We start from the raw sequence: 57,173 nt of genomic DNA, 5'->3' as shown, positions 1-57,173 counted from the left end.
GTGGGGAATCTTGAGTCGCTGCCCGGTTGCGGCATCCAGCGACTCGCTGCGGAAGCGCACCACGCTGCCGGGAATGAGGCCGAGACATGCAGTCCCATCGTTTTCCTCGCTGACGTCGAGCAGGGCCTGCAGGCCGAGGCACACGCCGAGCAAGGGCCGGCTGTCGGCAGCCTGTCTGATCACTGCGTCCAGACCGGTGCGCTGCAGTTCACTGATACAGTCACGGATCGCACCGACACCGGGAAACACGATGCGGTCGGCAGCCAGGATGGCGGCCGGCTCGCTGCTGACGATCACCCGCTCACGCCCGGCGACATGCTCGATCGCCTTGGCGATTGAGTGCAGGTTGCCCATGCCGTAATCGATTATTGCGATGGAGGACATAGCGTGGATGCCGGATACAGATCACCACCGTGCAGCAGGTCACGTGTGTGATCAAAGACTCCCTTTCGTTGACGGCAGGCGATCACCCATTGCCGGGTCGGCCTCCAGCGCCATGCGCAGCGCCCGGCCGAAGGCCTTGAAGACGGTCTCGGCGATGTGATGGGCATTGTCACCGCGCAGGCAATCGATGTGCAGGGTTACCAGGGCATGATTGGTGAAACCCTGGAAAAACTCATGCAACAGGTCGACATCGAAGTCACCGATACGCGCGCGCGGGAATTCCGCGTGATATTCGAGACCGGGACGTCCGGAGAAATCGATCACGACGCGCGAGAGTGCCTCGTCCAACGGAACGTAGGCATGGCCATAGCGGCGGATGCCGCGCTTGTCGGCCACGGCCTTGCATACGGCCTGGCCCAGCGTGATGCCGATATCCTCGACCGTATGGTGCGCATCGATGTGCAGATCACCGGTGGCCTTGATATCGAGATCGAGCAGCCCGTGACGTGCGACCTGGTCGAGCATGTGCTCGAGAAAAGGCACGCCGGTGGCGAATACACCGTTGCCGCTGCCGTCCAGGTTGACCGACACGCTGATCTGCGTTTCCAGTGTGTCGCGCTTGATGGCGGCCTGTCGCTGAGACATGGATGGCTTCCGTCTTGGGTCAGGGGTTGAGGAATATAGTAACAGCTTGCGCTTCGGCCATACCCGCATTTTTCCCTAAAAAAGCCAGGCTTTTCAAGACCCACCCACCCCGCCCGGCGCCGGCCTCACTTCCAGCCAGAAGGTAACCGGCCCGTCGTTGACCAGCGCAACCTGCATATCGGCCCCGAACCGGCCGCTGCCAACCGGCGCATGCTGCTCGCGGGCCTGCGCGACCATGTAGTCGTACAGGCACCGGCCCGCCTGCGGTTCGGCAGCCGGGGTAAAGCTCGGGCGCTGCCCGCTACGGGTATCGGCGGCCAGCGTGAACTGGGGTACCAGCAGCAGGCCGCCGCCGGCCTGCGTCAGGTCGAGATTCATCCTGCCGGCGGCATCGGGGAATACCCGGTAGCCGAGCAGCCGCTGCAGCAGGCGCTGCGCCTCGGCCTCGGTATCGCCGCGCTGCACGCCTACCAGCACGAGCAGACCGGGTCCGATCGCGGCGATTACGGCGCCGTCGACCGTGACGTCCGCCCGGCTCACGCGCTGCAACAGGCCGATCACCGGAAGCGGTGACCGAACTGGCCGGTCGCATTGACCAGTGCGTCCACGATCCCCGGCTCGGTGGCCGAATGGCCGGCATCCGGGATGACCTGCAGGCGCGCCTGCGGCCATGCCTCATGCAGTGCCCAGGCCTGCTCCAGCGGACAGACCACGTCGTAGCGCCCATGCACGATCACGCCGGGGATATCCCGCAGACGGTCGGCATGGCGCAGGATCTGGTCTGCCGCCAGAAAGCTGTTGTTCATGAAATAGTGGCACTCGATGCGCGCCAGACTGAGCGCCGTCGATGGATTGCCGAAGTGATCCACCACCGCCTGCCTCGGCAACAGCGTCGATGCACGCCCTTCCCAGAGCGACCAGGCCTTCGCGGCTGCCATCATCGCAATCTCGTCCGAACCGGTCAGCCGGCGATAATATGCCCCGACCATGTCGTGGCGCTCCTCCGCTGCGATCTGGTCGCGGTAGTCCTGCCAGTAGTCGGGCAGCACAAAGGAAGCGCCATCCTGGTAGAACCAGCTGATATCGCGCGGGCGGCACAGGAAAATTCCGCGCAGGATCAGGCCCAGCACGCGTTGTGGATGCGTTTGCGCATAGACCAGCCCGAGCGTCGAACCCCACGAGCCGCCGAATACCACCCAGCGCTCGATACCGAGCTGCTCACGCAGCGCCTCCATGTCCGCGACCAGTGCCTGGGTGGTGTTGCCCTCGAGGCTGGCATGCGGACGGGACCGGCCGCAGCCACGCTGGTCGAACAGCACGATGCGGTACACACGCGGATCAAAGAACTGCCGGTGATAGCGTTCGCAACCGGCACCCGGCCCGCCATGCACGAATACCACCGGCAGGCCCTGCGGGTTACCGCATTCCTCCGCATACAGGCGATGCCCGTCCGTGACGGGAATTTCGTGGGTACGGTAAGGCTCGATGGGCGGATAGAGTTCCAGCATGCTGACGTCCGTGAGGGCCACTCCTGCATGTTACCGCAACAGTCCCGTGCCGCAGCAGATAAAACAAGGGCGTGCATCGCACGCCCCTGGTTTGCTATGGCAGTCTGGCTGGTCCAGCCTGCCGTGCCGTCAATCGACTGCTGTCAGATGAACAGGCAGACGTCGGATTTCTGCGCGACGGGCAGGAAGGAGGTGGCGCCGACGTAGTCGGTGACCTCGGGGATGAAGTCACTGGAGTTGAAGCCGAAGACGTCGACGGTCATCTGGCAGGCGACCATTTTGACATCGGCTTCCAGACAGAGACTGCGCAGTTCCTCGACGCTGGCCACGCCCTTGTTCTTGAATGTCTTCTTCATGAGCCCGGTGGCCATTTTCTCGAAGCCGGGGACACCGGCCATGAGCAGGTTGGGCATCGGCCAGGAGAAGTTCTGGAACCACTTGGGACCGAAGGGCATCTTCATCGGCATGGCCGGATTGCCCAGCGGGCTGACCTCGGCGGTGATGTCCTTCTTCAGCAGCAGCAGGCCGTAGAAGGTGAAGAAGATGGTGACGTCCCAGCCCAGTGCGGCGGCGGTGGATGCCAGGATGAAGGGCGGATAGGCCCAGTCCAGCGTGCCCTTGGTGGCGATGATGGACATGGACGGGGTACGCGAGGCATCGATCTCTTCCAGTTTCTTCGGCAGCAGCTCGTCCAGCTTCTTGTCGAGCCACGCATCCAGCTGTGCGTTCCCTTGTACGTTCTCGGCGGTTGTTGACATGGATTGTTCTCCTCAAAGAGACACCCTCCGCAACATCTGGATGGATGTCGAGGAATGGATCGTGTCTTGCTGAACAGGTTCAGCGTTGTTCATTATCCAGACTCCCGCCACAACATCGCTGATGCAGTGCACAATTGCGGCAGGCGCATGGAACCTACTTATTATTTGGCGCGTAAAGTATAAGAATTTGCTCATAAACTGTCAATTTAGCACACCCGGCGACTAGCATTGTTCCCACGGCAGTCCATGGTAGCGCCAGCCGCCCGTGGTACTGCGGTGGTGGTGCTCGTCAAGTTCACCCTCGAAGCCCTCGCCCACGTTGTAGACCTCTGTGAACCCATTATCAATCAATAGCTTGCCAGCCTCCAGCGAGCGCTTGCCACTACGGCAGATCAGCAACACCGGCGCATCCCCGCCCGACTCGTGAATACCGATACCGCCGAGCATCACCTTGCGCACCTCGGTGACGAAATGCGGGTTGATCACCCAGTCCGGTTCGTCGATCCAGGGCACGTGTACGCTGCCCATCGGATGGCCGACAAACAGGTATTCCATGCTGGATCTGACGTCGATCAGCACGGCACGCGGCATTGTCTGTACCACATCCCATGCCTCCCGCGGCATGAGCGTCTTCACTTTGTGTTTCATGGCTCACTCCCCTATCGGTCGCGTGCAGGGCTGCATCATTCTCTGGCGTTTGGATATCCCAGGCAATGACTTATCGGCCGCAGTGATGCATGCAGGACTGGTGTTTGCGCGGAATTGCATGAAATCATCTTGAGCACGCCGACAGGAGTTATCGTACTCCGCCTCGTCATGGGATTCAGAAAAAACCGGCACAATGAGATTGTATTTCCCACATTTAAAAATATTAACATTGAATTTATTATATCATTTTACACTTTAATAATTTTATATTGATGGTAATTTGGATTATTTTAACCATTAATCTGTTATTAGTGGGTTAATAGTTATGGATAATCGATGCGAACCGGCCTTATAAAACTATTTCTTTATAGTTGCGCCTTCCTGCCCCTGCCCCTGCTGCATACCCTGGGCGCGGGTACAGGTTGGCTGCTGACGCTGGTCCCGAACCGGTTGCGCGCCATCACCCGAATCAACCTGGAGCGCTGCTTTCCGGAACTGGCCGCACCTGGCGGCGACGCCTGCTTTGCGGCGCAGCCTGTTGCGAATCCGGGGAAGACCCTGCTGGAAACCGGCGCCCTGTGGTTACGCCCGGCCCAGCAGATACTGGACCTGGTGCACGAGGGTCGAGGGACTGGACGTCGTCGCGCAGGCTAGGCAAGGAGCGCGGACTCATCCACCGGCCACGCCGCACCTCGGCGCATGGGAGGCGGCCGGCCTCTATTGCGCTGCACGGGTTCGACCATCACCTGCCTGTACCGGCCATTGCGGATCGCCGGCCTGGAGCACCTGAGGCAGACAGGGCGCGCAGTCGCGCCGGCGGCCATTACGTGCAAGCGAACGCGCGGCCTGCACGCGCTGTTTCCGGACCCTGGAGGAGGGCGGCACGGTGGCCATGCTGCCAGCCAGGAACCCAAGGCCGGCACCGGCGTGTTTGCGCCCTTCTTCGGCACTCCCGGCATTCAGCATGGTGTTCCTCTCGCGGCTGACCGCGAAGCAGGGAACGCCGATCGTGTTCGTCTGGTGCGAACGCGAGCCCGCGGACGCGGCTACCGGCTGCGCTGGCTTAGCCGCCGGAACAGACGTATGCAAGAACTGGAAGATTCGGTTGCCATCAATCTGGCCGTGAACGCACATATCCGCGAATGTCCCAGCCAGTACCGGTGGGACCTGGCAGTTTCGCACCGCCCTGCGGGCGAGCCGCCCTTCTACCAGCCGGCAGCCTGAATCAGCCGCCCCCGTGCGCGCACCGCACCCGCAGGCGGTCGACGTCACCGCCCGGTTCCATTCGGCGCTGCACCCGCTTGAGAAAGACCATCTCCTTCGCCGCCTGCATATCGCCCCCGCTGTCGCGCGACTTCGATCCCACGCCGGTATGCATTCGCCGCGCGCGCCAGGTCGTCCCTGGAACGTGAGCGCCTTGCCATAGGCCTTCCAGGCCGCCGAATAATCCGGGTCCATGCGCACCGCCTCGCACAGGTGCGCAACCGCTGCGCGCCACCTCCGCCGCGATCGAAATACTGGGTGCCGAGGGTATAACGCAACAAGGCGGTGTCCCGGCCAGCGGCCAGCATGGTTTGCGATCATGTCCGGCATCTGCGTGGCCTCGCTCAGCGGCGCCAAGTCGGGACTGAATAGAATGATCGGGTAAAGATCTCAGGTCGTCGAGCATCATGGCGGACAGGGCCCACTTCCGCCGTATCGTTCACCGCGATATAGTTTGCGCCGACACTGCCCAGACCGGGACCGAGGTTGTTCATACAGGCGGCGACGGCGGAGAACGCCGTAATCTGGTCGAGGCCGGTGGCCATGACAAACAGCATGATAATGACGAAGCTACCGACATAGGCGGCAAAAGCCCCACGGCACTGATCACCCGATCCAGCACATCGGCTTCCCGCCGACCTTCACCGGAATCTGTGCATTGGGATGAATCAGTCGCATCATTTCTCGGTGACCCTGCTTGAGCAGCAGCAGGAAGCGGATCACCTTCATCCCGCCACCCGTAGAGCCGGTACAGCCGCCGATGAAACTCACGAACAGCAGCAGCACCGGCAGGAATCCCGGCCAGACGAAATAATCCACGGTCGTGAAACCGGTGGTGGTACCTATGGAGACCGCCTGGAACAGCCCCGCATGCAGTGCGTCGTCGAAAAATATGAAGGTATCCGTGTAGTAGAGATAGCCGACGGTAACGGCGGTCACCAGCCCCAGCACGCTCAGGTAAGCGCGCAGCTCGCTGTCCTGCAGATATGGCCACAGGCTGAGCCGGCGCCAGGCAACAAAATGCAGCGCGAAGTTCATGCCCGCAAGCAGCATGAAAACAACAGCCACCAGCTCGACGGCGGAACTCTGGAAGTAGCCGATGCTCTGGTCATGGGTCGAGAACCCGCCGATGGCAATGGTCGAGAAGCTGTGCGCCAGGGCATCGAAACCGCTCATTCCAGCCAGCCAGTAGCAGGCGGCGCAGACAATGGTCAGCGTAAGATAGATATACCAGAGCGCCTTGGCGGTCTCGGTAATCCGCGGTGTCAGCTTGGTATCCTTGAGCGGGCCCGGCGTCTCGGCCCGGTACAGCTGCATGCCACCGACACCCAGCATGGGCATGATGGCAACGGCAAGCACGATGATACCCATGCCACCCAGCCACTGCAGCTGCTGACGGTAATACAGGATCGACTTCGGCAATTCATCCAGGCCGGTAATGACAGTGGCACCCGTCGTGGTCAGGCCGGAGAAGGATTCGAAGACCGCGTCGGCGAGCGACATCTCCGGCCGCGATGAATACAACAGCGGCAGGGCGCCGGCCAGCCCCAGCACGATCCAGAACAGCACCACGATCAGGAAGCCGTCCCTGACCCGCAGGTCCTGCCTGAAGTTGCGCACCGGCAGCCACATCACCCCACCGAGCAGCAGTACGGCGCCGGTGGAAGCCAGAAATATCTGCATCTGTCCGTCGCTGTACAGCCATGAGACCAGCGCGGGCGGAAGCAGGGTAAAGCTGAACAGCATCAGCAGCAGGCCAAGCAACCGTTGAATGGCGAGCAGATGCATGGCTCAGGCGTATCGGCCCGGAACAGCAGCCTGTAGGGATGTGGCTGTCCGCATCTCAGAAAAACGTGACGCCCACCTGGAACAGCCGCTCGACCTGCTGAATGCATTTCTTGTCGGACAGGAACAGTATGACGTGATCATCCGTCTCGATCACCGTATCGTGATGGGCGATGATCACTTCCTCGCCGCGCACGATGGCGCCGATACTGGTTCCCGGCGGCAGCTTGATCTCGTCTATCGTCCTGCCCACGACCTTGGAATTGTCGCGGTTGCCGTGGGCCACGGCCTCGATCGCCTCCGCGGCACCGCGCCGCAGCGAATGCACCATGACCACGTCCCCGCGCCTGACATGCGTCAGCAGGCTGCCGATGGTCGCCTGCTGGGGTGAAATCGCGACATCGATCGCATCGCTCTGCACCAGGTTCACGTATGACGCACGATTTATCAATGACATCACCTTGCGCGCACCCAGCCGCTTGGCAAGCATGGCAGAGAGGATATTGGCCTCTTCGTCGTTGGTGAGCGCGCAGAAGACGTCTGTGTTCTCGATGTTTTCATCGAGCAGCAGCTCCTGGTCGGCGGCATCACCGAGCAGCACGATGGACTTGTCGAGCGTCTCCGACAACAGCTTCGCGCGCGTGGTATTGTGTTCGATGATCCTGACGTGATAGGTGTTCTCGATTGCGGCCGCGAGGCGCATGCCGATATTGCCGCCGCCCGCCACGATCACGCGCTTGATCGGCTTATCCATCTTGCGCAACTCGCTCATGACGGCGCGGATGTGCTTGCGCGCGGCCACGAAGAAGACTTCGTCATCCATCTCTATGATGGTGTTGCCTTCCGGCGTTATTGCCTTGCCCTTGCGGAAAATGGCGGCGACGCGCGCATCGATACCCGGCATGTGCTCCTTGAGTGCACGCAGCTCGTGACCCACCAGCGGACCGCCATAGTATGCGCGTACCGCAACCAGCTGCACTCTGCCACCCGCGAAATCCAGCACCTGCAGTGCACCGGGATATTCAATCAGGCGTTCGATGTAATCGGTAACAAGCTGCTCCGGACTGATGATGACATCGACCGGCAGCGCCTCCTGCGCGAACAGACGCGGATGCCGGAGATACTCCACCGAGCGCACACGCGCAATCTTGGTCGGGGTGCGGAACAATGTATAGGCAACCTGGCAGGCGACCATATTGGTTTCGTCATTGCGCGTCACCGCGATGATCATATCCGCGTCATCCGCGCCTGCCTGCATGAGCACGTCCGGGTGCGAGGCATGGCCGACGACGGTGCGCAGATCGAGCCTGTCCTGCAGATCCTGCAGGACGCTAGCGTTATCGTCGATGACGGTAATGTCATTCGCCTCACTGGCGAGATTCCCGGCCACCGAGGATCCCACCTGTCCGGCACCCAGAATGATGATCTTCATCCTGGCATACCAGCAAGACCTGCCGGGGTGTACACGGACATGCCTAGTCGCCGCCCTTCTTGTGGTCGATACCGAGCGAACGCAGCTTCCTGTAGAGATGGGTGCGCTCCATGCCCACCCGCTTGGCCAGCTTCCCGATACTGCCGCCGACGGCCTGCAACTGGTGCATGAGGTAGTTGTACTCGAACTGCTCGCGCGCCTCGCGCAACGGCAGGTCATATGGCAGCTCCGGACCCGCGGCTGTCGTCGGCTGCTGGGCACTGATCGCGCGCTCCACCTCGGCAAGCTCGATCTCGTCACCGCTGCCGAGTATCAGCAGGCGCTGGACCAGATTTTTCAGCTCCCTGATGTTGCCCGGCCAGTCGTAGCTGCGCAGGCGATTCTGTGCCGCCACGCTGAAATGGCGGTATGACAGCCGTTCATGGGTGACCATATAGTCGATGTAGAAATTCAGCAGGTCGTGGACATCATCCTCATGTTCGCGCAGCGGGGGAATATGCAATGGCAATACATTGAGGTGATAGAACAGGTCCTCGCGGAAGCGCGCCGCGGCAACCTCATCCTCGAGCTTGCGATGCGTCGTCGCAATAATGCGCAGGTCGACTTCGACGTCCTCGCTGCCCCCGATACGCTTGAAGGTGTGCGTCTGCAGGACGCTGAGCAGGCGCGCCTGCGTCTGCAGATCCATGTCGGCAATATCGCCGATACACAGGGTGCCACCATTAGCCTGTTCCAGGCGTCCGTAGTGCACCGTTTCGTCATCCTCGTGTCCGAACAGTTCCGCCGCGGAGTTCTCCTCCGAGATGGACCCAACCGCGATCTCGACGAAGGGGCCGTCACGGCGCGGGCTCTGATCGTGTATGTAGCGCGCGAATGTCGCCTTGCCGGCACCGGCCTCGCCGCTGATCAGGACCCAGCTGTTATGCTGGGCAATCTTGCGCGCCTGCTCGCGCAGCTGATTCATGACCGCCGACTTGCCCGCCGGCTCCACCACCGGCTGCACGTGGCCACGCAGGTCGATATTCTCCCGCTGCAGCCGCTCGCTCTCAAATGCGCGCTCGATGGTAAGCAGCAGCTTGGCCAGCGAAATGGGCTTCTCGATGAAGTCGTAGGCACCGAGGCGGGTCGCCTCCACAGCGGTCTCGACGGTGCCATGCCCGGACATCATCACCACCGGGCACGGCAGGTCTCCGCTTTCCGACCATTCACGCAACAGCGTGATGCCGTCAACATCCTCCATCCAGATATCGAGCAGTATCAGGTCCGGGCGCCGCGCCCGCCGCGCCCTGCGAGCCGCCTCGCCGTTCTCCGCGGTGGTCACCGAATAACCCTCGTCCTCGAGGATGTCCTGAACCAGGTTGCGGATGTCCGGCTCATCGTCGACGACGAGGATGTGACGACTGGTCATAGGCGTGCTTCCAAATTATCGGTTTGGCGACCACAGCTGCGGCCCCCCCGGAAAACGGGGCGATTATAACTTACTCTCACCGGCAGGCACCTCTTCCCCATGCCTGTCTGCCGCCTCCGCCGAGAGCATGAGGCGAATGACAACCTGCGCCCCGCCACCAGCCGCGTTCTCGGCGCTGATCGTACCGGCGTGCTCCTCGACGATCTTCTTCACAATCGCCAGGCCCAGGCCGCTGCCTTTGGGCTTGGTCGAGATATAGGGCTCGAACAGATTGTCCAGGATACCGGGGGCGAAACCCGGCCCGTTGTCGGCAATGGCAAGCACGAGCTGACGCATCCCGCCCCGGATCTCGTTGCGCGTAACCACATGTATTTGACCGTCCGCGGTGTCGCGAACGGCCTCCAGCGCATTCTTCAGCAGGTTGTGCAGCAGCTGGCGCATGCGTCCGGCATCGCCGTCGATACGCGAGTCCTGCGCATCCAGCTGCACGTCCAGGCGCACATTCAGGTCACTACCGCGATAAAGGTCCAGCACCTCCTGCATGAGCTGATGCACGTCAAGCGGTTCGAGGCTGAGCTGCGGAGCACGTGCATAATCACTGAACGCGTTGACCATCTTTTTCATCGCTTCCACCTGATTGACGATGGTGCGTGTCGCACGGTCCAGTATCTCAGCATCGTCTGGCGGCATCTTGTCGAGATAGCGGTGGCGCAGGCGTTCGGCCGACAGCTGGATGGGTGTTAGCGGGTTCTTGATCTCGTGCGCCAGCCGCCGCGCCACCTCGCCCCAGGCGGCATCGCGCTGTGCCTGTATGATGGCCGTGACATCATCGAAGACGATCACCATTCCGCCGCCACGCCGACCCGAGGTGCGCAAGGCAGCACCGCGGCACATCAGCATCTGACGTCCCTGCTTGCCGACCAGGGTGATCTCCTCCTGCCAGGCCTGACTGCCGCTGTTGCGATGCTGGTTGATCGCGTCGACGAACGGTGCGATAGCGCCGTGCTCGCTGGCGATCTCAGACAGATCGCGCCCCAGATAGTCTTTCAGCTCGACACCCAGACACTGGGTGGCCGCGCGGTTCACCGCCCGCACGACCGAATCACGGCCCAGGCTGATCACGCCCGAGGACAAATTGGCGAGCACCGCCTCCAGATAGGCCCGCTGCCCCTCGATCTGGCGCTGGCTGCGACTCGCCTCGTCGCGGGATTTCGCCAGACGGCGGGTCATGTCATTGAACGATCTGACCAGGAAGCCGAGTTCGTCCTCGCTCGCGACGGACAGGCGCCTGCTGTAGTCACCCTCGGCGACGGCATGGGTGGCCTCGGCCAGATCCCGCACCGGCGCCACCAGCCGGCGCGCTGAATGGAACGCCGCCCAGATCGCCGCCAGCAGGCTGAGCAGCAGCACGATGGAGAGCGTGAGCGAATAGCTGAACTTGAGCGGCGTACGCAGGTAGGCCAACTCCCGGTAGTGCGTGAAGGACGCCTGGACGCTGTCTGCGAGGCTGCTGAATCGATCCGATACTTCGTAGAGCGCCTGCAATGTATACACCTCGCCGTCCGCCCGTGCGGACAGAACCGGCACCAACGCGCGCGCAAACAGCCCGCCCGCACCAACCGGATCGAGTCCGACATAGTGGCGCCTGTTCCTGAGCAGCAGCAGCACCTCTTCCGGCGGCTGATCGGGGATGATCTTGGACAGCTCCGCACTGCTGGAGGCAACGATACGCCCGTCATTGCCAAGCAGCGTGAGTTCGGCTGCTCCGCTTCTGACCCTGAGATCGTACAGTGTCAGCGACAGCGTTGCGGGCTGCGCATCCGCCAACTCGTCTGCCATGCGCACGGTCAGCTGCAATACGTCACGCAGCCGCACATCCAGGGCTGCACGGCTGAGTTCGAGCGCGTCGTTCAACCCCTGCTCGATGCGGACATCGAACCAGCTATCGATGCCGCGCTGCAGGAACTGCAGGGAAAAGTAATAAACTACCGATACCGGGACCACCGACAGCACGGCGAACATGATAACCAGCCTGCTCGTCATCTTCGCGCCCGCAACATTCATGCGCAGCTGGCGGATGAGCTGGAAGATGTTGACGATGACGAGGACGCCCAGTATCAGCAGACCGACCGCGTTGACCACCAGCAGAACGGAATACAGCTCACCGAAGCGCTGCGAGTTGTGGGTAGCGTCGCTCATCAGCGAGAGCGACACGAGCAGGAGCGTAAACAGCCCCAGCATGGGCAACATGCCGAAGCCGATGCGTCTTACCGGGCCAACGGCCATGTGTACCAGTCACCCTGCATGTCCCAGTCGGAAGAGACATAGGCGAGCAGGCGAACGGGGGTGGGAAGGGATTCGATATCGAGACTGCCGCGCAGGCGCACTTCGTAACCGCCGTTAGTGTCCAGCGGTTTGCTGTAGAGCTGCAGTCTGTCAATCGTACCGGCCGCCTGCAATGCATCTTCCAAACGACTGAAATTGCCCTGCCTGCCGGTATTCATGTCCCGGACCAGGAAGCTGCGACTGAGTGCGTGATACTCGAGCCGCCTGACCCGGACATGCTCGACCACAACCGAGTCCCAGAGCCAGACATGCTTTCTTACTAGCTGCACCTGCAGCTCGAACGTGAGCGGAACACCGTTTTCCAGCGCCTCCCGGGGCCCGCGGTTGAGGCCGATCAGCACCTGGGCATCAAGCAACAGCTCTGCGCCGCTGAGCCAGGCATGTGCATCGGTGATGCGGAACTCGCCCGCATCCTCGGCCGCGAGGGGTGCAGTCAAGTTCAGCGCAGCCAGCAGGAAGACGCCGAGCAGCGACCAGAGCGCCGGCCGGCGCGGCGGCGTACCGGAGACGATCCGATTCAGGTGCGCTTGTGCAGACATGCGAAATAAAATCCGTCCATCCCGTCTTCGCCAGGCAGCACCTGCCTGCCGGATTCACAGCCGTGCCCCCAGTCCGCGAGGATCGGGAGTTCCGTGGCATCTCCGTGATGCATGAGGAAGTTGCCAACCTGCGCGACGTTCTCCGTCGCCAGCACCGAGCACGTGCAATACAACAGCATACCCCCTGGTGCCAGCAAGGGCCACACGGCATCGAGAATGGCCGCCTGCTGCCCGGCCAGTCGCTCGATATCATCCGGTCGGCGCAGCAACTTGATATCCGGATGACGCCGGATAACGCCCGTTGCAGAACATGGCGCATCCAGCAGGATGCGCTCGAATGCCTGTCCATCCCACCATGACGCCGGCGCCCCGGCATCGCCGCAACGCAATTCCGCACGCTGACCCAGCCGATCGAGATTCTCCGCGACCCGGGCTAGACGGTCGGCGTCGACGTCCACGGCCGTCACCCGTGCCGCGGGTTCCAGCTCGAGGATGTGGGCCGTCTTGCCGCCTGGTGCCGCACAGGCATCCAGCACCCGTTGGCCCGGCGCCAGGTGCAACAGGCCGGCAGCCAGTTGTGCGGCACCGTCCTGCACCGAGACCGCGCCTTGCCCGAATCCGGGCAACGACTCTACCGGCACCGCGGCGTTGAGACGGATACCGTGGGTCGTCCACGCGAGCGGGGCAGCCGGCATGGCACGTTCCTCGAGCAGCTCGAGATACTCCGCGCGCGTCATGCGGCGACTGTTGACGCGCAGGCACAGCGGTGGCCGCTCATTGTTGGCCTGCAGGATATCCTGCCAGTGGTCCGGCCAGTCGGCCTGGAGACGACCGATCAGCCAGTCTGGATGTGCATAACGCGCCGCGGGATCGCCGGCAATAACCGCATTGAGCCGCACATGCTCACGCTGGTAACCGCGCAGCACGGCATTGACCAGCGCCCGGGCCCATTCCTTGTCGAGACTGCGCACCGCCTGCACGGACTCATGCACCGCCACGCGTTGCGGCACGGCAAGCTGTTCCAGCTGGTACAGCCCTACCAGCAGCAGACAATGTACATCGAGGTCGCGCGACCTGAGTGGCTTCTTGAGCAGCCGTCCGAGCAGCGCATCGAGCCTGAAATACCAGCGCGCCGTTCCATACACCAGCTCAGCGAGCAGCGCGGCATCCCGGCCATCGGTACAGGCGGACTGCAACGGGGACAGGATATCGGCCAGCGAGCGGCCGCGACCGACGACCTGCGCCAGCGCGCGGGCGGCCGCTGCACGCACATCCTGTTTCATGGATCAGTCCGTCCCAAGGCGGGTACCGGCAACGGCGTGCGCATTGACGAAATCGGCCGCACGAACGGGGCGCGCCCCGGGCAGTTGCACCGTCAGCAGACGCAACAGACCACTGCCGCAGGCCACATCGATACCTTCCCGGGTCGCCGACACGACGGAACCCGGCGCGGCGTCCGACGTACCGGCCTGTGCCTGCGCCTCCCAGATCCTCAGTTGCCGGCCGCCCCAGCGCGTCTCGGCGACCGGCCAGGCATTAAAGGCTCGCACCTTGCGCGCCAGCATTTCGGCGCTCTCGCTCCAGTCGATGCGCGCCTCCGCCTTCTCCAACTTGCGCGCATAGGTTGCACGTGCTGCGTCCTGCGGCTGGGGTAGGAGACCGCCCTGTGCCAGCGCGTCCAGGTTGTCCGCGAGCAGCCGGCCGCCCATCTGCGCCAATCGGTCATGCAGCCGGCTGGCCGTGTCGTCCGACTGGATCCCGCAGCGCGCACAGGCAAGGACCGGCCCGGTATCCAGACCGCTTTCCATCTGCATCAGGCAGACACCCGTCTCGGTATCGCCCGCCAGGATCGCACGCTGGATCGGCGCCGCACCGCGCCAGCGCGGTAGCAGCGAGGCGTGGATATTGATACAGCCCAGGGTCGGAATGGAGAGTATTGCCGGCGGCAGCAACAACCCGTAGGCAACCACGACCAGTAGTGCCGGTTGCCACGCTGCCAGCGCCGCACCCGCATCGGGCGCGCGCAGGGTCGCAGGCTGGCACACGGGCAGGCTATGGGTTAGCGCCAGCTGCTTGACCGGGCTGGCGGTGGTGTGACGGCCCCGGCCGGCAGGGCGATCGGGCTGGGTATACACCGCCACCACTTGATGGGCGCTGTCCAGCAGCGCCTGCAGCGCGGGAACGGCAAACTCAGGAGTGCCGGCAAATACAACCCTCATCGCACGTACCTGCGCACCGGCGCCTGGGAATCCCGTCGGGACAGATACACCGGATCGCTGCCGGGAGGTTCGGGTTAGAGTTCCTGGGTGACACGCTTGGCGTTGCCCGCACCCGGCTGCTCGGGCTGGCCGGCCTGACGCTGCTCCTTTTCCAGCTTCCTGCGAATTCGCGTGCGCTTCAACTGGGACAGGTAATCGACGAACAGCTTGCCATCCAGATGATCGATCTCATGCTGGATGCAAACGGCGAGCAGTCCCTCCGCAGACAGTTCGAAGGGTTCGCCGTCTCGCCCCAGCGCCCTGATTCTGACGCGATCGGCGCGCTGCACGAGTTCGTAGACACCGGGCACGGACAGGCAGCCCTCCTCCATTTCCTCGATCCCGTCCCGATCCACTATCTCCGGGTTGACCAGATATAAAGGCTGGTTCTTATCTTCCGATATATCGATGACGACGATCCGCCTGGCGACGTTTACCTGTGTGGCGGCAAGCCCGATACCGGGTGCCGCGTACATGGTCTCGAGCATGTCATCGAGCAGTTGCCGAACAGCGTCATCGACCTGTGCAACCGGCTGCGCTACCGTGCGCAGGCGAGGATCCGGAAAGTGCAGAATAGTGAGAATGGCCATGTGATTGTCGTCACGAATCAGGAAATTTGTATCTAATATACTCTACCACAAAAGGCAACGTCGCTGTGTCCATCGAACGACAAAACGTTTTGTTTTACGTGGAATTTCCGCTAAACTCGCGGCATTCCTGCCGCCGCCCGTCATCAGTGTAGCCAGGCACTGGGATACTGGAACCGAATCGCCAAGTAACTCGACGCAAAGGGATGCCTATGTCAACCAAGAAACTGCTCGCAATGGTACTCGCCGCCTTGTTGACCACGGGCACTTTGATCGCTGCGGACGTGGTGCTTAATCCCGATCACCCGGATCAGTACGTGGTCGTCAGGGGTGACACGCTGTGGGACATCTCGGCCCGATTCCTGCGCGACCCCTGGTTGTGGCCGGAGGTCTGGTATGTCAATCCGCAGGTCGCCAATCCCCACCTGATCTATCCCGGCGACATCCTCAACCTGGTATATGTGGACGGCCGGCCGCAGATCCAAGCGACCCGCGGTCGGGACGTGAAGCTATCACCGCAGATCCGCACCGAGAGCCTGGAAAATGCCATTCCGACAATCCCGCTGGATGCCATCAAGCAGTTTCTCACCCGCGTGATCGTCGTCGACAAGGACGAGATGGAAAACAGCCCGTACGTGGTCCAGTCCGCGGACGAACACGTCATCTCCGGCGCCGGAGACCGGATCTACGTGCGCGGCATCGAAAGCCGCGACTACACCCTGTTCGACGTCTACAAGCCCGGCGGCCCCTATATCGACCCCGACACCGGCGAGATTCTCGGCTACGAGGCACTCTATGCCGGTAGCGGTCCGGTGCAGAGCTTCGGTGACCCGACGACCGTCAAGCTGACGGAAACCACCCGCGAGGTGCGCGTGGGAGACCGCCTGCGGCCGGCCGATCGTTCCGATCCGGTGGTCCACTTCCAGCCACACGCCGTACCGGCCGGCACCGAGGGCCACATCATCTCGGTGATCGACGGCGTCACGGAAATAGGCCAGTTCAACGTCGTCGCGTTGGACCTGGGCACCCGGGAAGGTATGGAAATCGGCCATGTACTGCGGGTGTTCCAGCAGGGCGACGTGATCGAAGATCCTGTCAGCAGCAAGTACGGCAAGACGGTCAGACTGCCGGATGAGGAAGCCGGCGTGGTCATGATCTTCCGCACCTTCGACAAGGTCAGTCTCGGACTGATCATGTCCGCGACCCGCGCCATTCACGTCAACGACTTTGTCCGCACCCCCTGATCCGGGGTAGGCAGGCTCATCCCTGTGCGATCGCACAGGGATGACAGGGTGGCCGCGGATTCCCAGTTATACTGGGATACCATGCCCGCGCACCCTCAGGCACCCGACACCAGCCAACTCACCGACTGGCTCACCCTCTATCATGCGCCGCACCTGGGTGCGGTCAGCTTCCGGCAACTACTCGCGCGATTCGGCACAGCGGCTGCCGTCCGCGCCGCAGAGCCGGACGCACTCCGTCATCTGGGATTGTCGCAACACACCCTCGACGCGCTCAACCAGCCCGACCGGAGTGCGATTGAACGCGACCTCGACTGGGCGCAACAGGCAGGCAACCGGATCATCACCTGCCACGACCCGCTCTGGCCGCCGCTGCTGGAACAGCTGCCGGATGCGCCGCCGCTGCTGTACGTGCACGGTGATGCCGGGCTGCTGCGGGAACCGCAGCTGGCTATGGTGGGCAGCCGGAATCCAACGCCGGTCGGTCAGCGTACCGCGCGCGATTTCGCCCGCTATCTGGGTGCCACCGGCCTGGTGATCACCAGCGGGCTGGCACTCGGCATAGACGCCGCCAGCCATCAGGGCGCGCTGGATGCGGGCGCGGCCACCATTGCCGTCATGGGCACCGGCCTCGACCGGGTCTATCCCGCCCGGCACCGCGCACTGGCACATGCCATCGCGCAACAGGGCGCCTTGATAGCGGAATTCCCGATCGGCACCCCGCCGCTGGCAGAAAATTTCCCGCGCCGCAATCGCATCATCAGCGGACTCAGTCTGGGCACGCTGGTGGTCGAGGCCGCACTGCGTTCGGGCTCCCTTATCAGCGCGCGCCACGCCGTCGAGCAGGGCCGCGAGGTCTTTGCCATCCCGGGCTCGATACACAACACGCTCTCACGCGGCTGCCATGCCCTGATTCGCCAGGGTGCCAAACTCGTCGAAACCGCGCAGGACATCATCGACGAGCTGGGCCCGCTTGCCGGCGCCGGCATGGCCCTCTCCCAGGCTATCCCGGAGGCGGCCGAACCGCCCGCACATCTTGCCGACGAGTATCTGCAACTTCTTGAAATCATGGGATTTAACAGCAACACCATCGACCACCTCGTCACGGAGAGCGGATTGACGCCGGCCGAAGTTTCCTCCATGCTCCTGCAACTCGAACTGAACGGCCACATCGCCGCCAGCCCGGGCGGAATATACAACCGATTGAGATAAAAGGTTTTTTGATGAAAGAAAACGTCTTCGACGTCCTCATGTATCTGTTCGAGAACTATTATATGGATGACGACAGTCCGCTGGCACCGGACCGCGAGAGCGTCGAGCAGGAACTCAGCAGGGCCGGCTTCCCGACCCGGGAAATCGATCAGGCCTTCAGCTGGATGGAAGGCCTCACCCGCGATCCCGTGGCGGCAGCCCCGCAGACCGGGCGCTCGATGCGGCTGTTCTCCGCCCGTGAAATGGAACACCTCGATACGGAATGCCGCGGCTTCATCCTGTTTCTGGAACAGATGGGCGTGCTAAATCCGGCAACCCGCGAGCTGGCCATCGACCGCGCGATGGCGCTGGAAAGCGGGGATCTCGATCTCGACCAGATCAAGTGGGTGGTCATGATGGTGCTGTTCAACCAGCCGGGCGAGGAAGCGGCCTATGCCTGGGTGGAAGATCTGGTGTTCGACAATTCCGCCCGCAGCCTGCACTGACAGCGCGCGCACCCCAAGATGCCGGCCGCACGGCCCACTCGCATACGACAGCAATGAGCAAGAATCTCGTCATTGTCGAATCACCCGCGAAGTGCAAGACAATCAAGAAATACCTCGGCAAGGACTACGACGTGATGGCCTCCTACGGCCATGTGCGCGACCTCGTCCCCAAGGAAGGCGCCGTCGACACCGAGCATGACTTCGCCATGAAGTACCAGCTGATCGAGCGCAATGCCAAGCACGTCGACAGCATCGTCAAGGCCATGAAGAAATCCGATGCCCTCTATCTCGCGACCGACCCCGATCGCGAGGGCGAGGCCATCTCCTGGCACCTGTGCGAGCTGCTGCGGCAGCGCAAGGCGCTCAAGGACAAGTCCGTGCACCGCGTGGTGTTCAACGAAATCACCAAGCGCGCGGTCAACGAGGCGCTGGAGCATGCCCGCGACCTGTCCACCGAGCTGATCAATGCACAACAGGCGCGCCGCGCCCTCGATTACCTGGTCGGTTTCAATCTCTCGCCACTGCTGTGGAAGAAGGTGCGCCGCGGCCTGTCGGCAGGACGGGTACAGAGTCCGGCGCTGCGCATGATCGTCGAGCGCGAAATCGAGATCGAGAATTTCAAGCCGCGCGAATACTGGACGCTGGAAGGCGACCTCAATCGCGACGGGCAGGATTTCGTGGCACGGCTGACCCATCTGCACGGTGAAAAACTCAAACAGTTCAGCATCAGCGACAGCGGTTCCGCCACCCTGGCGCGGACCGCGTTGCTTGCCGCCGCCGGTGGCAGGCTTGTTGTCGAGGAGGTCGAGAAGAAACAGCGCAAGCGCAACCCCGCCGCGCCGTTCACCACCTCCACGCTGCAGCAGGAGGCATCGCGCAAACTCGGCTTCACCGCGAGCCGCACCATGCGCGTCGCGCAGCAACTCTACGAAGGCATGGACATCGGGGGCGATACCATCGGCCTGATCACCTACATGCGCACCGACTCGGTCAACCTCGCCCAGGAAGCACTCGACGAACTGCGCGCCTTCATACCCGAACGCTATGGCAAGGCAGCGCTGCCGCAGGAGGCACGTGTCTACAAGACCAAGGCGAAAAACGCCCAGGAGGCACACGAGGCGATCCGACCCACGTCCATACGCAACACACCGGACGAGATTCGACAGTACCTGAGCGCGGAGCAGCTCAAGCTCTATGAACTGATCTGGAAACGGACCGTCGCCTGCCAGATGATCCATGCCACGATCAACACGGTCAGCGTGGATTTCGGCTGCGGCGAGGGCAACCGCTTCCGCGCCACCGGGTCGGTCGTGGTCGACCCGGGATTCATGACCGTCTACCAGGAAGGCGAGGATGACAAGAAATCCGACGGCGAGGAGAAGCTGCTGCCGCCGCTCGAACGGGGTGACAGCTGCGAACTGAAGGACATCCGCGCCGATCAGCATTTCACCGAACCGCCGCCACGCTATTCGGAAGCGAGCCTGGTCAAGGCACTGGAGGAATACGGCATCGGCCGGCCGTCGACCTATGCCACCATCATCTCGACGCTGCAGGCACGCGAATACGTAACCCTGGAAAACAAGCGTTTCTACCCGACCGACGTCGGCCGTGTCGTGAGCAAGTTCCTGACCGAGCATTTCACCCAGTACGTCGACTACGACTTCACCGCCCGCCTCGAGGACGAACTGGATGCGGTCGCGCGGGGCGAGAAGGACTGGGTGCCGGTGATGCAGGAATTCTGGAAACCGTTCAAGCACCTGGTGGATGACAAGGAAACCAGCGTGTCGCGCAGCGACGTCACCACCGAGGCCACGGACGAAACCTGCCCGAAATGCGGCAAGCCGCTCAATATCCGGCTCGGTCGGCGCGGACGCTTCATCGGCTGCAGCGGCTATCCCGAGTGCGACTACACGCGCAACGTCGACGACGAGCGCGGCAGCAGCGAACCCGAAAAGGTGGAAGGGCGCACCTGCCCGGAGTGCGGTTCCGATCTCATCATCCGCAGTGGACGCTACGGCAAGTTCATCGGCTGCAGCAGCTACCCCAGCTGCAAGTACATCGAACCGCTGGAGAAGCCGGCCGACACCGGGGTACAGTGTCCGCAGTGCAAACAGGGCAACCTGCTCAAACGCAAATCCAGGCGCGGCAAGATCTTCTATTCCTGCTCCCGCTATCCGGAATGCGACTACGCGATCTGGAACGAGCCGCTGGCACTGCCCTGCCCGACGTGCAGTTGGCCGATTACCACCGTCAAGACCACCAAGCGTTCCGGTACCCAGCGGGTCTGCCCCCAGCAGGATTGCAAATTCTCCGAACCGTGGGATGAGTCCGCGGCCGAGGCGGAACAGTCCTGAGCACCCCGGCTGCAGGCATGAGTTGGCACATACGGGAGGCAGCACGGAAACTGCAGGCCGGTGGTGTCATTGCCTATCCCACCGAGACGGTATACGGCCTCGGCTGCGATCCCTTCAATGCCGCCGCCGTGCTGCACCTGCTCGCACTGAAGCAACGCGGCATCCGTCACGGGGTCATCCTCATCGCAGCCGCCGTCGAGCAGCTGGAACCCCTGCTGACGCCGCTCACGCCCGCCGTACGCCGGCGCCTCGCGAGCCCCGCTAGCCCGCCGGTCACGTGGGTGCTGCCCTGCATGCCAGACACACCGTCCTGGCTCACCGGGAACCACGCCAGCCTGGCGCTGCGGGTGACCAACCATCCGGTCGCCGCCGCGCTCTGTACCCGCTGGGGCGGCCCGTTGGTATCCACCAGCGCCAACCTGCACGGCAGGCCACCGGCAACCACTGCTTTGGACGTGCGCAGGGCGTTTGACGGGCAGCTGGATTACATCCTGCATGGCAACGACACCGCCAGCAACACGCCAAGCAGCGTGCGTGACGGCATCACCGGCAATATACTCAGGCACTGAACCGGCTAACAGCACGACGACCATGACCGCAACCGCCATCGGCCAACAGCACATCGAGCAGGTGCGTGACTACCTGCTCGGTCTGCAGGACACCATCTGCAAGGCGTTCGAGCAGAGCGACGGCCGCGCCACCTTCATCGAGGACTCCTGGGAACGCGCCGAAGGCGGTGGCGGACGCTCGCGCGTCATGGAGGGCGGCGCCGTCTTCGAAAAGGCCGGCATCAACTTCTCGCACGTGCACGGTGCGGCCCTACCGCCTTCGGCAACGGCGAGCCGCCCGGAACTGGCGGGACGCAGCTTCCAGGCCATGGGCGTGTCTCTGGTCATCCATCCGCACAATCCCTACGTACCCACCTCCCATGCCAACGTCCGCTTCTTCGTGGCGGAAAAGGCGGGTGCCGAGCCGGTGTGGTGGTTCGGCGGTGGCTTCGACCTAACCCCCTACTACGGCTTCGTCGAGGACGTGCAGCACTGGCACCGCCTCGCCCAGGAAGCCTGCACTCCCTTCGGCGCAGAGGTTTATCCGCGCTACAAGCAATGGTGCGACGACTACTTCTATCTCAAACACCGCGCCGAACCGCGCGGTGTCGGCGGCCTGTTCTTCGACGATCTGAACGACAAGGGCTTCGAATACTCCTGCGCTCTGATGATGAGCATCGGCAACCACTACCTGCCGGCCTATCTGCCGATCGTCGAGCGGCGCAAGGACATCGACTACGGCAGCCGCGAAAAGGATTTCCAGCGTTATCGGCGCGGCCGTTACGTAGAATTCAACCTCGTCTACGATCGCGGCACCCTGTTCGGTCTCCAGTCCGGCGGCCGTACCGAGGCCATTCTGATGTCGCTGCCACCAGAGGTCAACTGGCGTTACAACTGGCACCCGGAACCGGGCACGCCGGAAGCGGAACTCTACGAGGTCTTCCTCAAACCACGCGACTGGCTGGCAGACTAACGGCGGTTGCCCGACGCATGGCGGGTACGCGCTGTAGCGGGGCACGGCCCCGCTAGCGTACGCGGCACACCGCGCATTGTCATACGGCTGTCATGATCCTGTAACAGCGCTGGCCTAAGCTTCCTGCAGTGTATCCAGCATGCCGTTGCAGGCACCGTCACCATGCCCACGCAAGCCGTTCCGGCCGCGACCAGAACGCAGGCCGGTCTACTCGAGGAACTCTCCGCACTCTACGCTGACGTCGTACGACGGTCGAACGAGCGTCTGGCGCCGTATCGCGCACGCTATCCGCAGGGATTCACGGACGACGCGTGCAACCTGGCAGACTATCTCGGCCTGCGCAGCCATGACCTGCGGCCCCTGCAGGCGCGCCTGGTTGCCGCCGGCCTCTCGTCCCTGGGCCGTGGCGAAGCCGAGGTACGCGCCAACCTGTGTCGCGTCATCGCCATCCTCGGCGGCAATACCGGCTGCGGTACGCCTGCGACGGCTGCCGGCGACGGTGCCGGACGACTCGAACACAATACCGAGCACCTGTTCGGCAGGCGCTGCCGTAACCGCTATGCCCGCATCATGGTCACGCTGCCGACGGCAGCGGCGACCCGGGATGACCTCGTCAGGGAACTGGTGGCAGGGGGCATGGACTGCGCCCGCATCAACTGCGCCCACGACGACCCGGCCACCTGGCAACGGATGATCGATCGCGTGCGCGCCGCGGAACGCGAGTCCGGCAACCATATTCCAGTCTTCATGGACCTCGCCGGGCACAAGATCCGCACCGGGCCCATCCGGCCCGGACCGGCCGTCCGGCACCTGCAGATTCGTCGGGATGACTACGGTCATATGATCCAGCCGGCACGGGTCGTGCTCACACCCGCCACCACGGCGGCGGTCACCGAATATCCCGAGCAGATCCGGCTGCCGCTCGATGCTGAACTCGCCCGGCAACTACGCACGGGACATTCGCTGCACTTCGAGGACGCCCGCGAAAAGCACCGCGTGCTGCGCATAACCAAACCGCTCGCCGACGCCGCCTGGCTGGCCGAGTGTGACGGCAATGCCTACGTCACCCCCGGTACCCGCCTGCGCTGGCAGGGCGTGTCACAGGACAAGCAGTTCATCGCCAGCGACAGTTACCGGATCGGGCCATTCAGCGGCAAACCCGAGGTGATTCGCCTGCAGTGCGGCGACCGGCTGCTGCTGCGTCGCGATATGCAACCGGGACGCGCTGCGACGACTATCGGGCCCGTCCGTCCTGCCGAAATCGGCTGCACGCATCCCGCCATCGTCGGCCAGCTGCAGCCCGGCGCCAGTGTCTGGATCGACGACGGCAAGATCGGCTGCAGGGTGGTGGAGACGAATACTGCCGGGGCACTACTCGAGGTCACGCATGCCGGGCCGAAAGGCGCACGTGTACGCAGCGACAAGGGTATCAACCTCCCGGATACCGAGCTCTCCCTGCCGGCCCTCACGGCCAAGGATCTGGAGGACCTCGATTTCGTCTGCGCTCATGCCGACATGGTCGGCTTCTCGTTCGTGCGCACCCTCGGCGACATCGACGTGCTGCGCCATGAACTGGCCGCCCGCGCCAACCCGGGACTGCCGATCGTGCTGAAGATCGAAACGGCCGCAGCCGTGAGCAACCTGCCCGACCTCCTGCTCGGCACCCTGGGCCAGCACGCGCTGGGTGTCATGATCGCCCGTGGCGACCTGGCTGTTGAGCTGGGCAGTGTACGGATGGCGGAAATCCAGGAGGAGATCCTGTGGATCTGCGAAGCCGCGCGGATTCCGGTCATCTGGGCGACCCAGGTACTCGACACCCTCGCGCGCAAGGGCGTGATCGCGCGCCCGGAAATCACCGACGCCGGGATGAGCGTGCGTGCCGAGTGCGTGATGCTGAACAAGGGTGCCTACATCACGGATGCCGTCGGCGTACTCAACGATATCCTGACGCGCATGGACGCCCATCTGTACAAGAAAGTTTCCCGGCTACGGCAACTCCACTGGTGAGTGCGGACCGGATTCATCCCTGTCTCCACAGGGCACACAGAGTTAATCGATATCATTCCCGCGACGATGGACACGACTACAGGGATGTAGGAGGTAGAGCAACGCAGGAGCAGTTGCCGAGGGACGTACGAGTGCCGCGACAAGTCAGGATGCCCGGAGCGGCCGTACCTACAGGCATATCGTTCTCGCGCCCCTCTTCACCACCGGATCAGCGTTTAGACATCGCTCCCGCGCCTCCCTGCGCTCCGCGACGTACCTACATCCCTGTAGGCAAAAAAAAACCCGCCTTGCGGCGGGTTGAAAACGCTTTTCAGCGTCGGAGGAGCCCTTCAATGCACAGTGCTATGACAACAACTTCAGAGATGAAACCGGGCCACCGGGGCCATTTCTGAAGGCACTGTGTGCGTGCGCTCTTGCTTAGGCTATCGACGCAGGGGGGGGAACCTTTAGACGGAAATCCGGTTTTTGCAGACCGGACGAAGAATCAGTAACTTACTGAAATTAATATATTTTAATATTGTGCGCGCACCGTTTCGGTGCGTCGACGGCGCAGCCAGGCACTGGCTCCCGCGGCGGTCAAAATGCACCAGAACGCAAACAGCGCGCCGGGCAGGGCGGTCTCGGGCGTGAAGTGCCTGAGGGCCAGGGCCACCCCCAGTCCGGCGTTCTGCATGCCGATCTCGATGGCCAGCGTCAAACGGTGTTCCGGATCAAAGCCATACAGCCGGGCCAGCCCCCAGCCGGCCAGGTAGCCCAGCGCATTGAGCAGGACCACCATGGCGACCAGCCAGCCGCCGACCCCGGCCAGGCGGGCCTGGTTGGCGGCCACGGCATAGCTGCAGATGATGACGATCGCGACCGCCGCCACCGCCGGCGCCAGGGTCCGGGCCAGCACCAGGTGGCGCCCCGGGCGGGGGCGCAACAGCATGCCCAGCCCCAGCGGGAGGACTACGGTCAGGACGATGGTCTTCGTCATGGGCCAGAACGGGATATCCAGGAACGCCCCGCCGAGCCATTCCACCAGCAGGGGTGTCAGCACCGGGGACAGGAAGGTCGCCACCGTGGTCATGGCCACGGAGAACGCCACCGCGCCACCGGCCAGGTAGACCATCACGTTGCTGGCCATGGCCCCGGGCGCGCAGGCGACGATGATCAGGCCGAGCCGCAGCGCCTCGGGCAGGGGGGCGAGCAGCGCCACGGCAAAACCGAGCGCCGGCATGACACTGTACTGGGTCAGCACGCCCAGCCCGATACGGCCGGGTTTGTGCAGCGTCTCGCGCAGCTCGTCCCTGTCCAGCACCACACCCATGGCGAACATGGTGGCGGCAAAGAACCACAGGAAACTGTTGCGGAACACCAGAAACAGCGGCGGGTACAGATACGCAACCACGGCACCGAGCAGGGTGATCGGCGCCATCTGGTTGGCTATGAAACGGCAGATGGCGACCGTCAGCGCCATGCCCTAGCCCAGGGTATCCGTGTGTGGAAAGACAGGCCGGCGCCGGTCGCCCTGTCGCAGCCGGCGGATGACGGCCGCCTCGTTCAGCAGGGCGGGCAGGTCCTGTGCCACCGCGGGGGTTGCGCCATAGGGCAGGCAGGCGAGCAGCTCGTGTTCATGGAGCAGGCGGAAATAGTCGGCCGTCGCCAGGAATGGCGCCGCCAGCCGGAAGCCACGTTCGAGGTGTGTCATCGCCGGCTGCAGCTTGCGGCTGGCCAGCAGCTGGCCGCGAACCAGTTCCCCGAGCGCATGTTCGCGCGCCCCGGCCGTGTGTGTCACGGCCTCACCGACCGTACCATCCAGCGCGAACTGCACGATCTGCTGCAGCACCCGCAGCGTCACCGGCGAAGCGCCGCCCAGCAGGCGTGCCGTGAACGCGTCCCGGGTCGCAGCGAGCAATCGCGCCGCCAGCGCCGGTGCCAGCGGTACGGCATACCAGTCCGCCAGGCTCCAGTCCGTACCCGTGAGCAGGCGGGTCAGCGGCCCGGCCGGTAACGCATCCAAAACAGTGTGGTTTTCTGCGTGGTTAGCCATGCACAACCAGCTTACACGCAGCCTGTCGGCCGGAATAGCCACATTTGCGGCGCAGGGCCTGACCGCAACCGCGCGGCACGGTACACTTTCCGTATCTACCAGCAGGAGCCGTACCGTGAGCGATTACATCACCAACCGTGGGCGCTATCCCGCCACCCGCATGCGCCGCATGCGCCGCGACCGCTTTTCCCGGCGCCTGATGCAGGAAACCACGCTCACCAGCGCAGACCTCATCTACCCGGTCTTCGTCCTGGAGGGCACGGGTCAGCGCGAGCGCGTGGACTCCATGCCGGGTATCGAGCGCCTGAGCATCGACCTGCTGGTGCAGACGGCACGCGAGCTCCACGGCCTGGGCATTCCCGCCGTCGCCCTGTTCCCGGTCACGCCGGTGGAGCGGAAATCGGATGATGCCCGCGAGGCATACAATCCCGAAGGACTGGCGCAGCGTGCGGTACGCGCACTCAAGGATGCAGTACCGGAGCTGGGCGTGATCACCGACGTCGCCCTCGACCCGTTCACCACCCACGGGCAGGACGGCCTCATCGACGCCACAGGCTATGTCATGAACGACGAAACCGTGGAGGTGCTGGTCAGGCAGGCGTGCTCGCATGCCGCAGCCGGGGCCGACATCGTCGCGCCCTCCGACATGATGGACGGCCGCATCGGCGCGGTGCGGACGGCGCTGGAAGCGGCCGGCCACCGCAATACCCGTATCCTGGCCTACGCCGCCAAGTACGCATCCAGTTTCTACGGCCCGTTCCGCGACGCCGTCGGTTCCGCCGCCAACCTCGGCGCCGGCGACAAGTACAGCTACCAGATGGACCCGGCCAATAGCGACGAGGCGTTGCACGAGGTGGCGCTGGACCTGGAGGAGGGCGCCGACATGGTGATGGTGAAGCCCGGCATGCCCTATCTCGACATCGTGCGGCGGGTGAAGGACAACTTCGGTGTGCCGGTGTTTGCCTATCAGGTCAGCGGCGAGTACGCCATGCTCAAGGCCGCTGCTGCCAACGGCTGGCTCAACGAACGCGCCGTGGTCATGGAAGCCCTGCTCTGCATCAAGCGCGCCGGTGCCGACGCGATACTGAGCTACTACGCCCTCGACGCCGCGCGCTGGCTCGCGGAATAATCTGCCCCGGGCGGGCGCCATGACCGACCACTACGCCGTCCTGGGCAACCCCATCGCCCACAGCAAATCGCCGCGCATCCACAGCCTGTTCGCCCGCCAGACACAGCAGGCGCTCGACTACACCGCGATCCTGGTGCCGCTGGACGGCTTCGCGGCGGCCGTTGCAGACTTTGCCGCCGCCGGCGGCAAAGGCGTCAATATCACCGTGCCGTTCAAGGAGCAGGCCTGGCGACTCGCGGCCAGCCGCAGCCCGGTCGCGGAACGTGCCGGTGCGGTAAACACCCTGGTCCTGCACCCGGACGGCAATCACCACGGCGACAACACCGACGGTATCGGCCTGGTGCGCGACCTGCGCGGGAATCATGGCGTGACGCTGGCCGCCAGCCGCATCCTGCTGCTCGGTGCTGGGGGTGCCGCACGCGGTGTCATCGAACCGCTGCTTGACGAAAAGCCGCGGCTGCTGGTGATCGCCAACCGCACGGCAGACAAGGCGCTGGAACTGGCGCGCCACTTCTGTACGCTGGGCCGCATCGAGGGCTGCGGACTCGATGCGGTGGCCGGGCAGAGCTTCGATGTCATCATCAACGCCACCGCCGCCAGTCTGTCCGGCGCCGTGCCGGCATTACCCGATGACGTCGTCGGCGACACGACCCGCTGCTACGACATGATGTACGGCAGCGAGCCCACGGCGTTCATGCGCTGGGCACAGGCGCGCGGCGCGCGCCAGGTCATGGACGGTCTCGGCATGCTGGTCGAACAGGCGGCGGCAGCCTTCTGGCTCTGGCGCGGCGTGCGCCCGGACACGGCAGCGGTAATCGCGGCGCTGCGCAGCGACGGGTAGTATCCCTGGCCCCAGCGGTCTTGCCACCATTACGCAGCCATATCAGGCAGGCGCCCGAAACATGCTTCCATCGATGCCAGGCAACACCCCGCCGCGCGAATAATGGCGCGGTGCCCACGACCGGCTGTGATTTGCGCAGCGTGTATCGGCCCCGCGCAGCGGTGCCGGATCAGGCGGTTGCCAGCGCCTGCCGGCGCCAAAGTCCGGCAAACGCGGCGAGGCCGGAGAGGAACAGCCAGAGCCCGGCCGGCAGCGGTACAGCGACGAGCTGGAAGGTAGTATTCCCGGACAAGACCCATCTAAAGCCCGGCATGTTCGCGTCAGGATTCAAGGTGAAATCCCCCAGCGTGATATTGCCTGCTGCGATAACGTAATCGAGCAAATCGAACGTATCCCCGCTACTGGGGGTAAACCCGCTCAGCAGCTGCACGGTGAGTGTGCCGTTGAAATCCAGATTACCCGAATTGCTGCCTGCGAATGGATCCTGCGTGATTTGCAGGACCGTACCCTGGCCGATACCTGCGAGCTGGATAATCAGTTCGCCATCGATCGTCACGTTACCGACGATCTCCAGCGTATTGTCGACGCCACCCGGCAGCAGGATCGCATCGGGTCCGATATAAACCGTGGGATTGCCTGCTACCACGTCGCTATTGGTGGTATCGATGATGCCACCACCCGTTACGAGGCCGCCCTGGATGTCGAACTTGCTCTGGACGAACTGACCGTCGACGCTGAGCGAGCCGGCCGTCTGCAGAAACCGCCCCGGCTTGAATGCAACAGGCGCAGGACCGGTCGCGCCGGCGCTAATCTCGACCGCGCCCTCGTTGGTGAAGCTTCCCACACCGGGGCCAGAGGCAAAGGCATCGAAGCGTCCGTCGTTGACGATCCGGCCGCCTGCCGCGTTGTGCAGCGTGCCGCTGATTTCCATGGCCGCGCCGGCGGTATTGTGGATGGTGCCGCTGTTCGTCACCGTGCCCTCGATGAACATGTCGGCCCCGTCCGTTGTGCCGGGCGCATAGTTGGTCAGCACGCCCCGGTTGATCAGGACCGAGGTGCTGTCGAGGTACAGCAGGGAATAGTTGTTGAAGGTGCCATCGTTCGTCAGCGTGGCACCGTCGTAGCCGTCGATGTCGCCGTACAGGTAGCCACCGACACCGTCGGGCAGACCATTGTTGAACACCGCACCACTGCGGTTGTAGATGCTGCCCGGGCCGGTGGGCGCACCGCTGCTCAGCGTGAAATTATCCTGCACATATATCGTGGAGAGGTTGTCGGTCGCACCGAAGTTGTCCAGCATCGAACCCGGGCCCATGATGCGGAGCCAGGGCACCACCGCGAGACTGGCATTACCGAGTTCCAGATTGCCCTGGTTCCGGATCGTGCCGAAATTGTAGTAATCGCTGGCGGTCGTGAGCAGCGCAGTCTGGCCGTTATCGACGATCAGCACGTCGCCGCCGGGATTGCCGAACAGGGTGAGCGAGCCGGACGGGAAATTCGCGCCGGGCAGTTCGCAGGGACTCGTGCCGGGAGCGACACCCGCACACAGGACCGTATCCACTGCGCGTGCCTGAGGCGCCGCGAAAACCAGGGCCAGAACAGCGAGCATCCCCGAGCAGGCTCGCCGTGTGGTGCATGCCCTGCACATGAGCACAACCTCCATATCGTTATATTAGTATATTTAATTTTTGTTATTGCGCTTGGCGCATATACAACTGAAGCAGAACTATAGTTTAAACAGCCTCGGGTAACAAGGACGTTAGGGACCGGGCCGGCCTGCTACCTGACTCCCAACGCAGGCCATGTGCCGGTTCTTGAGCTGTACATAATGGGCTGCCGAGTAGTCGAGGAAAGCGGCCTCGCCCGCGCGCAACGCGCGTACCCGGCGTGCCGGCGAACCCACCCAGAGATAGCCGCCCTCCAGCTCGCGGCCGGGCGGTACCAGACTGCCGGCCCCGACGATGGCCCCGGAACGCACCACGGCACCGTCCATGACCGTGGCTGCCATGCCGATCAGGCATCGGTCCTCGACCGTGCAGCCATGCAGTATCGCCTGGTGACCGACGGTCACATCGGCGCCGATGTTCAGGGCGAAACCACCGGGCGCGAACTCGCTGTCGTGACTGACGTGCAGGATGGTGCCGTCCTGGATATTGGTGCGGGCGCCGATCGCGATGGTGTTGACATCGCCGCGCGCCACCACCTTGGGCCAGAGCGAGGCATCCTCGCCGATGGTCACGGCGCCGATCACCAGCGCGCTTGCATCGATGTAGGCACTGGGCGCGATCTGCGGCGCACTGTCCTCGAAATTCCGTACCGTCACAATCCACCTCTAAGATCAGGGTTACCGGCTACCGGGCCGGTCCTTGCAGGCGGGCAACGTTACAGGCATTGGATAGGCGCATGCAAGGAAGCCATGCTAGAGTTGCTCTAAGCAGCAGTTACAGAAACCGAGAGGACGCCACGGTATGACCAACCCCCTGCTGATCACAGACGGCCTGCCGCGCTTTTCCGAGATCAGGCCGGAACATGTGAAGCCCGCCATTGCCGGCCTGCTCGCCGAGGGCAGGGCGCTGGTCGAGGAACTGCTCGCCGCCAATACGACCTACACCTGGAACAATCTGGTGGAGCCGCTGGACGAGATGGACGACCGTATCAGCCGGGCCTGGTCACCGGTCAGTCACATGAATGCCGTGGTCAACAGCGAGCAGCTGCGCCATGCCTACAACGAATGCCTGCCGCTGCTGAGCGAGTACGGCACCGAGCTCGGTCAGCACGAGGGGCTCTATAGCGCCTACCGGCAGATCGCCGAGGGCGATGAATACCGGCGCATGGACACGGCGCAAAAGAAGGTCATCGACAATGCCCTGCGCGATTTCCGCCTCTCCGGCATCGAGCTCGACAGTGAAAAACGTGCCCGCTTCAAGACGATCATGCAGGAGCTCTCGCAGCTGACCTCGAAGTACAGCGATAATGTGCTGGACGCGACCAATGCCTGGCACAAGCACATCACCGGCGAGGCGCGCCTCGCTGGTCTGCCGGAGAGCGCGCGCGCCCTGGCGCACCAGAACGCGCAGCAGCGTGAACTGGACGGCTGGGTGCTCACGCTGGACTTCCCCTCCTATTATCCGGTCATGACCTACGCCGACGATCGCGAGCTGCGCAAGGAACTCTACACGGCCTACGTCACCCGCGCCTCCGAGCTCGGCCCCACCGCAGGCCTGTACGATAACGGCGCGACCATGGAAAAGATCATGGCGCTGCGTCACGAGGCCGCGCGGCTGCTCGGCTACGCCAACTACGCCGAGCGCTCGCTGGCCACCAAGATGGCGAAGTCCACCGACCAGGTCATCGATTTCCTGCAGGACCTGGCGCAGCGCTCTCAGCCCGCGGCCGAGATCGAGCTCGAGGCGGTACACCAGTACGCTCACGAGCACGGGGTCGACGACCTGCAGGCATGGGACATCCCGTACTACTCGGAAAAGCTGCGCCAGCAGAAATACGCCATCTCGCAGGAAGAGCTGAAGCCCTGGTTCCCGGAGCCGCGCGTGGTCGAGGGCCTGTTCGCGATCGTGGGCTACCTCTATGGACTGCAGATCGAGCAGGTGGCAGGTGTCGACACCTGGCACGAGGACGTCACCTTCTACCGCATCCGCGATGCGCACGGTGCGGTGCGCGGCGAGTTCTACCTGGACCTGTACGCGCGCCCGCACAAGCGCGGCGGCGCCTGGATGGACGAGTGCATCAGCCGGCGCGCCACGACCGGCGGTGTGCAGATCCCGGTCGCCTACCTGACCTGCAACTTCTCGCCGCCCATTGGCGATAACCCCGCGCTGTTCACGCACGAGGAAGTCATCACGCTGTTCCACGAGTTCGGCCACGGCCTGCACCACATGCTCACGCAGATCGACTATCCCGCCGTTTCCGGCATCAGCGGCGTGGCCTGGGACGCCGTGGAACTGCCGAGTCAGTTCATGGAAAACTGGTGCTGGGAGCGCGACGCGCTGGACCTCATCTCCGGGCATTACCAGAGCAGCGAGAAGATCCCGCAGGAACTCTACGAGCGGATGATGCGCGCGAAGAACTTCCAGACCGCGATGCAGATGCTGCGCCAGTTGGAATTCGCGCTGTTCGACTTCCACATCCACCGCGACTACGACCCGAAGAAGGGCGCGCGCATCCGCCAGACCCTGGAGCGGGTACGCAAGGAAGTCGCGGTGGTACAACCACCGGACTTCAACCGCTTCGAGAACAGCTTCACCCACGTCTTCGGCGGCGGCTACGCGGCCGGCTACTACAGCTACAAGTGGGCCGAGGTGCTCTCCGCAGACGCCTTCTCGGCCTTCGAGGAAAGCGGCATCTTCGATCGCGAGACCGGCGAGAAATTCCTGCGCAGCATTCTCGAGCAGGGCGGCTCGCGCGAACCGATGGAACTGTTCGTGGAGTTCCGCGGCCGCGAACCGACCATCGATGCACTACTGCGCCATTCCGGGCTGGCGGCGTAGGCCCGGTAACAACAGCCTCGCGCAGGGACGCTGAGATTCGCAGAGGAAATCTATTGCTGGTATTCACGGCATAGCCTGACAGCGTCTGCTTCAATCAGGCAGAAATATGGATGTGCCACCCGCTGGTCATCCGTATTTTCTGCCATGCTGAGTGAAAGCAGGTTATCCGGCGCCATTGTCGACGCCGCGTGTGAAGTGCATTCCATCCTTGGGCCTGGATTGCTCGAATCCGTTTACGAAGCGGCGTTGGTCCACGAACTGCGGGAGCGGAAACTTGCCATCACAAGGCAGACAGCGCCGGCCGTAGCATACAAGCGCCTTGTGATACCGAATGCGCTCATGCTGATAGGAAACAGGGTGATCGTCGAGCTTCAGGCAGCCGATGCAATCACGAACGTCCACAAGCAACAACTGCTGACATATCTGTGGCGCTCGGGTTATCAACCAGGGCTTCTGATAAACTTCAACACCGACCTGATCAAGAATGTCCGCACGAGATTGGCAAACGGATTATAAGACAATGGCCTTTTTAGCTCAGCGTATCTCTGCGCCCCTCTGCGTCTCTGCGCGAGGAGAAAAATGAAAATCGCCACCTGGAACGTCAACTCGCTCAAGGTACGCCTGCCGCAGGTGCTCGACTGGGTCGCGACGGCGCAGCCCGACATCCTGTGCCTGCAGGAGACCAAGCTCACCGACGAGAACTTCCCGGCCGAGGACATCCGCGCGGCCGGCTATCACGTCGTGTACTCGGGGCAGAAAACCTACAACGGCGTCGCCATCCTGAGTCGTGAGGAAGCCGACGCGATCATCACCGATATCCCCGGGCTGGACGATCCGCAGCGGCGCATTCTCGGTGCGAGTATCGGTGGTGTGCGTATCCTGAACCTGTACGTGGTCAACGGCGAGGCGGTTGGCAGTGTGAAGTACGACTACAAGCTGCACTGGCTCGGGCGGGTGGCCGAACATATCCGCGCGCAGCTCGAAACACACTCGCGCTTCATCGCGCTGGGCGATTTCAACATCGCCCCCGAGGACCGCGACGTGCACGACCCCGAGGCCTGGCGCGAACGTATCCTGTGCAGTACGCCCGAGCGCGAGGCACTGCAGAAGATCCTCGACCTGGGGCTGGCCGACGTGTTCCGCCGCTTCGAGCAGGAGGAGCAGAGTTTCAGCTGGTGGGACTACCGTGCCGCGGCGTTCCGCCGCAACATGGGGTTGCGCATCGACCTGATCCTGGCGAGCCGGGCCCTGGCGGAGAAATGCACGGCCTGCACGATCGACAAGGGACCGCGCCGCCTGGAGCGACCCTCCGACCACACGCCCGTGGTTGCCGAATTCAGCCGCTGACGCGCCGAACCGTGCCGCCCAGAACAGCCAGGCCTGACAGCATCAGCCAGACCGGCGCCGGCAACGGCACCACGTAGAAGGACTGGCTATCCAGGCTGCCGCCGTTTTCAGGCGCTTCATCGTATCCTGTCACGATCTCATACAGGAGCGCACGCGGATCATTCGGGTTGAAGAACAGCTGCGCCTGGCCGTTGCCCAGGTCCTGGTATTGCAGATAGATCAGGTTGAGCACGGCACTGGACCCGCACCCTGCTGCCAGGCAGAGCGATAGGGCATCCTGGCCGAAGTCACCCAGCAACCTCATATTGCCTTGTATCTCTGAGTTGAAATTTGAATCGATGAAAAAGGTGCGCTCGGCGCCAGCCCCGCTCAGTAAAGCGTCATTGGTCAGATCGATCGCGATATCCAGCCCGTTGCTGTCGCCGAACAGCAGATTCGTGGGCTGCGGGCTTACGGTATCGGTGTAGATGGTTATCCGGTTGGAATCACCGGCAAGATCGTAGGTATCCTGCACCGTCAGCCAGACATCACCCGCAAAGGGTAGCAGCTGCTGATCGAACGAATACCTGCCTGAAGGCGGCGTGAGCGTGTAGCGCAACGCATAGCCCGTCGTATCCGCTCCTGAACTCAGGTCAATGTAGAAGTAAGCCTCCATATTGCCGGTCGAAAAGACGGGTGCTGTTAAGCCAACGACACATGTGAAGTTCGAAAACATGCAGTCCTGCAACTGCCCGGGCAGTGCGCTCACCGGCAGCGACCAGACCTTGCCGAATGGTGTCAGCAGTAGCAGGATCAATGTGACATATCGAGACATGATGCAGTCCTCCCTTTTTTATTCTATCGAGCTGTTACCGGAGGATAACGCCGTTCGCCGCCATGCGCTAATCTCCGGCATTCGCCCGTGCCCCGAAACAAGCGGCCAGTCCGCTGTCCAGATCCGGGTATTGCAGGGTTATATCCAGTTCCTTCAGCAGCTTGTCGTTGTGCATGCGGCGCGAGTCGTTGAGGAAGGAGAGCATGCCCGCACTCAGCACGGCCTCCGCCTGCGCGCGATCGACCACCGGCGGACGCGGCAGTCCGGCGGCGTCGGCGACGCGGAAGAAGTAATCGGTCATGTTGCTGGGATGGCCGTCGCTGACGTTGTAGACGGTATCGGCTCGCGTCGCGGTCATGGCCGCGATGCAGATGGCCGCGAGATCATCGGCGTGGATGCGGTTGGTATACGGCGCCTGGTCCGCGCGCAACACCGGTAATCCCTGGCGTAACCGTTCCAGCGGCAGCTTGCCCGGGCCGTAGATGCCCGGTACGCGCAGGATCATCCACTCGACCCCGTGCGCGCCGGCCCAGGCCGCAAGCTGCCGCTCGGCATCCAGCCGGCGCCGGCCACGCGCCGTGGTCGGCGCGACAGGATGGTTCTCGTCGATCCAAGCCCCGGCGCAGTCGCCGTAGACCGCACTGGTGCTGATATAGACGATGCGCCGCGGCGGTACAGCGAACGCCGCCAGCACGCGCGTCATGCGTGGGTCGGTCGCGCCCGTACCGGGCGGCGGCGCGAAATAGAACACGTCGCGGCTGCCGGCGGCGAACAGCGGCAGGTCGGCGTCGAGGTCGCGCACCAGCGCGTCGATGCCCGCATCGGTCAGCGCCTGCGCGCTCCTGCGGCTGTGCACCAGCCCGATCACGCGCGCTCCGGCTGCCTGCAGCAGGACAGCCACGCGCCGGCCGATATCGCCGCAACCCACGATAAGCACAGGTTTATCCGGTTTATCTTCCATACCAAATCAGCGACAATGCCAGCCCGTTTCACTCCCGATCAAGCCCATGGCCTACCGTGTCACCATCCAGTCCAGCGGCCACACATTCACCGTCGAGGACGGTGAGCGCGTGCTGGATGCCGCGCTGCGTCAGGGCATCATTCTGCCATATGGCTGCCGCAACGGCGCCTGCGGCGCGTGCATGGGCACGGTGGCGAGCGGCACGGTCAGCTACCCGGACGGCAACCCGCCGGCGCTGGGTGAGGCGGATGCCATGGCCGGCAAGGCACTGTTCTGCCAGGCACGGGCCACCAGCGACCTGCAGATCGCGGTGCGCGAGGTCGATGCCGCGCGCGACATCGAGGTCAAGACCCTGCCGTGCCGGGTGGAGAAGCTCGAGCACCTGGCGCACGACGTGATCCGCATCTATCTCAAGCTGCCGGCCAACGACCGCATGCAGTTCCTCGCCGGCCAGTACATCGACGTGCTGATCAAGGATCACGAACCGCGCGCCTTCTCCATCGCCAACGCGCCGCACGACGACGAATTCATTGAGCTGCACATCCGCCATGTCGAGGGCGGCCTGTTCACCGAGCAGGTCTTTCACAGCATGAAGGCCAAGGCCATGTGGCGCATCCGCGGCCCGCTCGGCACCTTCTTCCTGCGCGAGGAATCCAACCGCCCGGCCATCCTGATCGGCGGCGGCACCGGCTTCGCGCCCATCAAGGGCATCCTGGAACACGCCTTCGAGACCGGCATCGATAAGCCGCTGCATCTGTTCTGGGGCGTGCGTGCGCAGCGCGATCTGTATCTCGATGCCCTGCCGCAGCAGTGGCTGCAGGACCACCCGAACTTCAATTATACGCCGGTGCTGTCGGAGCCGCAGGCGGGCGATGACTGGCAGGGTGCGACTGGGTTCGTGACCGACGAGGTGATCCGGCACTATCCCGACCTGTCCAGGTACGATGTGTACATGAGCGGGCCGCCGGTGATGGTGCACGCGGGGCATGATCTGTTCATGCAGCACGGGCTGGACGCATCCCGGTTCTTCTCGGATGCGTTCGAGTACGCGGCAGTCGCGGAAAGCATCAAGGGCTTACGGCAGGATTGAAACGCGTTGGCACGCACGGAAACGCAGCGATTGGCTGTTTCGCGCCAAGACGCAAGGGCGCTAAAAATATGATTGCCACGGTGCGCACAGAGAATTTTCAATTCTCCCTCTGCTACATGCCACGACCCCGCCACAGCCCCGCAGGAACGGCTTGCGCACAAGCCTACCCCGTCATGCCCGCGCATGAGCGAATTCGTTGATAACTTATCCGAAGTGTTCGCACACTTCGGACCCGTACATGCCAAACGGATGTTCGGTGGCTACGGGATCTATCATGCCGACCTGATGTTCGCGCTCGTGGCGGATGACGTGCTGTACCTCAAGGCCGACGCGCAATCGGTCGCGGCGTTTACCCGGCTGGGCCTGCGGCCATTCGAGTACGCGCGTGGCGGCAAGCAGGTGGCGCTGTCCTACTATATGGCCCCGGAGGCGATCTTCGACGACCCCGGCACGGCCAGGGATTGGGCTGTCCTGGCGTTCGAGGCCGCCTTGCGGGGGATGAAGCCGGGGCTTTCTCAAAAATCATAGGAGAATTACTGGTGCACGAAATCATCTGCCCGCACTGCGGAAAAGCATTCAAAATTGACGAAGCGGGGTATGCGGATATTCTCAAGCAGGTCCGCGACGTCGAGTTTGAGCAACAGTTGCACGAGCGGCTTGAGCTGGCAGAGCAGGACAAGCGTAATGCAGTTGAGCTCGCCAGGAACAAGGTCAGCATCGAGATGCAGAAGGCTGCCGCAGCCAGGGAAGCCGAAATCCAGAGCCTGAAGGCAAGACTTGATGCCGGCGAGGTCGCACAGAAACTTGCCGTGGCCGAGGCTCGAAGTATCGTGGAAAAGGAACGCGACGCGCTTGCCAGCGAACTTGAACAGGCAAAGCGCGACAAGCAGGCCGCTACCGAACTTGCCGACACGCGGCTCTCCAGGGAACTGCAGGAGGTTGCCGCGAAGAAAGACTCCGAGATCCAGGACTTGAAGGCCAGGCTCGGCGCCAGCGAGGTTGCGCAAAAACTCGCGATCACCGACGCAGTAAGCGCTGTCGAGAAGGAACGCGACGGACTCAGGAACAGCCTTGAGCGAGTGGAGCTTGAAAAACGTCTCGCTGAGAAATCACTGAAGGACAAGTACGAGACGCAGATAAAGGATCGCGATGACGCGATCGAGCGCCTACGGGACATGAAGGCCCGCCTGTCAACAAAGATGGTTGGCGAAACCCTTGAACAGCACTGCGAGACCGAGTTTAACCGCATTCGCGCCACGGCATTTCCGAGGGCATATTTCGAGAAGGATAATGACGCACGAACAGGTAGCAAGGGTGACTACATATTTCGCGACACGGATGAAGCCAACACCGAGATCGTTTCAATCATGTTCGAAATGAAGAACGAAAATGACGGTACCGCAACGAAAAAAAAGAACGAGGACTTTCTGAAGGAACTGGACAAGGATCGTACAGAGAAGGGATGCGAGTACGCGGTGCTGGTCTCCCTGCTCGAGCCCGACAATGAGCTCTACAACACGGGAATTGTTGACACGTTTCATCGCTACCCGAAGATGTACATCGTTCGGCCACAGTTCTTTATTCCGATCATTACGCTGCTGCGGAACGCAGCGATGAAATCGCTAGAATACAAGAAAGAGCTTGCGCTCGTTAAGGAGCAGAGTATCGACATAACAAACTTCGAAAACGACCTAGAAACATTCAAGACTGCATTTGCAAGGAACTATGACCTTGCTTCCAGACGCTTTCAAACAGCAATCGAAGAGATCGATAAATCAATCGACCACCTGCAGAAGACCAGGGACGCCCTGCTTGGAGCTGATCGGAACCTTCGTCTTGCAAATGACAAGGCGCAGGACGTAACAATCAAGAAGCTGACCAGGCGCAATCCTACGATGGCGGCCAAGTTTGAGGAGTTCAAAAATTCAGAACCCTCCGATAAGGAATAATTGGTGAATAATAGTGTCAAACGAAATTCATCGAGTCTGACTCGATTGATTCACACAGGAAAACAAGGGCGAGATGATGGGCATGCTCTATGATTTTCTCACCGGCAACGAATTCCGCATGCAGGTGGAGGCGATCGTCGAGGGCTTCACGCAGATGCAGGCCGAGCTGGAGTCGGAGAAGCGCTCCATGCAGGGTATCTGGAAGAAACGCGAGAAGCAGATCCAGAAAGTGCTGCTGAACACCAACCACATGTACCACTCGATCCGCGGCATCGCCGGCAGCGCGGTGCAATCCGTTCCCTTGCTGGAGCTGCAACAGGATGAGGCGGATGATACCGCCGAATGAAGCAACGGCTGCATCGGCTCATCTCACCGTCAGCACGGCACAGGGCAATTCCCGCGCGTGATCCGCTAATGCGGCCGCAAGCGCGGCCGATAGCGGCCTTGAGGCGCTATGGATCGCAGCCGGATTGGAGGGATTTCCCATGCCAACGAAACAAATCGACAGGTTGCTGTTCGCGCAGGGCGGGCGTTGCTTCTTCTGCGACAGCGTGTTGGCGCAGAGCGATGCGAGCGTCGAGCACCTGGTGGCGAGCGCGAAGGGCGGCAGCAACAGCGACGGAAACTGTGTGGTTTGTTGCAAGGCCGTTAACGCCCTGCTCGGCAGCATGTCGCTGAAGGAAAAGGTCAGGGTGGTCATGAACCAGCAAGGTCGGTTCAAATGCCCCAACGGCGCCGGCAGGAAAGTGGCCGGGACAACAGCGACGGTACCGAAAAAATCCCACAGCATGGAGGAAAGGCTGGGCATGGTCATCGCCAACCTCAGGCTGCGGGGCCACTCAAGACCGCGCCGCGTCGAAACGCTGAAGACGACCATTGCCGCGCTGTTTCCCACCGGGCTGCCGGAATCCGAACTGAAGGCATTGGTACAGCGACTCGTGGACACGGGCAGCATCGTCATCACCGATGACAGCGTGTCCTATGCCCTCTGAGTGCCTGCTGTCGTTACTGGTGTGTGGCCGTTTTGAACATGTGCATCGGTGCCTTCAGCCACGACCAGCAGCGACAGCCCGATGCATGCGCACATTGCGCGACTCGCGCCGGGGAGCGGCGGCCCGGGATCGTTCCGGTTGACGCGCTGCACAAACTCTGTATTTATAGCTGTATCGCCGCAACGGAACTGACTCGCCGTCGCTCTCATGCCCTCCCGCCAGCACAGCATGCCCGCCGCGGACAGGTTGCCACCGCAGGACCGTTTGCGGAAGCTGTCGGCCCGGACACTTGACCAACAGGATGACCGATGCAAGCCTCGATCAGAAAACATGACCCGGCCACCGAGTTCCTCACCGACGAACAGTGTTATATCACCGAGCTGTCCAACAGTGACGCAGACCCGCTGCTGTCCATCGCGCGCGCCCGGGTGCAGCCCGGTGTCACGACGCGCTGGCACCGGCTGCGCGACACCACCGAGCGCTACTGCATCCTCAGCGGCACGGGTCTTGTCGAGATCGGCGCACTGGCGCCGCGTGCGGTCGGCCCTGGCGACGTCGTGCTGATTCCGCCACTGTGCCGGCAGCGCATTGCCAATACCGGCGCGGACGACCTCGTGTTCCTGGCCATCTGCACACCCCGCTTCAGCACCGCGATCTATGAAGACCTGGAGGCATCCGCCACCGCGGCCAGCGACCGTGCCCCTCCCGCCATCACGCCGAAGGAATAAGTCAGGTGACCCACACATGAAGCGCAGCAAGGAAGCCTTCCTGGAGGTCGTGCGCAACACGCCGCTGGTGTCCATCGATCTCATCGTCCACGACCGCGCCGGGCGCATCCTGGTCGGCCGGCGCGTGAACGAGCCGGCGCGGGGCACCTGGTTCGTGCCGGGCGGAAGCATCCGCAAGAATGAAACGCTGGCACAGGCGCTGGCACGCATCTCGGCGGACGAACTCGGCAGCGCCCTCGGCATGAGCGATGTGCGCTTTGCCGGCGTGTACGAACATTTCTACGACACCAACTTCGCGGAGGTTGCGGGCGTGACCACGCATTACGTCGTACTGGCCTACGTCGCGCAGCGTCCCTTCGACCTGTCCGAACTGCCGGCCGACCAGCACTCCGCCTGGACCTGGCTGACGGAACCGCTCATGCCGGACGCACACCCGAACACGCTGGCTTATCTGAACATTGACTAGAACCTGTCTCAAAATTGGTACAAGTATTCTTACATCGTCATGCCCGCGCAGGCGGGCATCCAGAAAGCCCGCGAAACACTGGATTCCGGCCTGCGCCGGAATGACGAAAAACTTGGCCGCCGAAGGATCTTCCAATTTTGAGATAGGTCCCAGACCCTATTGCATAATCCCGCGCTGCCGCCCTGTCTCGGGCATGCACCTGCAACAGGAACCGCCCGCATGCAACGAGGTCCATTGACTCCCGCCCGCATCCTGCTCCTGGCGCTGGCGCTGACGGTCGCGCGGGCGCCGGCCGATGACGGCATCGTGCAGGATGAACCTGTGCTCGCCAAATCGCTGGCAGACTATGCGAACGCCTGGTGGCAGTGGACAGTGTCCATGCCGGACAGCGAGAGCCCCGTCAAGGACAGGACCGGCGCCAGGTGCGGCGTCAACCAGGCAGGACCGGTATGGTTCCTCGCCGGCGGCTATGGATCCTCCAAAATCAGGCGCAGCTGCACCATCCCGGCGGGCGTGCATGTGTTCTTCCCCGTGATCAACATGCTCTACTATCCGGGCAACGCGGACTCCGAACTCACCTGCGCAGAGGCGAAGGCATCCGCAGCGCTCAACAACCAGTACCTGCGCAGTTTCAAGGTGGTCGTGGATGACCACGAATACGTCAACCCGGTCTTTTTCAGGACGGCTTCGGAGTCCTGCTTCGACCTGATCGCCAGGATGCCGGGCAGCTACAACCCCGCCACGGTCTACCCGGCGGCAACCGACGGCTACTGGGTCATGCTCAAGCCGCTGAGGCCCGGCAGTCACCGCATCGCCTTCCGGGCGGAGTACCACCGACCGGGCGGTGCCTACGGCAGCATGCTCCAGGACATCGAGTACCGCATCGAGGTCAAGGCACTGTAGCGATCGCCGCCGCGCATCCGCGCGCGTCAGCGCACGGCGGCACACACCGGCAAACGGATCGGCGGTTGCCGGGAGTATCAGGCTGCACCTGCGCAGATGGCCGAACAGCCGCGCAGCCTTAACAAATCTGTCACACCGAAGTCAGAAAATCATAACACCCTGCCTCTACAGTCCTGCCCGACCAATCGCAGATCGCGTGACCACGCGCAGTCCGCTGCTGCCGCCGGTACCGCATCGCTCATTCACGACGCAAGCACGAGGACTGATACCCATGCTCAAACCCAATCACCTCGCCACCGCCATCGCGGCCGCACTCCTGACTTCCGGCATCGCCATTGCCGATGGCAACCGCGGATTCAACTTCAAGCCGATCGCTGCCTCCGCGAACTCGGCAGACTGGAACGCGACCGCGCCCTGGAAGGTGCCGCAGGGCTTTAGCCAGTACGTGGTCGCCGACGAGAACAGCCTGAACATCTATGACGGCGGTCGCGACGACTGGCACGACATGAATACTGTCAACGAGACCGGCAAGCAGGCCGGCCGGCACCTGTACACCACGCATGAGGTGCGTGACCAGCCGGAAGGCGGCTCGGTGTCGGTGGTGGACCTGAAGACCGGCAAGGCGAAGCTGCTGTGGCAGGACAGTACCTGGAATGCAATCGACGGCATCCGCTGGACACCCTGGGGCACGCTGCTGGTCGCCGAGGAGGTCGAGGGTGGCCGCCTGTTCGAGATCTTCCTCAACGACGACCTCGTGTCGGCGCGCGAGGTCGTCGACCGCCCCGCGGTCGGCCGCATCGCCCACGAGGGCATCGATGTCGACCGCGATGGCAACGTCTATGTCGTCGATGAGCACCGCGGTCGCAGCCAGGGCTGCAGCGGTGTCGTGCCCTGCGGCGGCGGCATCTACCGGTTCGTACCGGACAGCTACGGCGACCTGTCTGCCGGCAGCCTGTACGCATTGGCCGTGGATGGTTTCGACGGCACCGGTCAGGGCGCCTGGGTCGGCCCGATCGATCCGCTGACCGCGCGCGCGGCCGGTACCGCCGCCGGTGGCCAGAGCTACCAGCGCCCGGAGGATATCGAGGTGATCGGCAATACCCTGTACGTCGCCGTGACCGAAGGGCCGCGCGATGCGCAGACCAATGCCAGCGGCACACTGGCCTTCACGGGCGAGCTGTACGACGCCCGGGTGCTCGCCATCGACCTGCAGACGCTGGCCGTCGCCAACTTCGTCAAGCCGGGCGTGAACGTACCGGTCGAGATCGGTCGTCCGGGTGACGCGGACTTCCAGACCGGTTTCGACAGCGTGGACAACCTGGCCGAGGCCCCGAACGGCGACCTGGTCATGGTCGAGGACAACGTGCCGTCGGACATCTGGTTCGCCAGCAGCCGGACCGACGCCTATGGCGCGTCGAAGCGAGTCGACCTGTTCGCCTCACTGACCGACCCGGAAGCCGAGGGCACCGGCATCTACTTCAGCCCGTTCGACCCCGGCACCCTCTTCGTCAACGTGCAGCATTCCGTTGCGGATGACGGCGATGCGACCTGGGCCATCACGCGTGCTCGCGGACACAGGTAGCGACGGAGCGATAACGAAAACCGCATACAACAACATTCTGCCTCAGGCGGCCTGCGGGCCGCTTTTTTTGCGATGCATGCGGCCCAGGCGCCGCCAACGCGCATGCCCGCCCGCGTGCGGAGCCGCGTCCTGCCGCGAACCGGTGCAGGAAGCGCCTTTCAGAACGCCAGTAGCTGCACGATGCCGGCCAGCATGGCCTCGTCGCTGGCATGCCCGGCGATCACCGCGCCCTGGCGGAAGCCGAGTCGCGCGGCCAGCGCCGCCTGGCGCGGGCTGGCGACCACCAGCGGGATCTCGCGCAGCCGTGGCTGGCCTGCCGCACCCGCCATGTCGAACAGGTTCTGCAGGGACTCGTTGCTGGTCACGGTAATGGCCGCCAGGAAACCCGGCGCGAGCAGGGTCTGCAGCGCCTGCGGGTCGGCCTCCGGCCGCGCGCGGCGGTAGACCTCGACGTACTCCACCGCCGCGCCGCGCGCCCGGAGGGTTTCGTACAGCGTGTCGCGCCCGCCGTTGCCGCGCAGTATCACGACGCGCCGGCCGCGCATGTCAGCCAGTTCCCGCAGCGCCAGCAACCCCTCGCTGCTGTACTCGTGTTCGGGTACGAGCGCAGCCTGCAGGCCGTATTGCGCCAGTGCGGCATTCGAGGCCAACCCGACCGCGGCGATCTGCACACTGTCCGGCCAGCCGCGCCGCGCCAGGATGAAATCGAGCCCGTAGTGCACGGCATTGACGCTGATGAACACGGCCAGGTCGTAGGCATCGAGCCGCGTGACCAGCGCCTCAAGCGGGCCGCTGTCCTGCGGCGGCCGGATCTCGATGGTGGGCAGTTCGACCGCCACGCCGCCGAGCGCCCCGATGCGCGCGCACAGGCCCTGTGCCTGACCCTCGGGACGCGTCACGAGAATACGCGGCGTGCTGTCCATGCGCCGCTCAGCGCCTGCCGGCAGGGTGGCGGATACCGCTGCCGCTAGTCACCCAGGAGTTCCCGCAGGATGGCATCGGCACCGCGTGCGAGCAGGTCCTCCGCCAGTTCCTGCCCCAGCGCCTCGGCCTCCTCCGGCGGCCCGGTGATCGCGCCGCGGATGATGTCGCTGCCGTCGGGGCGGCCGACCAGGCCGCGCAGCTCGAGGTTGCCGTCGATGATCTCGGAATAACCGGCCACCGGCGCCTGGCAGCCGCCGGCCAGGCGTGCGTTCATGGCACGCTCGGCACGGGTACGGATCGACGTCTCGCGATGGTTCAGGGCATCGATCAGCCCGTGTACCCGCGTGTCGCTGCTGCGGCATTCGATACCGATCACACCCTGGGCGATCGCGGGCAGCATCAGCTCGTCCGGGATCGCGCTGGTAATGCGCGCCTCGAGGCCCAGCCGCCGCAGCCCGGCGCAGGCCAGGACGATGGCGTCGTACTCGCCGGCATCGAGCCTGCCGAGCCGGGTGCCGACATTGCCGCGCAGATCGAGGATCTCCAGATCCGGGCGCAGCGCGCGCAGCTGGCACTGGCGGCGCAGACTGGACGTACCGACCCGCGCGCCCTGCGGCAGTGCGGTGATGCCCGTATGACGGCCGGAGACGAAGGCATCGCGCGGGTCCTCGCGCTCGAGGATGACCCGGATCTCGAGGCCGGCCGGCAGTTCGGCCGGCACGTCCTTCATCGAATGCACCGCGATATCCGCCGCGCCGTCCAGCATGCCCTGCTCGAGCTCTTTGACAAACAGGCCCTTGCCGCCGATTTTGGCCAGCGGGCTGTCGAGCACCCGGTCCCCCTGGGTGGTCATGGTCACCAGCTCGACCGCCAGCCCGGAATGCAGTGCCTGCAACCGCGCTCGCACGTGTTCCGCCTGCCATAGCGCCAGGGGGCTCTTGCGTGTCGCGATGCGCAGCCGCTGTGTTGACATCGATCCTGCTCCGGTCTCTAAATAGATGAATGTTCAGACAGTTATTCTATCCGCTTGTGGCGGCGAGTGCAGTAACTTGGCTCACCGTCGTCGCGCCGGCCGCGGCCGGGGTGGATGTACCCTACGGCACCGACCTGCAGGCCGACGGCCGCCTGGCGCAGGCGCGCCGCGTGCCGATCCTGCTGGAATTCAGCGCGGTCAGCTGCAGCTATTGCCGGCAACTGGAGCGCGAGTTTCTCGTGCCCATGCTGATCAGCGGGGAGTATGACGACAAGGTGATCATCCGGCGCCTGCTGCTGGATATCGGACAGCACGTGACCGACTTCGACGGTACCCGGCGCGAGGCCAGCGCGATCGCGGCCCGCTACAGGGCCTGGGTGACCCCGACCCTTGTCTTCATCGACGGCAGCGGGCACGAGGTGGCGGAACGCATGAAGGGCATCAATACCCCGGAGCTGTTCGGCGGCTACCTCGATGCCTGCATCGACACCGCGCTGTTGCAGGTCCGCGAGCCGGGCAGCCCGGTCCGTTTCGCCGGCTGCGAACCGGTACGCTGAGCTGAACCGGAGGCGTAGCGGGTGCCTGCAGCGCCTGTGCGCGTGCAGGGCGACCAAGCCAGCCCCGCCGTGAAATCAGACAGCTGGCGCCCGCCGCACAGCGCGCAACGAACGTAAACATCCAATGAATCATAAGGTTCCCAGGTGATCACCGGAGATCACAGGCACCCTGTCCCGCACGCACCAGTCGGCGCACAGCCGCCAGCCGGCGCCGGCTGACCGGGAGTGTTTCGCCGATGCCGGCCAGGCTGGCGCGGTAAGGTCCACGGCCCGCCGCAACCAGGCCGGTGAGATACTGCCTGGCGACCAGGGCGTTGCGGTGAATACGCACGAAATGACCGGCATACTCGCGCGCGAGCGAGTCCAGGGCGGCACGGATCAGCAGGCGGTTCTGCGCGGTACGCGCCCAGACGTACTTGTCCTCGGCCTGGAAATAGCGCACCTCCGCGACCGGCAGCTGCCGCAGACCGTCAGGGACACGCACGCAGAGCCGGCGCGCCTGGCGTTGACACGGCTGCAGCAACAACAGATCGCCCGGCATGGCCAGTGCCAGCAGCTCTGCCAGTCCGGCGACCGTCCCGGTGCGAGCGCCGCCATCCAGTAGCCGGCACAGCCGCGCGTACTCCGGGCTGGCGCCATCCAGGCGCAGGACCTTTAGCGCCGCAGCCCTGCTCATCGGCGCCGCGTCCACGGGCCCCGGACCTGCTCGCTGCGAACGCATTCCCGGCGCGGATTCGATATACTGCGCGCTGTCCGAATAGCCGCTACGACCATGACCGACGAGACTCCTGCCGTAAAACCCTGGGGTGGCCGCTTCACCGAGTCGACCGATGCCTTCGTCGAGGCCTTCACCGCCTCGATCGGTTTCGACCACCGGCTCTACCGTCACGATATCGCCGGATCACAGGCGCACGCGCGCATGCTCGCGCATGTCGGCATCCTCAGCACCGAGGAGGCCGCCCGGATCGTCGATGGCCTCGACGGCATCCTGGCCGAGATCGAGCGCGGCGAGTTCCAGTGGTCGGTCGCGCTCGAGGACATCCACATGAACATCGAGGCGCGCCTGATCGAGCGCATCGGCGAGACCGGCAAGAAGCTGCACACCGGGCGCTCGCGCAACGACCAGGTCGCCACCGACCTGCGCCTGTACCTGCGCGACGAGATCGACGCCCTGGCCGCGCAGCTCACCCGCCTGCAGGGTGCGCTGGTCGACAGCGCCGAGCGCGAAGCCGACACTATCATGCCGGGCTTCACCCACCTGCAAGTCGCCATGCCCGTCAGTTTCGGTCATCATTTGCTGGCATGGGAGGAGATGCTGGAACGCGATCACCAGCGCCTGCTCGACTGCCGCCGCCGGGTCAACGTCATGCCGCTCGGCGCGGCCGCGCTCGCCGGCACCAGCTTCCCCATCGACCGTGCCTACACCGCACAACTGCTCGGCTTCGAGGCACCGGCGCGCAACTCGCTGGACGCGGTCAGCGACCGCGATTTCGCGATCGAGTTCTGCGCCGCTGCGGCACTGGTCATGACCCACCTGTCGCGCTTCTCGGAGGAACTGGTGCTATGGTCGTCGGCGCAGTTCGATTTCGTCGACCTGCCGGACCGTTTCTGCACCGGTTCCAGCATCATGCCGCAGAAGAAGAACCCCGATGTGCCGGAGCTGGTACGCGGCAAGAGCGGGCGCGTCACCGGCCACCTGGTTGCGTTGCTCACCCTGATGAAAAGCCAGCCGCTGGCGTACAACAAGGACAATCAGGAGGACAAGGAGCCGCTGTTCGATACCGTCGACACGCTCTCCGGCGCGCTGCGCGTGTTCGGCGACATGATGCCCGCACTGGTCGTGAAGCGCGACAACATGCGGGCCGCCGCGCGCCGTGGCTTCGCCACCGCCACCGACCTAGCCGATTACCTGGTGCGCAAGGGCATCGCGTTCCGCGATGCCCACGAGATCGTCGGGCGCGCCGTGCGCCACGGCATAGACAGCGGGCGGGACCTGGCCGAGATGACGCTCGCCGAGCTGCAGCGGTTCTCCCCCGCCATCGGCGACGACGTGTTCACGGTACTCTCGCTGGAAGGTTCTCTCGCGGCGCGCGACCATCTCGGCGGCACCGCGCCCGCCCAGGTGCGCAAGGCCGTCGCCGCCGCGCGTACCCGGTTGGCACAGTACTGAACGCGACATGCCGGCAAACGACAACGATGACACCACGACCACACGATGCCTATGAATGACCTACCGCTTAGCGCCGCGCTGCTGCTGCTGGAGCACTGCCCGATGGCGATGCTGCTCGAGGAACAGGGGCGGATCGGCTACTTCAACCGTGCCTTCGCCGACCTGCTCGGCGCGGCCGCCGACGGCCTGGGCCGCGACCCGCAGCCGGAGGCCCTGATCACGCCGCTGCTGGCGACCAGCTCGCTGGTCAGCTGGGTCATGCCAGACGGCGACGAACGCTGGTTCGCCGTAGAGACCGTCAGCGTCAGCGACCGCCCGGACATGATCGTGCGCTTCTACCAGGACCACACCGAGCGCCTGCGCCTGAAACAGGAGCGCGACGCGCTCGCCGTACAGCTCGCGCGCCAGTCCATGCGTGACCAGAAGCTGCCGGGGCTGCTCAGCAAATACGGCCTGCAGGTGACGCTGGAACCGATGGTATCGCGCTGCCGCCGTTACAATCACCCGCTCACCGTGGTTGCCATGAGCCTGGTCAGCAATCCCCAGCAGGAACGCGAGCGCGCCCTGATCGAGGTCGCGCACCTGCTCAAGGACCAGACCCGCTGGGCGGACCTGATCGGCTGCAACGGCGACTACGACTTTGTGCTGGTGCTGCAGGAAACCACCCAGGACGCGGCATTGCAGCTGGTGGACAAGCTCGCCGACCAGGTGGCCGGACTGAGTGGATCGCTCGGCGCAGAACTGCAGGCGTGTTTCGGCATCACCCAGTGCCAGAAGCACGACGACGCCGACAGCATGCTGGAGCGGGCCGAGGCCGCACTGCTGGAAGCGCGCAGCAATGAAAGCGGGCGCTCGATCGCGGTGTGACGCGGCCGGTGCTGCCGGGACCGGTTCACAGTCTATGACGGTGCACCTGGGCCGGAGCGGCTCTCGTTGCGTCCGAATACCCGCAACCCGGCGCCAACAAGAGTGACGGATAGTGAACGATGATTGCTGCGAGTGAGGCGATACAGCGGCTGAAGGAAGGCAACCAGCGCTTTGTAGCAGGTGTGCGCAGCATCGATGCGATCGTCAAGCAGATGCAGCGGGCCGACCTGGTCCAGGGGCAGGCGCCGTTCGCCATCATACTGGGATGTTCGGATTCCAGGGTGCCGGCAGAGATCATCTTCGACCAGAGCCTGGGCGACCTGTTCGTGATCCGGGTCGCCGGCAATATCGTAGCACCCTCGCAGATCGGCAGCGTCGAATTCGCCGCGGAACGCTACGGGACGCCGCTGGTTGTCGTGCTCGGGCATTCGATGTGCAGTGCGGTCACCGCAGCTATCGATGAGCTGATGTTGCCGGCGAAGCCGCAGTCGCTGAATGTCCTGTCGATCGTGAATCGCATACGGCCGGCAATCGAACCCCTGTTCCAAACCGAACTGCACGAGCACCCGGAGCAACTGCTGGAAGCCTCGATCCGCTCCAACATCCTGGCCTCGGTAAACCATCTGCAGCATGGTTCGCAGACGCTGGAACAACTGATCCAGCAGGGCAGACTGCAGATCGTGGGCGCGGAATACTCGCTGGAAACGGGCGCAGTGGAGTTCTTCGAGTGATCCGCAGGTCGCAGTGGACCGCCGCCACCGGCAGGATGCACGCGCGCACCTAGACTGTAATAAGAACCGTGATAACACCTTCCTGTTCCACGACAGCCGCCGTTGCCGCGCTAGCGCTGGCCTGTTGTGCAATGCAGGAAACGAAACCGATCGAGCCGGTGCAGCTGTCCACAGCCGCACGGTTCACCGGCGAGCTGCGTCATGTGGTGGATAACAGGACCCCTGACATGAAGCTCACGCGGGGTGACGGCGTCACGTACATACAGTACGGCGACGATACCCTGGCACCGTTGCCGATTCAGATACTCGACAGTGAGATCGATGCCAGGCTTGGCGGCAGACTCCGGGATGAAAAAGTCGTCATTTTGAAATTCACCGTTGCACTCAAGCCGGTGATCGGAACATCCACCATCGCACCCGGGCTGGCGGGCGTCTCCGTTCCACTGGCCATCGCGGTCGAAACTGCCGAGACAACTGCGGCAGGAGAACACTACGAGTGCGACATGCAGGGTACCGTGGGCAATCGCGGCTGGTGGGTCAATCACGACATCCCGCCGTCCGGCAAGGGCATAAGTGCGGATATCGAAAACCTGCTGATGCAGTGCATAGCCGTCTCCATTACCCGGATTGCAGCAGAAATCCAACCTCCCGCAGGCGCGCGGACGGCGGACACGCCATGACCGATTGCGCTCTGGCGATTTGATTAGCCGCCCAGCAGGCGGTCCAGCCATGTGCTGATGACCTGCACTTCCTCCGCGCACAGCGCATGCGCCATCGGCCAGGTGAGCCAGTCGACGGCATACCCCTGCTGCACCAGCGCATCCCGCGACGACTGCGCCAGCGGCAGCGGCACGACCGGATCGAGGGTGCCGTGCAGCATCAGAATCGGCGTGGCGCGGTTGGCCGTGGCGGCCTCGCGGGCCAGCGTGTCGCGAAGCGGCAGGTAGGTGGACAGCGCCAGGATGCCGGCCAGCGGCTTTGGATAGCGCAGCCCGGTGTGCAGTGCGATCGCGCCGCCCTGCGAAAACCCCGCGAGCACAACGCGACCCGCCGGTATGCCCGCATCGAGCTCGCGCACGATCAGCGCTTCCAGCTGCTGCTGCGAGGCGCGGATACCCGCGGCATCCTCGCGCATGCGGAAATCGAGCGCGAGGATATCGTACCAGGCCGGCATCCGCAGGCCGGCGTTGATGGTCACCGGGCGCCGCGGCGCATGCGGCAGCACCACGCGCACACCGAGGCGCTCGACGATGTCGAGCTGGGGTATCAGCGGTTCGAAATCGTGCCCGTCGGCGCCGAGCCCGTGCAGCCAGAGGATACTGGCGCGCGGCTTGCCGGGTGGATCGATCTCGACCGCATCGAGCAGGGTTGTCGTCATGCATCCAGTATGCCCGAGGCCGGGTGCGATGTTCACCCCCGGACGCGGGGCGCATTGGGTTTGCCGGAGTGTCCACGTATACTCGCATCTGGTGCCTATGAACCGAGACTCCATGCCCGCTCGCTCCCTGCTCCTGCTGCTCTTGTCCTGCCTGGCCGGCTGCGGTCAGACCGGCCCGTTGTACCTGCCGCAACCGGAAACAGCGCCGCCACCGGCCACGCCTGCCCCGCCGCCGGCTGCGCAGCAGGACCCGGATACCCGGGAGTAAGACATGGATCACTTTCGCTATCACGACGGCGTCCTGCACGCCGAGCAGGTCCCCCTCGACGAAATCGCGCAGCGCGTGGGCACGCCCTGTTACGTCTATTCGCGTGCCACACTGGAGCGCCACTGGCACGTATTCGACGACGCCCTGGCCGCACACCCGCACCTGATCTGTTATGCGGTGAAGGCCAATTCCAATCTGGCGGTGCTGCAGGCCCTCGCCCGTCTCGGTTCGGGCTTCGATATCGTCTCGGGCGGCGAACTCCAGCGCGTGCTGACCGCCGGCGGCGATACCGGCCGGGTCGTCTTTTCCGGGGTGGGCAAGCGCACGGACGAAATGCGCCTGGCGCTGGAGGCCGGCATCCGCTGCTTCAACGTCGAATCCGAAGCCGAGCTGGAGCGTCTCAACGATGTCGCCGGCGCATGCGGCAGGACGGCGCCGGTCTCGCTGCGCGTCAATCCCGATGTCGACGCGAAGACCCATCCCTATATCTCCACCGGTCTGCGCGACAACAAGTTCGGGATTGCAGTGGACGCGGCGCTGGATGCCTACCGTGCGGCAGCCAGGCTGCCGCACCTGCAGATCACCGGCATCGACTGCCACATCGGCTCGCAACTCAAGGAAGTGACGCCGTTCGTGGATGCGCTGGACCGCGTGCTGGTCCTGGTCGATCGCCTGCACGCGGAAGGGATCCGTCTGGCGCACATCGACCTGGGCGGCGGGCTGGGCATCCCCTATCGCCCGGATGACGTGATGCCCTCGCCCGAGAGTTATGTCGACGCCCTGTTGGCGCGTCTCGGCGGACGCACCCAGGAAATCCTGCTCGAGCCGGGCCGCGCCATCGCCGGCAATGCCGGCATCCTGCTCACGCGCGTGGAATACCTCAAGCACACCGCGCACCGCAATTTCGCCATCATCGATGCCGCGATGAACGACCTGGCGCGGCCGGCGCTCTACAATGCCTGGCATGAAATCGAACCGGTACAGCCGCGCACCGGTACGGGCACGGTCTACGACGTCGTCGGACCGGTATGCGAGACGGGCGATTTCCTCGGCCGCGAGCGCGTGTTCCACCTCGCCACGGGCGACCTGCTGGCGATACGCTCGGCTGGCGCCTACGGGTTCAGCATGAGCTCCAACTACAACACCCGGCCGCGCGCGGCCGAAGTCATGGTGGACGGCAACCGGGTGCATGTGGTGCGCGAACGCGAGCGCGTCGAGGACCTGTACCGCGGCGAGCACCTGCTGCCGGCATAGCTGCCGGTATCGCGCAACCACGCGCATTGCCCGGCGGGCACGGAGTGAATCGATTGCCCCCGTGCGCGGTTCCGGCATATACACGGCCCGCATACGGTATCCGAGATGGCGTGTATCAAGCGCGCTTGTGCTTGCCGGGAGCGGGCACCGGAAGCCATCGATCCTCTGTGTTCTCCGTGGCGTTGAATCTTTGCGGCTTTGCGACATTGTGCGAGATATTTCTTGCAATCCATGGCACGATTCGACCATGCGCCTCGAATTCACCAAGATGCACGGCCTCGGCAACGACTTCGTCGTGATCGATGCCATCAACCAGCAGGTCGCGCTCGATTCCGCAACGGTGCGCCGGCTGGCGGACCGGCATTTCGGCATCGGTTGCGACCAGCTGCTGCTGGTGGAACCGGCCAGCTCGGCGGCAGCCGATTTCCGTTACCGCATCTTCAACGCCGACGGCGGCGAGGTCGCCCAGTGCGGCAACGGCGCGCGCTGCTTCATGCAGTTCCTGCACGAGCGCGGCCTGAGCGACAAGCCGCGCATCCGGGTCGAAACCCAAAACGGCATACTGGAGCTGGTGCGCAACCCGGACGGCCAGATCACCGTCAACATGGGCGTGCCGCGGCTGGCGCCGGCCGAGATCCCGTTCGCCGCGGCGCTGCAATCGACGCACTACACACTGGAGGTGGAGGGACGGCCGTACGAGATCGGCGCCCTCTCCATGGGCAATCCGCATGCAGTGCTGCTCGTGGCAGACATCGCCACGGCGCCCGTGGCCACCCTGGGTCCGCTGATCGAGCGCCACCCGCGTTTCCCGGAGCGGGTCAATGTCGGTTTCATGCAGATCCTGGATGAAGCGACGGTGCATGTGCGCGTGTATGAGCGCGGCGCCGGTGAGACCCTGGCCTGCGGCAGCGGCGCCTGCGCCGCGGTGGTGGCCGGACGGCTCTGGGAGGAGCTGGATGAAACGGTGAAAGTGATCCTGAGCGGCGGAGAACTTGTGGTAAGCTGGCCTGGCGAGGGGCATCCGGTTATGATGACGGGACCCGCCACGACCGTATACCAGGGGCGCATCCAGCTATGACCACATCGCAGCAGACCCGCCCGGTGGCCGAGCCGCCGGACGAGAAGGCCGTCGCCGATTACCTGCGCGACAACCCGGAGTTCTTCCAGAACAACACCAGCCTGCTGGCGAGCCTGGAGATACCCCATAGCTGCGGTCCGGCGATCTCGCTGGTCGAGCACCAGGTGAAGGTGCTGCGCGACCAGAACAGCCAGCTCAAGCGCAAACTGATGGACCTGGTGCAGGTGGCGCGCGACAACAACCGCCTGAACGAGCGCATGCACCAGCTGACGCTGGACCTGATCGGCTGCAACTCGCTGGAGGCGCTGCTGGACACGCTGCGGGACAACCTGCTCGGCGAATTCCATGCCGACACGGTTACCCTACGCATCATCGGCCTGTCAGACGTGCAGGCGCGCGAGTACGGCGTCGAGATCTTCCTCCCGGACAGCCCCGACCTGGAACACTTCGAAACCTTTCTCAAGAGCGCGCGCCCGCAGTGCGGCCGGTTCAAGAAGGAACAGCTGCAGTACCTGTTCGGCGACCAGGCCCAGGCCATCGAGTCGGCCGCCCTGGTCCCGCTGGGCCAGAAATGCGGCTTCGGGCTGCTCGCCATCGGCAGCCAGGAGGCCAGCCACTTTCATCCCGGCATGGGCACGCTGTTCCTGACCCACCTGGGGGAACTGCTCGGCACCCTGCTGGCCCTGCATACCAAGAAGATCGGCATCATGACGCCTGCCGGGCAGGAAGCCTGAGGCAGACCACCGCCCTGCCAGCCATCCGTGAGCGCCGACGCCGCCGCCTGGATAGCGCGCTTCCTGCATCACCTGCAGACCGAACGCCGGCTGGCGGCCAACACACACCGACATTACCGGCGCGACCTCGAGGAACTGCTCGCCTGGTGCCGTGACCAGGACATTCATGATTGGCAGCGGCTCGATGCCCGCCAGGTGCGCCAATATGCCGCCCAGGCCCATCGGCGCGGGCTCAGCGGCCGCAGCATCCAGCGCCGGCTCTCTGCCCTGCGCACCTTCTTCAACTATCTGCTGCGCGAAGGTGCCGTACGCAGCAACCCCGGCCTCGACGTGCAGGCCCCGCGTACCCCGCGCCACCTGCCCGAAACCCTAGGGGTGGACGACCTCGACCGCCTGCTGCGCGGGCACAGCGACGATCCGCTGATCGTGCGGGATATCGCCATCCTGGAACTGTTCTATTCATCCGGCCTGCGCCTGGCCGAGCTGGTCGCGCTCGATCTCGGCGATGTCGATCTCGACGAGCGCGTGGTGCGCGTCACCGGCAAGGGCGCCAAGACCCGGGTCGTGCCGGTCGGCGCCAAGGCCGTCGCGGCGCTGCGGTCGTGGCGTGCCGTCCGCCCCGCCGCCCCCGGCGAATCCGCGCTGTTCACCGGTCGCGGCGGCCGCCGGCTGGGCGCCCGCGCCGTGCAGCAACGCGTCCGGCAGCGGGCCCGCCTGCGTCAGGTGCCGGGCAACCTGCACCCGCATACCCTGCGCCATTCTTTCGCCAGTCATCTGCTGGAGTCGAGCGGCGACCTGCGCGCCGTGCAGGAATTGCTCGGACATGCCGACATCAGCACCACCCAGATCTATACCCACCTCGACTTCCAGCACCTCGCCCAGGTCTATGACCAGGCCCATCCGCGGGCTCGCAAGCTCCGCGATACCTGAGTCGTGCCTGCCCGCGACAGTGGCCGGATCTGCCACGGCATCGCCGATTTGCGATAACAACAGATTTATATTCAACTATAATTATTAATTATTTATTCATTAAAATCTGAACGATGCATCGGCGTACGATGCCGGCAACAGCCATTCCGCAATCCCCCCGTTCCCGCCCGCAGCAGCACCCCGGAGGTAATGGACCGTCGCCACGGCAACACCCGGACCGGACTAGACATGAATTGGTGAAAACTATTTATTTGGCGTTAACACGAATTTTTGGCTGCTGTGTGATGGCAGCGACCGCTGAGTGACCGTCATTCGCCCGGGTATTCGGTCCGCCATTGGGATCGGACCGACCGCCCCAATACTATGGTGTACAATCGGGCGCCCTTGAGCCGGCAGGAGTCAGCAGGTGGATCAGTTTCGCGGGACAACCATACTCTCGGTGCGACGCGGCAACAGCGTCGTCATCGGCGGTGACGGCCAGGTCACCATGGGCGACACGGTGATGAAGGGCAACGCCCGCAAGGTGCGCCGGCTGTACAACGACCGCGTGATCGCTGGCTTCGCCGGTGGCACCGCCGACGCCTTCACCCTGTTCGAGCTGTTCGAGGCCAAGCTGGAGAAGCACAGCGGTCAGCTGACCCGTGCCGCCGTCGAACTGGCCAAGGACTGGCGCACCAACAAGATGCTGCGCAATCTCGAGGCGTTGCTGGCCGTGGCCGACCGCGAGACCTCGCTGATCATCAGCGGCAACGGCGATGTCATCGAGCCGGAGCAGTCGCTGATGGCCATCGGTTCGGGTGGGGCCTACGCCAAGGCGGCCGCCCGCGCCCTGCTGGAGCATACCGAACTCGATGCGCGCGCCATCACCGCGACGGGCCTGCGTATTGCCGCCGACATCTGCATCTATACCAACGGCAACCTGGTGCTCGAAGAGCTCGCGACGGCCTGAACTCGACACCCGAGAATCACTCAACCCTAAGCAACCGTTCGCCCGCGGCGAAATACATTCAGCAACTGCAGCCAACATGTCGGAAATGACCCCCAGAGAGATTGTCCAGGAACTGGACAAGCACATCATCGGCCAGGATGCCGCCAAGCGCGCCGTCGCCATCGCCCTGCGCAACCGCTGGCGCCGCATGCAGGTGGACGCATCCCTGCGTCCGGAGATCACGCCGAAGAACATACTGATGATCGGGCCAACGGGCGTGGGCAAGACCGAGATCGCACGCCGTCTGGCGCGACTGGCCAACGCCCCCTTCATCAAGGTAGAGGCAACGAAATTCACCGAAGTTGGCTATGTAGGGCGCGATGTTGAATCGATCATCCGCGATCTTGTCGACGCATCCATGAAAATGGAACGCGAGGCTGCCATGGCGAAGGTCAGCCACCGCGCCGAGGATGCCGCCGAGGAGCGCATCCTGGACGCACTGCTGCCCGCGCCGAGGAGCATGGCCCCGGACGAGGCCGGGCCGGCTGAATCCGATACCCGGCAGAAATTCCGCAAGCGCCTGCGCGAGGGCGCCCTCGACGACAAGGAGATCGAGATCACGCTGGCGGCAACCCCGGTCGGCGTGGAGATCATGGCACCG

The 57,173-nt window shown here is 63.9% G+C and carries 56 protein-coding genes and 3 pseudogenes (2 of these 59 cut by a window edge); 34 read left to right on the top strand and 25 right to left on the bottom strand.

What is annotated here, in order from left to right:
* The 6 genes from hisH to R3F42_04305 all read right to left on the bottom strand — a co-directional run.
* Positions 1–384: the 5' portion of an imidazole glycerol phosphate synthase subunit HisH gene (gene hisH, locus R3F42_04330; protein MEZ5541251.1), read on the bottom strand. The gene continues 264 nt to the left of window position 1, outside the view; only the first 384 of its 648 coding nucleotides appear in the window; its start codon is at positions 382–384; its stop codon lies beyond the left edge, outside the window.
* A 51-nt stretch (positions 385–435) separates the two neighbouring features.
* Positions 436–1,029 carry an imidazoleglycerol-phosphate dehydratase HisB gene (hisB, locus tag R3F42_04325; protein ID MEZ5541250.1) on the bottom strand — a complete coding sequence of 198 codons (594 nt, stop codon included), beginning with the start codon at positions 1,027–1,029 and terminating at the stop codon, positions 436–438.
* A 93-nt stretch (positions 1,030–1,122) separates the two neighbouring features.
* Positions 1,123–1,590, bottom strand: a complete 468-nt coding sequence (dtd, locus tag R3F42_04320; GenBank protein ID MEZ5541249.1) for a D-aminoacyl-tRNA deacylase — start codon at positions 1,588–1,590, stop codon at positions 1,123–1,125.
* Complete coding sequence (gene pip / locus R3F42_04315) at positions 1,587–2,537, bottom strand: prolyl aminopeptidase (GenBank protein MEZ5541248.1); 951 nt, start codon at positions 2,535–2,537, stop codon at positions 1,587–1,589. The genes dtd and pip overlap by 4 nt, the downstream gene beginning before the upstream one ends.
* 143 nt (positions 2,538–2,680) lie before the next feature.
* Positions 2,681–3,295 carry a DsrE/DsrF/DrsH-like family protein gene (locus R3F42_04310; protein MEZ5541247.1) on the bottom strand — a complete coding sequence of 205 codons (615 nt, stop codon included), beginning with the start codon at positions 3,293–3,295 and terminating at the stop codon, positions 2,681–2,683.
* A gap of 222 nt (positions 3,296–3,517) precedes the next feature.
* Positions 3,518–3,943 (bottom strand): rhodanese-like domain-containing protein, encoded by a 426-nt coding sequence (locus tag R3F42_04305; protein MEZ5541246.1) that lies wholly within the window; start codon positions 3,941–3,943, stop codon positions 3,518–3,520.
* 336 nt (positions 3,944–4,279) lie between these two features.
* On the opposite strand from R3F42_04305, the gene R3F42_04300 reads away from it, so the two are divergent.
* Positions 4,280–4,597, top strand: a complete 318-nt coding sequence (locus R3F42_04300) for a hypothetical protein (protein MEZ5541245.1) — start codon at positions 4,280–4,282, stop codon at positions 4,595–4,597.
* A gap of 429 nt (positions 4,598–5,026) precedes the next feature.
* Positions 5,027–5,167: a hypothetical protein gene (locus tag R3F42_04295; protein ID MEZ5541244.1), complete on the top strand. Its 141-nt coding sequence runs from the start codon at positions 5,027–5,029 to the stop codon at positions 5,165–5,167.
* A gap of 1 nt (position 5,168) precedes the next feature.
* On the opposite strand, the pseudogene R3F42_04290 reads toward R3F42_04295, so the two are convergent.
* The 9 genes and pseudogenes from R3F42_04290 to def all read right to left on the bottom strand — a co-directional run bounded on the left by R3F42_04290 (position 5,169) and on the right by def (position 15,564).
* Positions 5,169–5,514, bottom strand: a pseudogene (locus tag R3F42_04290) (hypothetical protein).
* A gap of 117 nt (positions 5,515–5,631) precedes the next feature.
* Positions 5,632–6,994, bottom strand: a pseudogene (locus R3F42_04285) (TrkH family potassium uptake protein).
* Positions 6,995–7,049: 55 nt separating this feature from the next.
* Entirely contained in the window at positions 7,050–8,423 is a 1,374-nt protein-coding gene (trkA, locus tag R3F42_04280) for a Trk system potassium transporter TrkA (GenBank protein MEZ5541243.1), read from the bottom strand.
* Positions 8,424–8,466: 43 nt separating this feature from the next.
* Complete coding sequence (locus R3F42_04275) at positions 8,467–9,831, bottom strand: sigma-54 dependent transcriptional regulator (protein ID MEZ5541242.1); 1,365 nt, start codon at positions 9,829–9,831, stop codon at positions 8,467–8,469.
* Positions 9,832–9,894: 63 nt separating this feature from the next.
* Positions 9,895–12,117 (bottom strand): ATP-binding protein, encoded by a 2,223-nt coding sequence (locus R3F42_04270; GenBank protein ID MEZ5541241.1) that lies wholly within the window; start codon positions 12,115–12,117, stop codon positions 9,895–9,897.
* The gene (locus tag R3F42_04265; protein ID MEZ5541240.1) at positions 12,099–12,716 is read right to left on the bottom strand and encodes a DUF4390 domain-containing protein; all 618 of its coding nucleotides are present in this window, start codon (positions 12,714–12,716) and stop codon (positions 12,099–12,101) included. The genes R3F42_04270 and R3F42_04265 overlap by 19 nt, the downstream gene beginning before the upstream one ends.
* Positions 12,695–13,999: a 16S rRNA (cytosine(967)-C(5))-methyltransferase RsmB gene (gene rsmB / locus R3F42_04260; protein ID MEZ5541239.1), complete on the bottom strand. Its 1,305-nt coding sequence runs from the start codon at positions 13,997–13,999 to the stop codon at positions 12,695–12,697. The genes R3F42_04265 and rsmB overlap by 22 nt, the downstream gene beginning before the upstream one ends.
* Before the next feature lie 3 nt (positions 14,000–14,002).
* Positions 14,003–14,935 (bottom strand): methionyl-tRNA formyltransferase, encoded by a 933-nt coding sequence (gene fmt, locus R3F42_04255; GenBank protein MEZ5541238.1) that lies wholly within the window; start codon positions 14,933–14,935, stop codon positions 14,003–14,005.
* Between the two features lie 74 nt (positions 14,936–15,009).
* A complete protein-coding gene (gene def / locus R3F42_04250) occupies positions 15,010–15,564 on the bottom strand; it encodes a peptide deformylase (GenBank protein ID MEZ5541237.1) in 555 nt (184 codons plus the stop codon).
* Positions 15,565–15,773: 209 nt separating this feature from the next.
* Here def and R3F42_04245 point away from each other — a divergent pair, with 209 nt between their 5' ends.
* The 7 genes from R3F42_04245 to R3F42_04215 all read left to right on the top strand — a co-directional run bounded on the left by R3F42_04245 (position 15,774) and on the right by R3F42_04215 (position 24,381).
* Positions 15,774–16,805, top strand: coding sequence for a LysM peptidoglycan-binding domain-containing protein (locus R3F42_04245; protein MEZ5541236.1), 1,032 nt, complete (start codon positions 15,774–15,776; stop codon positions 16,803–16,805).
* Positions 16,806–16,886: 81 nt separating this feature from the next.
* Positions 16,887–18,014, top strand: a complete 1,128-nt coding sequence (gene dprA / locus R3F42_04240) for a DNA-processing protein DprA (protein MEZ5541235.1) — start codon at positions 16,887–16,889, stop codon at positions 18,012–18,014.
* An 11-nt stretch (positions 18,015–18,025) separates the two neighbouring features.
* A complete protein-coding gene (locus R3F42_04235) occupies positions 18,026–18,499 on the top strand; it encodes a DUF494 domain-containing protein (GenBank protein MEZ5541234.1) in 474 nt (157 codons plus the stop codon).
* A gap of 53 nt (positions 18,500–18,552) precedes the next feature.
* Complete coding sequence (gene topA / locus R3F42_04230; GenBank protein ID MEZ5541233.1) at positions 18,553–20,853, top strand: type I DNA topoisomerase; 2,301 nt, start codon at positions 18,553–18,555, stop codon at positions 20,851–20,853.
* A 17-nt stretch (positions 20,854–20,870) separates the two neighbouring features.
* Positions 20,871–21,422: an L-threonylcarbamoyladenylate synthase gene (locus tag R3F42_04225; protein MEZ5541232.1), complete on the top strand. Its 552-nt coding sequence runs from the start codon at positions 20,871–20,873 to the stop codon at positions 21,420–21,422.
* Between the two features lie 22 nt (positions 21,423–21,444).
* On the top strand, positions 21,445–22,374 hold the full coding sequence (gene hemF / locus R3F42_04220) for an oxygen-dependent coproporphyrinogen oxidase (protein MEZ5541231.1): 930 nt from the start codon (positions 21,445–21,447) through the stop codon (positions 22,372–22,374).
* Positions 22,375–22,536: 162 nt separating this feature from the next.
* Entirely contained in the window at positions 22,537–24,381 is a 1,845-nt protein-coding gene (locus R3F42_04215) for a pyruvate kinase (protein ID MEZ5541230.1), read from the top strand.
* A gap of 511 nt (positions 24,382–24,892) precedes the next feature.
* Here the strand turns inward: R3F42_04215 and R3F42_04210 are convergent.
* Together R3F42_04210 and R3F42_04205 are read right to left on the bottom strand one after the other, a co-directional pair.
* Positions 24,893–25,840, bottom strand: coding sequence for a bile acid:sodium symporter family protein (locus R3F42_04210; protein MEZ5541229.1), 948 nt, complete (start codon positions 25,838–25,840; stop codon positions 24,893–24,895).
* Positions 25,841–25,843: 3 nt separating this feature from the next.
* Positions 25,844–26,413: a hypothetical protein gene (locus R3F42_04205; protein MEZ5541228.1), complete on the bottom strand. Its 570-nt coding sequence runs from the start codon at positions 26,411–26,413 to the stop codon at positions 25,844–25,846.
* Between the two features lie 115 nt (positions 26,414–26,528).
* On the opposite strand from R3F42_04205, the gene hemB reads away from it, so the two are divergent.
* The gene (hemB, locus tag R3F42_04200; GenBank protein ID MEZ5541227.1) at positions 26,529–27,542 is read left to right on the top strand and encodes a porphobilinogen synthase; all 1,014 of its coding nucleotides are present in this window, start codon (positions 26,529–26,531) and stop codon (positions 27,540–27,542) included.
* Between the two features lie 19 nt (positions 27,543–27,561).
* Positions 27,562–28,383 (top strand): shikimate dehydrogenase, encoded by an 822-nt coding sequence (aroE, locus tag R3F42_04195; GenBank protein ID MEZ5541226.1) that lies wholly within the window; start codon positions 27,562–27,564, stop codon positions 28,381–28,383.
* A 169-nt stretch (positions 28,384–28,552) separates the two neighbouring features.
* On the opposite strand, the gene R3F42_04190 is transcribed toward aroE, so the two are convergent.
* Together R3F42_04190 and R3F42_04185 are read right to left on the bottom strand one after the other, a co-directional pair.
* Positions 28,553–29,944 (bottom strand): VPLPA-CTERM sorting domain-containing protein, encoded by a 1,392-nt coding sequence (locus tag R3F42_04190; GenBank protein ID MEZ5541225.1) that lies wholly within the window; start codon positions 29,942–29,944, stop codon positions 28,553–28,555.
* Between the two features lie 198 nt (positions 29,945–30,142).
* Positions 30,143–30,706, bottom strand: a complete 564-nt coding sequence (locus tag R3F42_04185) for a gamma carbonic anhydrase family protein (GenBank protein MEZ5541224.1) — start codon at positions 30,704–30,706, stop codon at positions 30,143–30,145.
* 145 nt (positions 30,707–30,851) lie between these two features.
* Here R3F42_04185 and prlC point away from each other — a divergent pair, with 145 nt between their 5' ends.
* The 3 genes from prlC (at position 30,852) to xth (ending at position 34,235) form a co-directional block, all read left to right on the top strand.
* On the top strand, positions 30,852–32,888 hold the full coding sequence (prlC, locus tag R3F42_04180) for an oligopeptidase A (GenBank protein ID MEZ5541223.1): 2,037 nt from the start codon (positions 30,852–30,854) through the stop codon (positions 32,886–32,888).
* A 144-nt stretch (positions 32,889–33,032) separates the two neighbouring features.
* Positions 33,033–33,404, top strand: coding sequence for a GxxExxY protein (locus R3F42_04175; protein MEZ5541222.1), 372 nt, complete (start codon positions 33,033–33,035; stop codon positions 33,402–33,404).
* A gap of 63 nt (positions 33,405–33,467) precedes the next feature.
* Complete coding sequence (gene xth, locus R3F42_04170) at positions 33,468–34,235, top strand: exodeoxyribonuclease III (protein ID MEZ5541221.1); 768 nt, start codon at positions 33,468–33,470, stop codon at positions 34,233–34,235.
* Here the strand turns inward: xth and R3F42_04165 are convergent.
* Together R3F42_04165 and R3F42_04160 are read right to left on the bottom strand one after the other, a co-directional pair.
* Positions 34,225–35,049: a VPLPA-CTERM sorting domain-containing protein gene (locus tag R3F42_04165; GenBank protein MEZ5541220.1), complete on the bottom strand. Its 825-nt coding sequence runs from the start codon at positions 35,047–35,049 to the stop codon at positions 34,225–34,227. The two genes, xth and R3F42_04165, sit on opposite strands and share 11 nt — an antisense overlap.
* A 67-nt stretch (positions 35,050–35,116) precedes the next feature.
* Positions 35,117–35,986, bottom strand: a complete 870-nt coding sequence (locus R3F42_04160; GenBank protein MEZ5541219.1) for an SDR family oxidoreductase — start codon at positions 35,984–35,986, stop codon at positions 35,117–35,119.
* 70 nt (positions 35,987–36,056) lie between these two features.
* Between R3F42_04160 and R3F42_04155 the strand changes: the two genes are divergently transcribed.
* From R3F42_04155 to R3F42_04115, 9 genes and pseudogenes are all read left to right on the top strand, one after another.
* The gene (locus R3F42_04155) at positions 36,057–37,100 is read left to right on the top strand and encodes a CDP-6-deoxy-delta-3,4-glucoseen reductase (protein MEZ5541218.1); all 1,044 of its coding nucleotides are present in this window, start codon (positions 36,057–36,059) and stop codon (positions 37,098–37,100) included.
* A gap of 183 nt (positions 37,101–37,283) precedes the next feature.
* Complete coding sequence (locus R3F42_04150) at positions 37,284–37,628, top strand: TfoX/Sxy family protein (GenBank protein ID MEZ5541217.1); 345 nt, start codon at positions 37,284–37,286, stop codon at positions 37,626–37,628.
* An 11-nt stretch (positions 37,629–37,639) separates the two neighbouring features.
* Entirely contained in the window at positions 37,640–39,049 is a 1,410-nt protein-coding gene (locus tag R3F42_04145; protein ID MEZ5541216.1) for a DUF2130 domain-containing protein, read from the top strand.
* A 55-nt stretch (positions 39,050–39,104) separates the two neighbouring features.
* A pseudogene (locus R3F42_04140) lies at positions 39,105–39,395 on the top strand (DUF2130 domain-containing protein).
* A gap of 139 nt (positions 39,396–39,534) precedes the next feature.
* Complete coding sequence (locus R3F42_04135; protein MEZ5541215.1) at positions 39,535–40,041, top strand: endonuclease; 507 nt, start codon at positions 39,535–39,537, stop codon at positions 40,039–40,041.
* Between the two features lie 308 nt (positions 40,042–40,349).
* Positions 40,350–40,769 carry a cupin domain-containing protein gene (locus R3F42_04130; GenBank protein ID MEZ5541214.1) on the top strand — a complete coding sequence of 140 codons (420 nt, stop codon included), beginning with the start codon at positions 40,350–40,352 and terminating at the stop codon, positions 40,767–40,769.
* Positions 40,770–40,785: 16 nt separating this feature from the next.
* Positions 40,786–41,235, top strand: a complete 450-nt coding sequence (locus R3F42_04125) for an NUDIX domain-containing protein (protein ID MEZ5541213.1) — start codon at positions 40,786–40,788, stop codon at positions 41,233–41,235.
* Between the two features lie 219 nt (positions 41,236–41,454).
* Positions 41,455–42,138, top strand: a complete 684-nt coding sequence (locus R3F42_04120) for a hypothetical protein (protein ID MEZ5541212.1) — start codon at positions 41,455–41,457, stop codon at positions 42,136–42,138.
* Positions 42,139–42,409: 271 nt separating this feature from the next.
* On the top strand, positions 42,410–43,720 hold the full coding sequence (locus tag R3F42_04115) for a DUF839 domain-containing protein (protein MEZ5541211.1): 1,311 nt from the start codon (positions 42,410–42,412) through the stop codon (positions 43,718–43,720).
* A gap of 158 nt (positions 43,721–43,878) precedes the next feature.
* Here R3F42_04115 and R3F42_04110 read toward each other — a convergent pair whose 3' ends face one another.
* A complete protein-coding gene (locus R3F42_04110) occupies positions 43,879–44,643 on the bottom strand; it encodes a uroporphyrinogen-III synthase (protein ID MEZ5541210.1) in 765 nt (254 codons plus the stop codon).
* A 44-nt stretch (positions 44,644–44,687) separates the two neighbouring features.
* Entirely contained in the window at positions 44,688–45,617 is a 930-nt protein-coding gene (gene hemC / locus R3F42_04105) for a hydroxymethylbilane synthase (GenBank protein MEZ5541209.1), read from the bottom strand.
* Between the two features lie 29 nt (positions 45,618–45,646).
* On the opposite strand from hemC, the gene R3F42_04100 reads away from it, so the two are divergent.
* Positions 45,647–46,174 (top strand): thioredoxin fold domain-containing protein, encoded by a 528-nt coding sequence (locus tag R3F42_04100; GenBank protein ID MEZ5541208.1) that lies wholly within the window; start codon positions 45,647–45,649, stop codon positions 46,172–46,174.
* A gap of 148 nt (positions 46,175–46,322) precedes the next feature.
* Here the strand turns inward: R3F42_04100 and R3F42_04095 are convergent, their stop codons facing one another.
* Entirely contained in the window at positions 46,323–46,850 is a 528-nt protein-coding gene (locus R3F42_04095) for a LytTR family DNA-binding domain-containing protein (GenBank protein MEZ5541207.1), read from the bottom strand.
* A gap of 96 nt (positions 46,851–46,946) precedes the next feature.
* On the opposite strand from R3F42_04095, the gene argH reads away from it, so the two are divergent.
* From argH to R3F42_04075, 4 genes are all read left to right on the top strand, one after another.
* Positions 46,947–48,344 (top strand): argininosuccinate lyase, encoded by a 1,398-nt coding sequence (argH, locus tag R3F42_04090; protein MEZ5541206.1) that lies wholly within the window; start codon positions 46,947–46,949, stop codon positions 48,342–48,344.
* A 51-nt stretch (positions 48,345–48,395) separates the two neighbouring features.
* Positions 48,396–49,211 carry a diguanylate cyclase gene (locus tag R3F42_04085; protein ID MEZ5541205.1) on the top strand — a complete coding sequence of 272 codons (816 nt, stop codon included), beginning with the start codon at positions 48,396–48,398 and terminating at the stop codon, positions 49,209–49,211.
* A 119-nt stretch (positions 49,212–49,330) separates the two neighbouring features.
* Positions 49,331–49,942: a carbonic anhydrase gene (locus R3F42_04080; protein MEZ5541204.1), complete on the top strand. Its 612-nt coding sequence runs from the start codon at positions 49,331–49,333 to the stop codon at positions 49,940–49,942.
* 131 nt (positions 49,943–50,073) lie between these two features.
* On the top strand, positions 50,074–50,622 hold the full coding sequence (locus R3F42_04075) for a hypothetical protein (protein MEZ5541203.1): 549 nt from the start codon (positions 50,074–50,076) through the stop codon (positions 50,620–50,622).
* A gap of 23 nt (positions 50,623–50,645) precedes the next feature.
* Here the strand turns inward: R3F42_04075 and R3F42_04070 are convergent, their stop codons facing one another.
* A complete protein-coding gene (locus tag R3F42_04070; protein ID MEZ5541202.1) occupies positions 50,646–51,320 on the bottom strand; it encodes an alpha/beta hydrolase-fold protein in 675 nt (224 codons plus the stop codon).
* A 271-nt stretch (positions 51,321–51,591) separates the two neighbouring features.
* Between R3F42_04070 and lysA the strand changes: the two genes are divergently transcribed.
* From lysA to hslU, 6 genes are all read left to right on the top strand, one after another.
* On the top strand, positions 51,592–52,842 hold the full coding sequence (lysA, locus tag R3F42_04065; GenBank protein ID MEZ5541201.1) for a diaminopimelate decarboxylase: 1,251 nt from the start codon (positions 51,592–51,594) through the stop codon (positions 52,840–52,842).
* Between the two features lie 247 nt (positions 52,843–53,089).
* On the top strand, positions 53,090–53,920 hold the full coding sequence (dapF, locus tag R3F42_04060; protein ID MEZ5541200.1) for a diaminopimelate epimerase: 831 nt from the start codon (positions 53,090–53,092) through the stop codon (positions 53,918–53,920).
* Positions 53,917–54,654, top strand: a complete 738-nt coding sequence (locus R3F42_04055) for a DUF484 family protein (protein ID MEZ5541199.1) — start codon at positions 53,917–53,919, stop codon at positions 54,652–54,654. Before dapF ends, R3F42_04055 begins: the two co-directional genes overlap by 4 nt.
* 27 nt (positions 54,655–54,681) lie before the next feature.
* Entirely contained in the window at positions 54,682–55,584 is a 903-nt protein-coding gene (gene xerC / locus R3F42_04050; GenBank protein ID MEZ5541198.1) for a tyrosine recombinase XerC, read from the top strand.
* Between the two features lie 406 nt (positions 55,585–55,990).
* Entirely contained in the window at positions 55,991–56,533 is a 543-nt protein-coding gene (hslV, locus tag R3F42_04045; protein MEZ5541197.1) for an ATP-dependent protease subunit HslV, read from the top strand.
* A 76-nt stretch (positions 56,534–56,609) separates the two neighbouring features.
* Positions 56,610–57,173 carry the 5' end (the start) of an ATP-dependent protease ATPase subunit HslU gene (hslU, locus tag R3F42_04040; GenBank protein MEZ5541196.1) on the top strand. The gene runs 765 nt beyond the window's last position, so the window shows 564 of its 1,329 coding nt (coding positions 1–564); it begins with the start codon at positions 56,610–56,612; the stop codon falls past the right edge of the window.

It is taken from the genome of Pseudomonadota bacterium, assembly GCA_041395565.1.
In the GTDB taxonomy this organism is placed as follows: Bacteria; Pseudomonadota; Gammaproteobacteria; order UBA9214; family UBA9214; genus UBA9214.
The sequence above is the reverse complement of the archived record's forward strand: the minus strand, read 5'-3'. Positions and strand labels throughout refer to the sequence as shown.

What these genes read in the sequence shown, in the direction of transcription:
- hisB (MEZ5541250.1), bottom strand. Translation starts at nt 1,029, where the DNA reads ATGTCTCAGCGACAGGCCGCCATCAAGCGCGACACACTGGAAACGCAG.
- pip (MEZ5541248.1), bottom strand. Translation starts at nt 2,537, where the DNA reads ATGCTGGAACTCTATCCGCCCATCGAGCCTTACCGTACCCACGAAATT.
- R3F42_04310 (MEZ5541247.1), bottom strand. Translation starts at nt 3,295, where the DNA reads ATGTCAACAACCGCCGAGAACGTACAAGGGAACGCACAGCTGGATGCG.
- R3F42_04305 (MEZ5541246.1), bottom strand. Translation starts at nt 3,943, where the DNA reads ATGAAACACAAAGTGAAGACGCTCATGCCGCGGGAGGCATGGGATGTG.
- R3F42_04300 (MEZ5541245.1), top strand. Translation starts at nt 4,280, where the DNA reads ATGCGAACCGGCCTTATAAAACTATTTCTTTATAGTTGCGCCTTCCTG.
- R3F42_04295 (MEZ5541244.1), top strand. Translation starts at nt 5,027, where the DNA reads ATGCAAGAACTGGAAGATTCGGTTGCCATCAATCTGGCCGTGAACGCA.
- trkA (MEZ5541243.1), bottom strand. Translation starts at nt 8,423, where the DNA reads ATGAAGATCATCATTCTGGGTGCCGGACAGGTGGGATCCTCGGTGGCC.
- R3F42_04275 (MEZ5541242.1), bottom strand. Translation starts at nt 9,831, where the DNA reads ATGACCAGTCGTCACATCCTCGTCGTCGACGATGAGCCGGACATCCGC.
- R3F42_04270 (MEZ5541241.1), bottom strand. Translation starts at nt 12,117, where the DNA reads ATGGCCGTTGGCCCGGTAAGACGCATCGGCTTCGGCATGTTGCCCATG.
- R3F42_04265 (MEZ5541240.1), bottom strand. Translation starts at nt 12,716, where the DNA reads ATGTCTGCACAAGCGCACCTGAATCGGATCGTCTCCGGTACGCCGCCG.
- rsmB (MEZ5541239.1), bottom strand. Translation starts at nt 13,999, where the DNA reads ATGAAACAGGATGTGCGTGCAGCGGCCGCCCGCGCGCTGGCGCAGGTC.
- fmt (MEZ5541238.1), bottom strand. Translation starts at nt 14,935, where the DNA reads ATGAGGGTTGTATTTGCCGGCACTCCTGAGTTTGCCGTTCCCGCGCTG.
- def (MEZ5541237.1), bottom strand. Translation starts at nt 15,564, where the DNA reads ATGGCCATTCTCACTATTCTGCACTTTCCGGATCCTCGCCTGCGCACG.
- R3F42_04245 (MEZ5541236.1), top strand. Translation starts at nt 15,774, where the DNA reads ATGTCAACCAAGAAACTGCTCGCAATGGTACTCGCCGCCTTGTTGACC.
- dprA (MEZ5541235.1), top strand. Translation starts at nt 16,887, where the DNA reads ATGCCCGCGCACCCTCAGGCACCCGACACCAGCCAACTCACCGACTGG.
- R3F42_04235 (MEZ5541234.1), top strand. Translation starts at nt 18,026, where the DNA reads ATGAAAGAAAACGTCTTCGACGTCCTCATGTATCTGTTCGAGAACTAT.
- topA (MEZ5541233.1), top strand. Translation starts at nt 18,553, where the DNA reads ATGAGCAAGAATCTCGTCATTGTCGAATCACCCGCGAAGTGCAAGACA.
- R3F42_04225 (MEZ5541232.1), top strand. Translation starts at nt 20,871, where the DNA reads ATGAGTTGGCACATACGGGAGGCAGCACGGAAACTGCAGGCCGGTGGT.
- hemF (MEZ5541231.1), top strand. Translation starts at nt 21,445, where the DNA reads ATGACCGCAACCGCCATCGGCCAACAGCACATCGAGCAGGTGCGTGAC.
- R3F42_04215 (MEZ5541230.1), top strand. Translation starts at nt 22,537, where the DNA reads ATGCCCACGCAAGCCGTTCCGGCCGCGACCAGAACGCAGGCCGGTCTA.
- R3F42_04210 (MEZ5541229.1), bottom strand. Translation starts at nt 25,840, where the DNA reads ATGGCGCTGACGGTCGCCATCTGCCGTTTCATAGCCAACCAGATGGCG.
- R3F42_04205 (MEZ5541228.1), bottom strand. Translation starts at nt 26,413, where the DNA reads ATGGCTAACCACGCAGAAAACCACACTGTTTTGGATGCGTTACCGGCC.
- aroE (MEZ5541226.1), top strand. Translation starts at nt 27,562, where the DNA reads ATGACCGACCACTACGCCGTCCTGGGCAACCCCATCGCCCACAGCAAA.
- prlC (MEZ5541223.1), top strand. Translation starts at nt 30,852, where the DNA reads ATGACCAACCCCCTGCTGATCACAGACGGCCTGCCGCGCTTTTCCGAG.
- R3F42_04175 (MEZ5541222.1), top strand. Translation starts at nt 33,033, where the DNA reads ATGCTGAGTGAAAGCAGGTTATCCGGCGCCATTGTCGACGCCGCGTGT.
- xth (MEZ5541221.1), top strand. Translation starts at nt 33,468, where the DNA reads ATGAAAATCGCCACCTGGAACGTCAACTCGCTCAAGGTACGCCTGCCG.
- R3F42_04165 (MEZ5541220.1), bottom strand. Translation starts at nt 35,049, where the DNA reads ATGTCTCGATATGTCACATTGATCCTGCTACTGCTGACACCATTCGGC.
- R3F42_04155 (MEZ5541218.1), top strand. Translation starts at nt 36,057, where the DNA reads ATGGCCTACCGTGTCACCATCCAGTCCAGCGGCCACACATTCACCGTC.
- R3F42_04150 (MEZ5541217.1), top strand. Translation starts at nt 37,284, where the DNA reads ATGAGCGAATTCGTTGATAACTTATCCGAAGTGTTCGCACACTTCGGA.
- R3F42_04135 (MEZ5541215.1), top strand. Translation starts at nt 39,535, where the DNA reads ATGCCAACGAAACAAATCGACAGGTTGCTGTTCGCGCAGGGCGGGCGT.
- R3F42_04130 (MEZ5541214.1), top strand. Translation starts at nt 40,350, where the DNA reads ATGCAAGCCTCGATCAGAAAACATGACCCGGCCACCGAGTTCCTCACC.
- R3F42_04125 (MEZ5541213.1), top strand. Translation starts at nt 40,786, where the DNA reads ATGAAGCGCAGCAAGGAAGCCTTCCTGGAGGTCGTGCGCAACACGCCG.
- R3F42_04120 (MEZ5541212.1), top strand. Translation starts at nt 41,455, where the DNA reads ATGCAACGAGGTCCATTGACTCCCGCCCGCATCCTGCTCCTGGCGCTG.
- R3F42_04115 (MEZ5541211.1), top strand. Translation starts at nt 42,410, where the DNA reads ATGCTCAAACCCAATCACCTCGCCACCGCCATCGCGGCCGCACTCCTG.
- R3F42_04110 (MEZ5541210.1), bottom strand. Translation starts at nt 44,643, where the DNA reads ATGGACAGCACGCCGCGTATTCTCGTGACGCGTCCCGAGGGTCAGGCA.
- hemC (MEZ5541209.1), bottom strand. Translation starts at nt 45,617, where the DNA reads ATGTCAACACAGCGGCTGCGCATCGCGACACGCAAGAGCCCCCTGGCG.
- R3F42_04100 (MEZ5541208.1), top strand. Translation starts at nt 45,647, where the DNA reads ATGTTCAGACAGTTATTCTATCCGCTTGTGGCGGCGAGTGCAGTAACT.
- R3F42_04095 (MEZ5541207.1), bottom strand. Translation starts at nt 46,850, where the DNA reads ATGAGCAGGGCTGCGGCGCTAAAGGTCCTGCGCCTGGATGGCGCCAGC.
- argH (MEZ5541206.1), top strand. Translation starts at nt 46,947, where the DNA reads ATGACCGACGAGACTCCTGCCGTAAAACCCTGGGGTGGCCGCTTCACC.
- R3F42_04085 (MEZ5541205.1), top strand. Translation starts at nt 48,396, where the DNA reads ATGAATGACCTACCGCTTAGCGCCGCGCTGCTGCTGCTGGAGCACTGC.
- R3F42_04080 (MEZ5541204.1), top strand. Translation starts at nt 49,331, where the DNA reads ATGATTGCTGCGAGTGAGGCGATACAGCGGCTGAAGGAAGGCAACCAG.
- R3F42_04075 (MEZ5541203.1), top strand. Translation starts at nt 50,074, where the DNA reads ATGCAGGAAACGAAACCGATCGAGCCGGTGCAGCTGTCCACAGCCGCA.
- R3F42_04070 (MEZ5541202.1), bottom strand. Translation starts at nt 51,320, where the DNA reads ATGACGACAACCCTGCTCGATGCGGTCGAGATCGATCCACCCGGCAAG.
- lysA (MEZ5541201.1), top strand. Translation starts at nt 51,592, where the DNA reads ATGGATCACTTTCGCTATCACGACGGCGTCCTGCACGCCGAGCAGGTC.
- dapF (MEZ5541200.1), top strand. Translation starts at nt 53,090, where the DNA reads ATGCGCCTCGAATTCACCAAGATGCACGGCCTCGGCAACGACTTCGTC.
- R3F42_04055 (MEZ5541199.1), top strand. Translation starts at nt 53,917, where the DNA reads ATGACCACATCGCAGCAGACCCGCCCGGTGGCCGAGCCGCCGGACGAG.